General features: G+C 74.9%; 43 protein-coding genes (1 of these 43 only partly in view). 20 read left to right on the plus strand and 23 right to left on the minus strand.

The genetic code is table 11. The features are described 5' to 3' along the window. Both ABZ806_RS16035 and imuA' read right to left on the minus strand, forming a co-directional pair. Positions 1-47, minus strand: the start of a protein-coding gene (locus ABZ806_RS16035) for a DNA polymerase Y family protein (protein ID WP_500218044.1). 1,465 nt of this gene lie to the left of the window's left edge; only the first 47 of its 1,512 coding nucleotides appear in the window; it begins with the start codon at positions 45-47; its stop codon lies off the left edge, out of view. After that, positions 44-802, minus strand: coding sequence for a DnaE2-dependent mutagenesis accessory factor ImuA' (gene imuA', locus ABZ806_RS16040; protein WP_500218045.1), 759 nt, complete (start codon positions 800-802; stop codon positions 44-46). The genes ABZ806_RS16035 and imuA' overlap by 4 nt, the downstream gene beginning before the upstream one ends. Before the next feature lie 148 nt (positions 803-950). Here imuA' and mtnA point away from each other — a divergent pair, with 148 nt between their 5' ends. Beyond that, positions 951-1,979 carry an S-methyl-5-thioribose-1-phosphate isomerase gene (mtnA, locus tag ABZ806_RS16045; protein WP_500218046.1) on the plus strand — a complete coding sequence of 343 codons (1,029 nt, stop codon included), beginning with the start codon at positions 951-953 and terminating at the stop codon, positions 1,977-1,979. Here the strand turns inward: mtnA and ABZ806_RS16050 are convergent. Next, positions 1,969-4,047, minus strand: a complete 2,079-nt coding sequence (locus ABZ806_RS16050) for a M28 family peptidase (protein WP_500218047.1) — start codon at positions 4,045-4,047, stop codon at positions 1,969-1,971. The two genes, mtnA and ABZ806_RS16050, sit on opposite strands and share 11 nt — an antisense overlap. Positions 4,048-4,128: 81 nt before the next feature. Here ABZ806_RS16050 and recD2 point away from each other — a divergent pair, with 81 nt between their 5' ends. Continuing rightward, complete coding sequence (gene recD2 / locus ABZ806_RS16055) at positions 4,129-6,360, plus strand: SF1B family DNA helicase RecD2 (RefSeq protein ID WP_500218048.1); 2,232 nt, start codon at positions 4,129-4,131, stop codon at positions 6,358-6,360. A gap of 26 nt (positions 6,361-6,386) precedes the next feature. On the opposite strand, the gene ABZ806_RS16060 is transcribed toward recD2, so the two are convergent. Beyond that, positions 6,387-7,172 (minus strand): MBL fold metallo-hydrolase, encoded by a 786-nt coding sequence (locus tag ABZ806_RS16060; protein ID WP_500218049.1) that lies wholly within the window; start codon positions 7,170-7,172, stop codon positions 6,387-6,389. 9 nt (positions 7,173-7,181) lie between these two features. Further along, positions 7,182-7,745 (minus strand): TetR/AcrR family transcriptional regulator, encoded by a 564-nt coding sequence (locus tag ABZ806_RS16065; RefSeq protein ID WP_500218050.1) that lies wholly within the window; start codon positions 7,743-7,745, stop codon positions 7,182-7,184. A 200-nt stretch (positions 7,746-7,945) separates the two neighbouring features. On the opposite strand from ABZ806_RS16065, the gene ABZ806_RS16070 reads away from it, so the two are divergent. Continuing rightward, entirely contained in the window at positions 7,946-9,010 is a 1,065-nt protein-coding gene (locus ABZ806_RS16070; protein WP_500218051.1) for a polysaccharide deacetylase family protein, read from the plus strand. A 64-nt stretch (positions 9,011-9,074) separates the two neighbouring features. On the opposite strand, the gene ABZ806_RS16075 is transcribed toward ABZ806_RS16070, so the two are convergent. Beyond that, on the minus strand, positions 9,075-10,097 hold the full coding sequence (locus ABZ806_RS16075) for a LacI family DNA-binding transcriptional regulator (RefSeq protein ID WP_500218052.1): 1,023 nt from the start codon (positions 10,095-10,097) through the stop codon (positions 9,075-9,077). Between the two features lie 61 nt (positions 10,098-10,158). Then, positions 10,159-10,674: a TetR/AcrR family transcriptional regulator gene (locus ABZ806_RS16080; protein WP_500218053.1), complete on the minus strand. Its 516-nt coding sequence runs from the start codon at positions 10,672-10,674 to the stop codon at positions 10,159-10,161. A gap of 318 nt (positions 10,675-10,992) precedes the next feature. Here ABZ806_RS16080 and ABZ806_RS16085 point away from each other — a divergent pair, with 318 nt between their 5' ends. Next, positions 10,993-12,186, plus strand: coding sequence for an MFS transporter (locus ABZ806_RS16085; protein WP_500218054.1), 1,194 nt, complete (start codon positions 10,993-10,995; stop codon positions 12,184-12,186). Here ABZ806_RS16085 and ABZ806_RS16090 read toward each other — a convergent pair. Beyond that, positions 12,099-13,625 (minus strand): peptide ABC transporter substrate-binding protein, encoded by a 1,527-nt coding sequence (locus tag ABZ806_RS16090; protein ID WP_500218055.1) that lies wholly within the window; start codon positions 13,623-13,625, stop codon positions 12,099-12,101. The two genes, ABZ806_RS16085 and ABZ806_RS16090, sit on opposite strands and share 88 nt — an antisense overlap. Before the next feature lie 169 nt (positions 13,626-13,794). Between ABZ806_RS16090 and ABZ806_RS16095 the strand changes: the two genes are divergently transcribed. Beyond that, positions 13,795-15,231, plus strand: a complete 1,437-nt coding sequence (locus ABZ806_RS16095; RefSeq protein WP_500218056.1) for an LVIVD repeat-containing protein — start codon at positions 13,795-13,797, stop codon at positions 15,229-15,231. A gap of 56 nt (positions 15,232-15,287) precedes the next feature. Here ABZ806_RS16095 and ABZ806_RS16100 read toward each other — a convergent pair whose 3' ends face one another. Genes ABZ806_RS16100 through ABZ806_RS16110 form a run of 3 tightly spaced genes read right to left on the minus strand, consistent with a single transcriptional unit; the run spans position 15,288 to position 18,710 of the window. Next, the gene (locus tag ABZ806_RS16100) at positions 15,288-16,652 is read right to left on the minus strand and encodes an FUSC family protein (RefSeq protein WP_500218057.1); all 1,365 of its coding nucleotides are present in this window, start codon (positions 16,650-16,652) and stop codon (positions 15,288-15,290) included. A 60-nt stretch (positions 16,653-16,712) separates the two neighbouring features. Continuing rightward, a complete protein-coding gene (locus ABZ806_RS16105; protein WP_500218058.1) occupies positions 16,713-17,246 on the minus strand; it encodes a CGNR zinc finger domain-containing protein in 534 nt (177 codons plus the stop codon). Between the two features lie 18 nt (positions 17,247-17,264). Next, positions 17,265-18,710, minus strand: a complete 1,446-nt coding sequence (locus ABZ806_RS16110; protein WP_500218059.1) for a type I glutamate--ammonia ligase — start codon at positions 18,708-18,710, stop codon at positions 17,265-17,267. Positions 18,711-18,823: 113 nt separating this feature from the next. Between ABZ806_RS16110 and ABZ806_RS16115 the strand changes: the two genes are divergently transcribed. Genes ABZ806_RS16115 through ABZ806_RS16130 form a run of 4 tightly spaced genes read left to right on the plus strand, consistent with a single transcriptional unit; the run spans position 18,824 to position 26,926 of the window. After that, complete coding sequence (locus ABZ806_RS16115; RefSeq protein ID WP_500218060.1) at positions 18,824-19,948, plus strand: amidohydrolase family protein; 1,125 nt, start codon at positions 18,824-18,826, stop codon at positions 19,946-19,948. Between the two features lie 25 nt (positions 19,949-19,973). Beyond that, positions 19,974-21,359, plus strand: coding sequence for an FAD-dependent oxidoreductase (locus ABZ806_RS16120; RefSeq protein WP_500218061.1), 1,386 nt, complete (start codon positions 19,974-19,976; stop codon positions 21,357-21,359). Positions 21,360-21,395: 36 nt separating this feature from the next. Next, positions 21,396-24,752 (plus strand): DUF4132 domain-containing protein, encoded by a 3,357-nt coding sequence (locus ABZ806_RS16125; RefSeq protein WP_500218062.1) that lies wholly within the window; start codon positions 21,396-21,398, stop codon positions 24,750-24,752. A gap of 11 nt (positions 24,753-24,763) precedes the next feature. Then, positions 24,764-26,926, plus strand: a complete 2,163-nt coding sequence (locus tag ABZ806_RS16130) for a DUF4132 domain-containing protein (protein ID WP_500218063.1) — start codon at positions 24,764-24,766, stop codon at positions 26,924-26,926. On the opposite strand, the gene ABZ806_RS16135 is transcribed toward ABZ806_RS16130, so the two are convergent. The 3 genes from ABZ806_RS16135 to ABZ806_RS16145 are packed head-to-tail and all read right to left on the minus strand — an operon-like array spanning position 26,923 to position 29,623. Beyond that, positions 26,923-28,173 carry a hypothetical protein gene (locus ABZ806_RS16135; RefSeq protein WP_500218064.1) on the minus strand — a complete coding sequence of 417 codons (1,251 nt, stop codon included), beginning with the start codon at positions 28,171-28,173 and terminating at the stop codon, positions 26,923-26,925. The two genes, ABZ806_RS16130 and ABZ806_RS16135, sit on opposite strands and share 4 nt — an antisense overlap. Before the next feature lie 34 nt (positions 28,174-28,207). Beyond that, the gene (locus ABZ806_RS16140) at positions 28,208-29,311 is read right to left on the minus strand and encodes a cystathionine gamma-lyase (protein WP_500218065.1); all 1,104 of its coding nucleotides are present in this window, start codon (positions 29,309-29,311) and stop codon (positions 28,208-28,210) included. Positions 29,312-29,332: 21 nt separating this feature from the next. Then, positions 29,333-29,623 carry a helix-turn-helix transcriptional regulator gene (locus ABZ806_RS16145; RefSeq protein ID WP_500218066.1) on the minus strand — a complete coding sequence of 97 codons (291 nt, stop codon included), beginning with the start codon at positions 29,621-29,623 and terminating at the stop codon, positions 29,333-29,335. Between the two features lie 65 nt (positions 29,624-29,688). On the opposite strand from ABZ806_RS16145, the gene map reads away from it, so the two are divergent. The 8 genes from map to ABZ806_RS16185 all read left to right on the plus strand — a co-directional run bounded on the left by map (position 29,689) and on the right by ABZ806_RS16185 (position 40,967). Continuing rightward, entirely contained in the window at positions 29,689-30,462 is a 774-nt protein-coding gene (gene map / locus ABZ806_RS16150; RefSeq protein ID WP_500218067.1) for a type I methionyl aminopeptidase, read from the plus strand. 131 nt (positions 30,463-30,593) lie between these two features. Beyond that, on the plus strand, positions 30,594-32,486 hold the full coding sequence (locus ABZ806_RS16155) for a DUF4132 domain-containing protein (RefSeq protein WP_500218068.1): 1,893 nt from the start codon (positions 30,594-30,596) through the stop codon (positions 32,484-32,486). Next, on the plus strand, positions 32,483-33,577 hold the full coding sequence (locus tag ABZ806_RS16160; RefSeq protein ID WP_500218069.1) for an AAA family ATPase: 1,095 nt from the start codon (positions 32,483-32,485) through the stop codon (positions 33,575-33,577). The genes ABZ806_RS16155 and ABZ806_RS16160 overlap by 4 nt, the downstream gene beginning before the upstream one ends. Beyond that, positions 33,577-35,916: a DUF5682 family protein gene (locus ABZ806_RS16165; RefSeq protein WP_500218070.1), complete on the plus strand. Its 2,340-nt coding sequence runs from the start codon at positions 33,577-33,579 to the stop codon at positions 35,914-35,916. The genes ABZ806_RS16160 and ABZ806_RS16165 overlap by 1 nt, the downstream gene beginning before the upstream one ends. Then, complete coding sequence (locus tag ABZ806_RS16170) at positions 35,913-37,061, plus strand: VWA domain-containing protein (protein ID WP_500218071.1); 1,149 nt, start codon at positions 35,913-35,915, stop codon at positions 37,059-37,061. The genes ABZ806_RS16165 and ABZ806_RS16170 overlap by 4 nt, the downstream gene beginning before the upstream one ends. Positions 37,062-37,068: 7 nt before the next feature. Next, entirely contained in the window at positions 37,069-39,048 is a 1,980-nt protein-coding gene (locus ABZ806_RS16175; RefSeq protein WP_500218072.1) for a YehQ family protein, read from the plus strand. A 57-nt stretch (positions 39,049-39,105) separates the two neighbouring features. Then, a complete protein-coding gene (locus ABZ806_RS16180; protein ID WP_500218073.1) occupies positions 39,106-39,816 on the plus strand; it encodes an MFS transporter in 711 nt (236 codons plus the stop codon). Then, the gene (locus ABZ806_RS16185) at positions 39,813-40,967 is read left to right on the plus strand and encodes an FUSC family protein (RefSeq protein ID WP_500218074.1); all 1,155 of its coding nucleotides are present in this window, start codon (positions 39,813-39,815) and stop codon (positions 40,965-40,967) included. Before ABZ806_RS16180 ends, ABZ806_RS16185 begins: the two co-directional genes overlap by 4 nt. On the opposite strand, the gene ABZ806_RS16190 is transcribed toward ABZ806_RS16185, so the two are convergent. The 5 genes from ABZ806_RS16190 to ABZ806_RS16210 all read right to left on the minus strand — a co-directional run bounded on the left by ABZ806_RS16190 (position 40,951) and on the right by ABZ806_RS16210 (position 45,716). Further along, positions 40,951-41,889 carry an MBL fold metallo-hydrolase gene (locus ABZ806_RS16190; protein ID WP_500218075.1) on the minus strand — a complete coding sequence of 313 codons (939 nt, stop codon included), beginning with the start codon at positions 41,887-41,889 and terminating at the stop codon, positions 40,951-40,953. The genes ABZ806_RS16185 and ABZ806_RS16190 overlap by 17 nt on opposite strands. 26 nt (positions 41,890-41,915) lie before the next feature. After that, positions 41,916-42,974: a rod shape-determining protein gene (locus tag ABZ806_RS16195; protein ID WP_500218076.1), complete on the minus strand. Its 1,059-nt coding sequence runs from the start codon at positions 42,972-42,974 to the stop codon at positions 41,916-41,918. 254 nt (positions 42,975-43,228) lie between these two features. Further along, a complete protein-coding gene (locus tag ABZ806_RS16200; protein WP_500218077.1) occupies positions 43,229-44,125 on the minus strand; it encodes a metal ABC transporter permease in 897 nt (298 codons plus the stop codon). Further along, on the minus strand, positions 44,122-44,775 hold the full coding sequence (locus ABZ806_RS16205) for a metal ABC transporter ATP-binding protein (RefSeq protein WP_500218078.1): 654 nt from the start codon (positions 44,773-44,775) through the stop codon (positions 44,122-44,124). The genes ABZ806_RS16200 and ABZ806_RS16205 overlap by 4 nt, the downstream gene beginning before the upstream one ends. Then, positions 44,772-45,716: a metal ABC transporter solute-binding protein, Zn/Mn family gene (locus ABZ806_RS16210; RefSeq protein ID WP_500218079.1), complete on the minus strand. Its 945-nt coding sequence runs from the start codon at positions 45,714-45,716 to the stop codon at positions 44,772-44,774. The genes ABZ806_RS16205 and ABZ806_RS16210 overlap by 4 nt, the downstream gene beginning before the upstream one ends. A gap of 138 nt (positions 45,717-45,854) precedes the next feature. Here ABZ806_RS16210 and ABZ806_RS16215 point away from each other — a divergent pair, with 138 nt between their 5' ends. From ABZ806_RS16215 to ABZ806_RS16225, 3 genes are read left to right on the plus strand one after another with little or no spacing between them, the layout of a single operon-like run. Next, a complete protein-coding gene (locus tag ABZ806_RS16215) occupies positions 45,855-46,658 on the plus strand; it encodes a PP2C family protein-serine/threonine phosphatase (protein WP_500218080.1) in 804 nt (267 codons plus the stop codon). A gap of 22 nt (positions 46,659-46,680) precedes the next feature. Continuing rightward, positions 46,681-48,501, plus strand: coding sequence for an N-6 DNA methylase (locus ABZ806_RS16220; RefSeq protein WP_500218081.1), 1,821 nt, complete (start codon positions 46,681-46,683; stop codon positions 48,499-48,501). A 14-nt stretch (positions 48,502-48,515) separates the two neighbouring features. Next, positions 48,516-49,424 (plus strand): serine/threonine-protein kinase, encoded by a 909-nt coding sequence (locus tag ABZ806_RS16225; RefSeq protein WP_500218082.1) that lies wholly within the window; start codon positions 48,516-48,518, stop codon positions 49,422-49,424. A 35-nt stretch (positions 49,425-49,459) separates the two neighbouring features. On the opposite strand, the gene ABZ806_RS16230 is transcribed toward ABZ806_RS16225, so the two are convergent. The 4 genes from ABZ806_RS16230 to ABZ806_RS16245 all read right to left on the minus strand — a co-directional run. Further along, complete coding sequence (locus ABZ806_RS16230) at positions 49,460-50,311, minus strand: SAM-dependent methyltransferase (protein WP_500218083.1); 852 nt, start codon at positions 50,309-50,311, stop codon at positions 49,460-49,462. Between the two features lie 88 nt (positions 50,312-50,399). Next, the gene (locus ABZ806_RS16235; RefSeq protein WP_500218084.1) at positions 50,400-51,428 is read right to left on the minus strand and encodes a C40 family peptidase; all 1,029 of its coding nucleotides are present in this window, start codon (positions 51,426-51,428) and stop codon (positions 50,400-50,402) included. A gap of 157 nt (positions 51,429-51,585) precedes the next feature. Next, on the minus strand, positions 51,586-53,025 hold the full coding sequence (locus ABZ806_RS16240; protein WP_500218085.1) for a maltokinase N-terminal cap-like domain-containing protein: 1,440 nt from the start codon (positions 53,023-53,025) through the stop codon (positions 51,586-51,588). A 2-nt stretch (positions 53,026-53,027) separates the two neighbouring features. Next, a partial coding sequence (locus ABZ806_RS16245; protein WP_500218086.1) for an alpha-glucosidase C-terminal domain-containing protein occupies positions 53,028-53,699 on the minus strand: 672 nt, incomplete at its 5' end.

The following is a 53,699-nucleotide window of genomic DNA, read 5'->3' on the forward strand; positions in this document are numbered from 1 at the left end:
GCGGTGACCGGCCAGTCCGGGCACCACGCGACCAGTACCCGCGTCATGCGATTCCCTCCTCCTCCGCCACCCGCACCAGCGGCGGAACACCGGACGGCCGGGGATGCACGGGCCCGCCGGCGGACACCAGCTCCAGGGGCCGGCGCACGGTCTCGTCCGGCCTGACCGTGCCGTCGGCGGCGGGCAGCCACAGGCGGGCGCTGCGACCGGCACCGGGGGCGTCGCGGCCCTCGGCGGTGACCTGGACGCGCCGTCCGGTCAGCCGCCCGTGGCCGTCGCCGAGACCGTCCCAGGCGGCCTCGTCCAGCCGCAGGCGCAGCCGGGTGCCCGGCCAGTCGCGGGCGAACGCGCCGGTCAGCGCCAGGACGCAGCCGTGCTTGCGGGCCAGTGCCGACAGCCGCCGGACGGCGGCGGCGCCCGGCCGCTCCGGCGGGCACAGCAGGATCAGCTCGACGGCCTCGGCGAGGGCGGCGACCACGTCCGGCCACCGGTCGCCCGGGGCGTCGACGAGGAGGAGGCGCTCCGGGGACGCGCCCATCCCGGCGGCGGCGAGCACGCCGAAGCCGGGGACGCCGACGACGCCGCACCAGCCGCCGGTGCCGTCCGTACCGCCGTGCCGGGACACGCCCGCGACGAGCGCGAGGCCGAGGGACGCGGCGCCGAGCCCGCCGAGCCCGACGACCGAGCCGGGCCGCAGGCCCCCGCCGGGCAGGACGGGCCGCAGCGCGGGCAGCACGGGTACGGTCTCCCGGGGTGCCGAGTCCAGCACCGCCGAGAGCTCGCGCAGCGCGGCCTCCGGCACCCTCGCCCTCCTCTCTCACGTCCCCTGCACAATTTCGAACACAAGTTCGACCTGTGTCAAGTTATCGCAGGTCACGCAGCGGAGTCGCAGCGGGTGGAACGCCCGGTGGCGTGGGGGTTCGGGGAATTTTGCGGGCATTATTGGTCGTATGACGAGCGACGTACGGACCCTGGAGTGGACGGGCGACGGGCTGCTCCTGCTGGATCAGACCGTCCTGCCGTGGCGCGTCGAGTACGTCGTGGCGCGCGACGTCGGCACGCTGGTGGACGCGATCCGGCGGCTGGTCGTGCGCGGAGCCCCCGCGCTGGGCGTCGCGGGTGCGTTCGGCGTCGCCATCGCCGTCCTGGAGGCGGCCCGCGAGGGATGGGACGACGCGGCGCGCGACGCCGCGATCGCACGGATCCGCGAAGCCCGGCCCACGGCCGTGAACCTGGCGGCCGGCGTCGACCGCGTCCTGCCCTTCGCCGGCAAGGGCGCCGACGCGGTGGCGGCCGAGGCGCAGGCGCTCCTGGACGAGGACGTCCGCGGCAACCGCGCCATCGGCGCCTTCGGCGCCGGCTGGATCCTGGACCGCGCGGGCGACCGGCCCCTGCGCGTCCTCACGCACTGCAACGCCGGCGCGCTCGCCACCGCAGGCTGGGGGACCGCGCTCGGCGTCGTCCGGGAACTGCACCGGCGGGGCCGCGTCGAGATGGTCTACGCCGACGAGACCCGCCCGCTGCTGCAGGGCGCGCGGCTCACCGCCTGGGAACTCGACCGGGCCGGCATCCCGTGCGTCGTCCAGGCGGACGGCGCCGCGCCCAGCACGATCCTGCGCGGCCTCGCCGACGTCGCCGTCATCGGCGCCGACCGGATCGCCGCCAACGGCGACACCGCCAACAAGATCGGTTCGGTGGGCGTGGCGCTGGCCTGCCACGCCGCCGGGATCCCCCTCGTCGTCGCCGCGCCGTGGAGCACCGTCGACCTGGCCCTTCCCGACGGCGCCGGCGTCCCCATCGAGGAGCGTCCCGCCGACGAGGTGCTGACCTGGGGCGGCGCGAGGACCGCCCCCGAGGGGGTGGGCGCGTTCAACCCCGCGTTCGACGTCACGCCCGCCCGCCTCGTGACCGCGCTGGTCACCGAGACGGGCGTGCTGGAGGTGTCGGCGGGCGCGACACCCGGCGGCGTCAGGGGCTGAGGGTGCGGGTCGCGGCGCGCAGGCTCGCGTACAGCCGCGCCTCGTACGCCTTCGCCGCCCGGACGTCGTGGTCGGTGAACAGCGCGTCATTCAGCGCGGGAAGCCGCTGCGTGGCATACCCGGTATCGATGCCGGGCGCGTAGATCTGGTGCCGGTACCAGGGACGGCCCGGAAGCCCGGCCGATGTCAGCAGGTCCCGCTCGGTCTGCATGATCTTGCCGTTGAGGCGGCGGAACGCGGCCGTGTCGCCCCTGCGGAGCGCCTCGTCCGCGCGTGCCCGCAGCGCCTCGGCGGCACGCCGCCACGCGTTCGCCTGCGCGATGTCGCGCGAGACGTCCACCACGACGGAACCGAGCCGCTTGCGCTGCTCGGCCGTGAAGTCGTCCAGGTACCGGGCCGTCTCCACCGCGTACGGGCGGTACTTCAGCGCGATGACGTCGGCGTTCGCCAGCCGCAGCACCGCGATGCCGACCAGCCGCGACATCGCCGCGTGGTACTCCCAGCCCGGGTCGCCGAAGTGCGACATCCAGTAGAAGTCGTCGCAGGCGCAGTGGTAGTTCCCGGAGCTGCCCGTCGAGGACGAGCCCAGGTCCATCGCGGGGACCCCGTACCGCTGGAAGAACGCCTGGAAGTCCGAGCCGCCGCCGATCCGGTCGATCGGCGTCCCGCCGTCGTTCTGCGCCTTCCACGCCTCGTACAGCGTCCCGTCCGTGCCGGGCCAGGGCACTTCCTTGGACGCGTCGATGACGGACTGGTCCAGCGCGGGCGTCGCCGCGGCGCCGAAGTCCGAGCCTCCGGCACCGTCCATGTTCACGTAGGCGACCGCGTTGCGTAGCCGGTCCGCGCGCTGCTCGGCGTACTCGGTCGAGCCGAACAGCCCGTACTCCTCACCGTCCCAGGTGGCCAGGACGATGGTCCGCTTGGGCCGCCACCCCTTCTTGAGGAGCCTGCCCAGCGCGCGCCCTACCTGGAGCACGTTCTCCGCGCCGGACAGGTTGTCGCCGCTGCCGTACGCCCACGCGTCATGGTGCGCGCCGAGGATGACCTCCTGCCCGGGGTGCTCGCTGCCGGGGATGCGCACGGTGACGTCCCACAGCGGACGCACCCGGAACGTGTTCTGCAGATCGAGGTGCGCCTTCGTGCCGCCCGGCCCGATCCGGTAGGTGAACGGCAGGCCGCCCTGCCAGTCCTTCGGGGCCTCCGCACCGGTGAGCGAGCGCAGCAGCGGCTCGGCCGCGCCGTAGGAGATCGGCGCCGTCGGAATGAGCCCCTTCAGCATCGGCGCCTGCGACGGCGGGATGCGATGCGCGCCCTTCACCGCCGGCCAGCCGGGCGTCTGCGGGTCGCCGGCCGCGAGCTGGATCTGCGCGATGCTGCCGCGCTGGATGCCGTCCGGGGCCCGCCACGGCCCGTCCGGGTACACCGGGCCGCGCCCGTACCCGTCGTCGGCGGGGTCGGAGTAGATCAGCACGCCCTTCGCGCCGCGCCTGGCGGCCTCGCGCGGCTTGATGCCCCGGAACACCGACCCGTACCGGACGAGCACGATCCTGCCCTTGACCGAGACGCCGTTCCTCGCGAGCAGCTCGAAGTCCTCCGGTCGTCCGTAGTTGGCGTACACGACCTCGCCCCGGACGTCCCCGGACGGCGAGAAGCTGTTGTGCGCCGGGATGACCCCGTCGTAGTGCTTCTGCCAGGGCCTCTTCTTCTCCTTGACCGGCAGGTCGCGGTACCTGGGCGCGGTCATCTCGACCTTCACGCGCCGCGGCATGGACAGGTACGCGTAGTACGTCCGGATCTCGGGTTTGAGCCCGTACGACCGGAGATGCCGGACGATGCGCTGCACGCGATGCCGGTCGCCGGTCGTCGCGGCCAGCCCCGGCTCGGCCGACAGCTCGGCGTCCAGCGCGCGGGCCGCCTTCGCGGACGGCACGGCGCCGAACAGCCTCTCGTACTGCCGCTGCCATGCGGCGTGCGCGTCGGTGAAGCCCGCGATCGGTTCGTGCCCGGCGGGGGACGAGGCCGCGGCGGGGGCGGCGGCCATGGTGAGTGCGAGGGCGGGGGCGCTCAACGCCGCCATTGCCCTGGTTCGGGAGCGGAACACCGGCGTTACCTCCCAGTACGCGCATCCGGATCGTCCATCATGGTGATCGTGTCGACCTCCCCGAACCCCGACGCCACGCCGCGGCCGGCGCAGCTTGACGCGGTCTTGGAACGGATCACCTACGCCAACGAGGACACCGGCTACACGGTCGCGCGCGTCGCGACCGCCAAGAGCGGGCCCGACCTGCTCACCGTCGTCGGCGCGCTGCTCGGCGCGCAGGTGGGGGAGAGCCTGCGGCTGACCGGCCGGTGGCGCTCGCACCCCAAGTACGGCAGGCAGTTCGAGGTCGACGCGTACACGACCGTGCTGCCGGCGACGATCCAGGGCATCCGCCGCTACCTCGGCTCCGGGATGATCAAGGGGATCGGGCCGGTGATGGCCGACCGCATGGTCGGGCACTTCGGCACCGACATCCTCCGCGTCATCGAGGAGGAGCCCGGCCGGCTCGTCGAGGTCCGCGGGCTCGGCCCGAAGCGCAGCAAGCGGATCGGGGACGCGTGGGAGGAGCAGAAGGCCATCAAGGAGGTGATGGTCTTCCTGCAGGGCGTCGGCGTCTCCACCTCCCTCGCCGTCCGCATCTACAAGAAGTACGGCGACCAGTCGATCGACACCGTCCGCAAGCGGCCGTACCAGCTCGCGTCGGACGTGTGGGGCATCGGCTTCAAGACGGCCGACACGATCGCCCAGGCCGTCGGCATCCCGCACGACAGCCCCGAGCGGATCAAGGCGGGCCTCCAGTACACGCTGTCGGAGGGCGCCGACGACGGGCACTGCTTCCTGCCCGAGCCGAACCTCGTCACGGCGGCGGAGAAGATCCTCGGCGTGCCGCGGGAGCTGATCGTCCCGGCGCTGGACGAGCTGGCCGCCGACGAGGGCGTCGTCCGCGAGCCGATCCCGGGGGACGGGGAGGACGCCGCGACGATACCGGCGGTGTACCTCGTCCCGTTCCACCGGGCCGAACGCTCCCTCGCCCGCGGCCTCCTCGACCTCCTCGACGCGCCCACCGACCGGCTGAAGGCGTTCGCCGGCGTCGACTGGGACAAGGCCCTCCCGTGGCTGCGGCGGCGCACCGGCCAGGCCCTCGCCGCCGAGCAGGAGGAGGCCGTCAGGCTCGCGCTCACCGCCAAGGTCGCGGTGCTGACCGGCGGCCCCGGCTGCGGCAAGAGCTTCACCGTCCGGTCCGTGGTGGAGCTGGCCGCCGCGAAGAAGGCGAAGATCGTCCTGGTGGCGCCGACCGGGCGCGCCGCCAAGCGGCTCGCCGAGCTGACCGGGCACGAGGCCGCGACCGTCCACCGGCTCCTGCAGCTCCAGCCCGGCGGCGACCCCAAGTACGACCAGGACAACCCGCTCGACGCCGACCTGGTCGTGGTCGACGAGTCCTCCATGGTCGACCTGATCCTCGCGAACAAGCTGGTCAAGGCGATCCCGCGCGGCGCGCACCTGCTGCTCGTCGGGGACGTCGACCAGCTCCCGTCCGTCGGCGCGGGCGAGGTCCTCGCCGACCTGCTCGGCGCCGAGGTGATCCCGCGCGTCCGGCTCACGAAGATCTTCCGGCAGGCGCAGGAGTCCGGAATCGTCGTCAACGCGCACCGTGTCAACGCCGGCGACCACCCCCACACGCGCGGCTACAACGACTTCTTCCTGTTCCCGTGCGAGGAGCAGGACGAGGCCGCCGAGCTGACCGTCGACGTCGTCGCCAACCGGATCCCGCGCAAGTTCGGCCTCGACCCGCGCCGCGACGTCCAGGTCCTCGCGCCCATGCACCGGGGCACCGCCGGGGCGGGCTCGCTGAACAACCTCCTGCAGGAGGCGCTGACCCCGCACGACGACTCCCGGCCCGAACGCCGCTACGGCGGCCGCGTCTTCCGCGTCGGCGACAAGGTCACCCAGCTCCGCAACAACTACGACAAGGGAGAGGCGGGCGTCTTCAACGGCACGGTCGGCGTCGTCGCGAAGGTCGACGTCGAAGAGCAGTCGCTCACCGTCCTGACCGACGAGGACGAGAGCATCGACTACGGCTTCGACGAGCTGGACGAACTCGCCCACGCCTACGCGATCACGATCCACCGGTCGCAGGGCAGCGAGTACCCGGCCGTCGTCGTCCCGCTGACCACCGGCGCGTGGATGATGCTGCGCCGCAACCTCCTCTACACGGGCATCACCCGCGCGAAGAGGCTGGTCGTGCTGGTCGGCTCGCGCCGTGCCCTCGCCGCCGCCGTCCGCACCGCCGGCGCGGGCCGCCGCCACACCGCCCTCGCCCACCGCCTGTCCCAGCGGTAGGGGCTGTCCCGGCGGCAGGGCCCGTCTCAGCGGTAGCGGGCGAGCTCCCACGGGTCGTGCGCGCAGAACACCTCGACGTCGCCGCCGCGGGCCAGCTCCCGCAGCCGCGCCACGTTGTCGAGCCGCAGCTCCCGGTCGACCTCGCCGCCCGCCTGGACGAGCTCCATCAGCGGATGCGTGACGGGCTCGGGGCGGTCGACCTCGCCGTGGTACATGTACGCGTCCCCGGCGTGCAGCAGCCACCGGTCGCCGTCGCGCACCGCGACGCCCGCGTGTCCCGGCGTGTGCCCGCCGAGCGGGACGAGCAGGATCTCCTCCGCCACGCCGTCCAGCGCGCGGACGCCGTCGAACCCGTGCCAGGTCTCGCCCTCGCCGTCCTCGTAGGCGACCCATTTCGGGCCGTGGGCGAGTTGGGCCGGGGTCTTGCCGCCGTCCGCGCGCTCGGCCTCGAAGACGTGCACCGCAGCGTCCGGGAAGTCGCTCAGCCCGCCGGCGTGGTCGCGGTGCAGGTGCGTCGGGACGATGTGTCGGACGTCGGCGGGGGAGTACCCGAGCGCCGCGACCTGCCGGACGGCCGTCGCCGCCGGGTCCAGCGTCGGCCCGGTCATCTCCACCCAGTCGTCGAGCAGCCGCTCGGACGGGTGCTCGATGTCGCCGAGGCCGATCCCGGCGTCCGCGAGGACGAGGCCGGACGAGTCCGTCTCGACCAGCAGGACGTGACCGGCGGCACGCGCGGGCCGCAGCGGGCTCCCGGGCCCGTCGGCGGGCTCGATCTCCCGCATGGGGGCGCAGTCGAGGTGGTGGACGCGCATGGGAACTCCTCAGAGAAGGTCGGCGAGCTGCCGGGTGACCTGGTGGATGACGGACACGTCCCGCTGCACGCGGGCGAGCATGATGGCGCCCTGCAGCGACGACAGGACCAGCGCGGCCAGCGGCCCGGCCCGGTCCTCGGGCACGCCCCAGCCGCGCAGCGCGGCGCGGAGGCCCCGCAGCCACTCGTCGTAGGCGGTGCCGCAGGCGGCCTGGATCGTGTCGTTGTCCGCGGCCGTCTCCAGCGCGACGGTCGCGATGGGGCAGCCCTTGGTGAAGCCGGACTCGCGCAGGCTGCGCGCGAAGTGGTCGCCGATGGCCGCGAGCCCGGCCGGTCCGTCCGGCGCGGCGAGGACGGCCTCGGTGAGCGCCGCGCCGACCGTCCGGCCGGACAGGGCCACCGACTCCGACGCGAGCTGCTCCTTGCCCTCGGGGAAGTGGAAGTACAGCGAACCCTTCGGCGCCCCGCTCTCGGCGAGGACCTGGTTCACCCCGGTCCCGTGGTAGCCCTGCCGCTGGAACAGCTCCGCGGCCGTCCGCAGGATCCGCTCTCTCGTCTCTCCGCGCGGTGCCATGCCCACAGACTAGACAGACCGGTCTACTAATTCCAACCACGTGTCGGTGACAGCGAAACGTTTCGAGGAGAAAGCGTCTACTCATAGACACTGCTCACGAAGATATCGCGATTTGGCTTACGAAAGTTTCTCAGAAAATATTGACACCTTTCGAAGGCGTTTCCACAATGAGGTTCCCCCGCCCCCCTGGAGGAACACGGATGATCCAGCTCGCTCCCCTGCCCGGCGGGTTCCGGAGGAGGTCCTCCGGTGCCCGCGGCACGCTGATCCTCGCCGCCGTCCTGCCGCTCGCGGCCGCCTTCCTGGTGGGCCTGTCCGCCACGGCCGGTCTCGCGGCCCAGCGCGGCGGCGCCGCCGTCCCGCTCGCCGCCGACGACTGCAGCGCGGGCTACGTCGGCCTCACCTACGACGACGGCCCCACGTCCGGCTTCACGTCCACGCTGCTGTCGACCCTGCAGCAGAACGGCGTCCGAGCCACGCTGTTCAACATCGGGCAGAACGCGCAGAACAACCCGGCGCTGGTCAACGCGGAGAAGAACGCCGGCATGTGGATCGGCAACCACAGCTGGACCCACCCGCACCTGACCCAGATGTCGCAGTCGCAGATGCTCTCCGAGCTGCAGCGGACGCAGCAGGCGATCCAGCAGACGACCGGCACCGCGCCCAAGCTGTTCCGGCCCCCGTACGGGGAGACCAACGCCACGCTGCGGGCGGTGGAGCAGCAGCTCGGCCTGACCGAGGTCATCTGGGACGTCGACTCGCAGGACTGGAACGGCGCGTCCACCGCCCAGATCGTGCAGCGGGCGGGCCAGCTCCAGAACGGCCAGGTCATCCTGATGCACGACGGCTACGCCACGACGATCCAGGCCATCCCGCAGATCGTCGCGAACCTCAGGAGCCGCAACCTGTGCCCCGGCATGATCTCGCCGTCCACCGGCCGGGCCGTGGCGCCGGACGGCAGTGGTGGCGGGGGCACGACGCCTCCCGGCGGCGGCGGCTCCTGTACCGCGCAGATCTCCCCCGGCCAGCAGTGGAGCGACCGGTTCAACCTGTCCGTCGCCATCTCCGGGACGAGCACCTGGATCGCCACCGTGACCGTGCACAGCCCGCAGAAGATCATCGCGACCTGGAACGGCTCGCCGACGTGGGACGCGAGCGGCAACGTGATGACGATGCGGCCGAACGGCAGCGGCAACACGTTCGGTTTCACCATCCAGCACAACGGCAACTGGACCTGGCCGGACGTCTCCTGCGCAGCAGGCTGACCCGACCGGCCCCGCAGCGCCTCCCCGCGGCCCGGCCCCGGCCGCGGGGCGGCGCTGCCCCGTATCAGCCCTGGTCGGGCGGCGGGGCGGTGCTCTTGCGGACGACCAGGCTCGTGGACAGCTCCAGCCGCGTCGCGACCGGCTCCCCGTTGCGGATCCCGAGGATGATCTGGGCGGCGGACTCCGCCATCTGGCGCAGCGGCTGGTGGACGGTCGTGAGCGCCGGGCTGGCCCACGGCGCCACCGCCACGTCGTCGTACCCGACGACCGACAGGTCCTCCGGGACGCGCAGCCCGTGGACCCGCGCCGCCTCCAGCACCCCGAGCGCCTGCAGGTCGCTCCCCGCGAAGATCGCGGTCGGCCGGTCGGGCCGCCCGAGCAGCTCCACCGCCCGCTCGAAGCCGCCCTCCACGTGGAAGTCGCCGTAGGATACATACGACGGCTCGACGTCCAGCCCGGCCATGCTCATCGCGGAGCGGAACCCGTCCAGGCGCGCGACCGAGCACAGCATGTCCGCCGGCCCGGTGATGATCGCGATGCGGCGGTGCCCCTGGTCGATCAGGTGCCGGGTCGCGGCGAGACCGCCGGACCAGTTGGCCGAGCCGACCGACGGGACGTCCGGCTCCGGGTCGCCGGCCGGGTCGATGATCACGAACGGGATCGACCGGGACCGCAGCCGCTTCTTGTACTCCGGGGGCAGGCTGGAGAACGTCAGCACGACGCCGAGCGGGCGGCGGCGGAGCACCCCGCTGATCCACTCGGGGCCGGGGGAGTGCCGGGTGCCGCTCTCGGTCAGCACCAGGCTCGCGCCGTTGGCCTTGGCGACGCTCTCCACGCCCCGGATCAGCTCCATGGTCCAGAGGCTCTCGATCTCGTGGAGGACGATCTCGATGAGCGGCGCGTCGGGGCCCGACCGGGACCCGCGCCGGTAGCCGTGGTGCTCCAGCAGGCGCTCCACCCGGAGCCGCGTCTTGCGGGCGACGTCCTCGCGTCCGTTGAGGACTTTCGAAACCGTCGAAATGGAGACGCCGGCCTGATCCGCCACTTGAGCCAGGGTCACCCGGGCTGTTTCGTCCTCCTGCTGCATGCTCGAAGCATAAGGATCTCGGCGGCGACTTCGAAAGTTGGTATCCGCGCGGAGACGCAGATCACTCCCGCGCGTACCGCTCGATGGCGGTGAGGAGGAGGTCCTCGGCGAGAGCGTAGACCTTGTCGACCTCCTGTGCGTCACCGGTGAAGCGCCCGTTCGCCTCGGACGCGGCGAGCCCCATGCCGATCGTGTCCAGCAGCCGCTGCAGCGGCAAGACGACGTCCTCCGGCACGCCCGCGCTGCGCAGCAGCGCCTGCACGGTGTCGCGCGCCCGCCGGGCCTCCTCGGTCACGGTCGGGCGCGTGAACAGCAGCAGGAACACCTGCGGGTGGCGGCGCGCCACCTCCCGGATGCCGGTGCCGATCGCGCGGAGGCGGTCCTGCCAGGGCAGGCCGGGGTCGTCGTCGGGCAGTTCGCGGATCAGGCGCTCGACCAAGGCGTCCAGCAGCCCCTGCTTGTCGCCGACGTACCGGTAGAGGGCCATCGGCGTGACGCCCAGCCGGTCGGCGACCCCGCGCATGCTGACCGCGTCCAGTCCGCGCTCCTCGGCGAATTCGAGGGTGGCGTCGAGCACCTCCTCGCGCGTCAGGCCGCGGGTGCCGTGCCTATTGCAGCGCCCTTGGCATCGGGCCCTGGGGGCCCTCCTTTGGCGGGCGCTGCGGCGATCGCTGGCATCGCTCCGGCTCGCCTAGCGGCTCGCTGCGCGATCAGGTTCTCGCAGGCTCGAACCTGGCTTCGCACGCGATCGCACGCATGGAGGTTGACCCGTGGTTGCGGCGACGGCTGAGCTGGTCGCATGGGCGTGACAGGCTCGTTCGCGTTTGCTCGCCCCTGGAGAGCGGCCTCCCCGGGCAACAGCATGGTATTCGCCGGGCTTACCGCGTGACGGCTGGTGCGCTGGCCGCCGGGTTGGGGAGTCGCCGCATTCTGCTCGGGCCCTCTGAGCTCGCCTCGGTGCCGCTCGCCTGCGGGCTCGCGCTCGGCCGCCGTCCTGGACGTGTTCCGCGCCGTGCAGGGGTGCGGCGCGGCCGTCCTGTACGGGACGGCGTCACCGCTGCTCGCGGCGGCCTATCCGGCGGGACGCGCCCGCAACCGGGCGCTCGGCGTGTACGCCGCCGCGTCCGGCGCCGCCATCGCGACCGGCCCGCTGGTCGGCGGCGCGCTGACCGGGCTGTTCGGCTGGCGCGCGATCTTCTTCCTGAACGTGCCGATCGGCGTCGCCGCGCTCGCCGTCGCCGCGGCGACGGTGCCCGAGTCGCGGGACGCGCGGCCCCGCCCGCTCGATCCGGCGGCGGCCGGGCTGCTGTCGGCCGGGCTCGGCGGGCTGCTGTGGGCGCTGATCGAGGTTCCGCGGCTGGGCTGGACGGCGCCGGGCGCCCTGCTCCCGGCCGCCGCGGGCGCGGTGTCGCTCGCCGTCCTCGTCCGGCACCGGGTCCCCGAGCCGATGATCGACCTGGCGCTGCTGCGGGACCGCCTGTACGCCGCGAACGCCTCCGCCGCGCTCTTCGCGCACGCGGCGGGCGCCGGGTCCCTCGCCTACTTCTCGCTCTACGTCCAGGGCCCGATGGGCACGCCGCCCGCGGTGGCCGGTCTGTGGTTCCTCACCTACAGCGCTCCGGCGCTGGCCGCGCCGCTGATCCTCGCGCGGGTCGCGCACCGCTTCCCGCCGGCCGCGCTCGTGGCCGCCGGGCCGCTGCTGACCGTACTGTCCACGCTGCTGCTCGCCGCCACCTACCGGACGGGGTCGTGGCCCGCGATGGTGCCGGGCTTCGCGGTCGGCGGCCTCGGAGCGATCGGCAACCTGGTCTCCAGCCAGGTCGCCCTGGAGTCGGCCCCGCCCGAGCGCGCCGGCGTCGCCGCCGGGATCACGAACACGGCCAAGCAACTGGGGATCGCGGTGGGCGTCGCGGTGCTGGGCGTCCCCTACAGCCTGGACGGGGCGGGCGCGATGCTCCTGACCGCCGCGGCTCTGGCGCTCCTCGGCGCCGTCCCGGCCCTCTACTTCTTGACGGTCAGGCGGTCGAGGCGGAGGCCGGCGAAGGCCCCGGCGGTGACGCCGCGCACCCGCTCCGACCAGACCAGGTGATCGTGGGCGGACCACAGCGGCATCGCGGGCATGTCGCGCAGCATCGCGCTCTCGGCGAGGCGCGCGGGGATCACACCGTCGTCGGGGTCGGCGGCGCGCTCGGCCTCGGCGACGAGGCCGGTGGTGTAGTCGTCGAACCCGGTTCCGGCCTCCAGCAGCGGGGTGAGCGCGGCGACGGGTGCCGGGTAGGCGGCCGTGGTGTGGACGGCGAACGGGCCGTCCACCTCGCCATTGTCCAGAGCCTTGCCCAGGTCGGCGACGGGATGGGGACGTGCGTCGAGTTTCAGTTCCTTGCGGAGCTGATCGGCGACCGCCTTCACCCACGCATCGTCACCGCGGTTCGCCTCGTACCAGACGTTCAGCGGCCCGGTCAGCCCGCCCGCGTCGGCCAGCGCGGCGACGGCGGCCTTCGAGTCGTGTACGCACAGCCGGCACTGCCCTTCCCGGTGGCCCGGGCGGATGCCGGGCGCGACGAGTGCGTCGGCGGGGGAGTACTGGTACCCGAGCGCCCCCTCGGTCACCGCCGACCGGTCGATCGCCATCGACAGCGCCGACCGGATCGTCGGGGACGCCAGCTGCTCCGCCCGGGCTGGGAACGCCAGGTACGTCACGTCACGTCCGGGTACGGCGAGGTGCCGGTCGCCGAAGTCGGCCTCCATCGACTCGTGCCGGTCCGGCGGCACCCGGGTGGCGACGTCCAGGTCACCGGCCGAGGCGGCGTTGTACTGCGCCTTCGCGTCCGGTATCGCCTTGACGACCACGGAACGCCCCTCACCCGACCGGCGCCGCAGGACGATCTCCCGCGCGCTCCGCGACGCCACCAGGAACGGCCCGTTGCCCACCGGCCTCCGCCCGTAGGCCGCCCAGCCCCGCGACGCCAGGACGCTCTCGGGCAGCGGGAAGAACGCCGGGTCGCCGAGCAGGGCCGGGAACCCGCTCAGCGGCCGGTCGAGCGTCACCTCGAACGTCAGGTCGTCCTTGACCTTGAGGCCGGACACCTCCTCCGCACCCCGCTGCGCGCCCTTGACGTGGGCGACCTCGGTGAACAGCCGCGTCCCGGCCCAGCCCTCGCGCAGCACGGCCGTCCAGGCACCGGTGAACGAGCGGGCCGTGACCGGCGAACCGTCCTGGAACGTCCCGCCCGGACGCAACCGGACCGTCCACACCCGCCGATCGGGGCTCGACACCGACGCGGCGGCGGCGTTCGACGGGACCCCGGTCGCCGGGTCGTAGGCGACGAGCCCCGTCCACACCGCGTTCGCGATCATCCGCCCGGCCGGATCCCGGACGTCCCCGGGCAGCAGCGTCGCCGGCGCCGCGGCGCCGACCGAGATCCGCGGATCGGCCGGCTCGCTCCACGCCCGCAGGGCCGCGACCGGCGCGAGCAGGACCACCACGGCCCCGGTGATCAGGGCGGCGGTGCGGGTGGAGCTCTTCATGCCTCTCCCGGGAGCAGGGGGCGGCCGACGCCGGTGAGCGTAGATCAGGACGACAGGTCCCACCAGCCCTTACGGTGCTGAATCCATTTCGTGACCAAGCCGCCTGTTGATCAAGCCTGTGGGCGCGGTCACACTGGCGCTTGCGAAGATCTTCTTCCATGGAGGCGCGATGCTCCCTCGCACATCCATCCCCGCCGGGCGCCTGGTCCAGGGCGGCGTGGCGGCCGCGGCGTCGGTCGCGCTGCTGGCCGGCTCCGCCTGGGCCTGCCCGCCCGAACCCGAGAACACCCAGCCGAAGCAGGCCGCGGCGTCCGCGGCCGAGGGCACCGGCGGCCACGCCGGGCACTACCACCGGGCGGACGCGGCGTCCGCGAAGTCCGAGGCGGTCAAGGGCGTGCGGCGCGTCGGCGGCGTGCCCGATGCCAAGGGCGCCATCTCGCTGATGTTCCTGGACTACGGGCACGGCCGGCACAAGCGGACGATCATGTACGCGACCGGCGACTTCGGGCTGAAGGCCTACGACATCACCGCCGACCCCAAGGTCCCCAAGCTGGTCGGGCAGCTGAACATGCCCGGCATGTGGGAGACCGAGGACACCGACTTCGATCCCAAGCGCAAGATCATCTACCTGTCCCGGGACCCGCGCGCGTTCGGCGGCAACACCCGCACCGGCGAGTCCGGCATCTACGTCGTGGACGCGTCCAAGCCGGAGAGCCTGCGCCAGATCACCTACGTGAAGGTCCCGGCCGGGCACACCACGACCTGCGTCAACGACTGCAGGTACCTGTGGACGGGCGGACCCGCCAAGGCCGACTGGATGCCCGAGGACTGGGGCGGGCGGCCGGTCTGGGTGACCGACGTCCGCAACCCGGCCAAGCCGAAGGTCCACAAGGACCCGATCGACACCGGGCGCAACGACGGCAAGACCGACTACACCCACGACATCCAGGTCGACTCGAACGGGGTCGCGTGGGCGTCCGGGCGCGGCGGCGTCCGCGGGTACTACACGACCGGCCGCCACTACGACCCGGTGGAGAAGAAGTGGCGCAGGGCCACGGCGGTCGATCCCGTCCCGTACGCGGGCGGCGGCCTGGACGAGGCCACCACCAACTCCACCTTCATGCACAACAGCTACCGGGCGGTCGGGCGGACGAGGAACCAAGCCGCCGACCCGCGCAGGTGGGGCAACGGCGAACTCCTGTACGTCACCGAGGAGACGTTCAACGACGGCTGCGCCAACGACGGGCTGCTCGTCATCGCGTCGCTGAAGGGCTCCTACAAGGGCGAGGGCTGGCGCTCCACACCGGAGAACAAGTTCCGCCTGCACACGGTCGGGACGTGGGGCGTCGCCGGTAAGGAGGGCAGCGACCCCACCAGCACCGACTGCTCCGCCCACTACTTCGACGTCCGCGACGGAGTGATCGTCCAGTCGTTCTACTCCCAGGGAACCCGGTTCCTGGACGTTCGGGATCCCACGAACCCCAGGCAGGTCGCCTACTACCGGCCGGCGGACGCCGCGTCCTGGCAGCCCTACTGGCACGGGAAGTACGTCTACGTGGCCGACAACACGCGCGGCGTCGACGTCCTGGAGCCGACCTTCCGCTGACCACCACGCGCGCAGAGGCCCGTCCCCCTCCCCCCGGGGGCGGGCCTCTGCCCCTGTCACGGGTGATCGTCGGGGTCGCGGGGGTGGCCGGGGTCGCGCGGACGGCGGCGGTCGCGGGGGTCGCGCGGGGGGCGGGCGGTGCGCTCGGCCGCCTGGGCGGCGGAACCGGCGGCCCGGCGGAGCTGCTGCCCGGCCTGCTGGACGACCTGGACCGGCCGCGCGGGCAGGTGCCGGGTCGCGCCGCGGTGCCGCCGCCAGTGCTCGCGGGCGCGGGCCCGGTGCTCGACCCGCAGGTTCTCGATGAGCCGGTCGATGTCCATGGACACCTCGCCGTACAGCGGCCACAGGTCCCCGGCCGCGGCCCGCCCGTGCAGGTCGCGGCGCAGCCGGGCGCGGCGCTCGCGGGCCACGTCCACCCGCACCTCCAGATCGTTCTCGGCGAGGAACGGGCGGGCGTCGCGGGCCAGGTCGGAGCGGGCGAGCCGGCCGTAGGCGGCGATGCTCGCGGCGATCCCCGAGAGCGCGTCGGCGAGCCGGGCGCGCAGCGTCGGGTCGGTGAGCAGCCGGCCCCGCTCGCCGAACCCCTCGTCGTCGGCGAGGGACCGGGTCAGGCCCCGCAGCGACAGCATGGAGTGCTCCATCGTCTCCATCGCGTTGCGGAGCGCGACGCCGGCGTCGACGAGGCGCCGCGCCCGCGGGTTCAGCTTGACGCTCTCCTCGGCGGCGCCGAGGTCCTGGTCGGTGCGGCTCAGTTCGCGGGCGAGCCGCTCCGCCTCCTCCTGCCAGCGGGCCGCCTCGCCCTGCGTGCGGTCGCCGCGCAGGCCCTCCGCGATGCCCTCGATCAGCGCCCGCAGCCTCTCGGCGACGTCCTGGACGGCGTCCTCCGCCGGCCGCACCCGCACCGACGGGACCAGCAGCGTCGCCGCCAGGCCGGTGCCCGCGCCGATCAGCGTCTCCAGCACCCGCTCGGCCGCGCCCGCCCCGCTGGAGGTGCCCAGCGCGAAGATCAGCATCGCGGAGATCGGCGCCTCCAGCACGTGCTCGCCGAGCCGCAGCACGTGCCCGATGACGAGCGCGGCGCAGATCGTGATGCCGAGCGCCCACCAGGAGAACCCGATGGTGGACGCCGCCATCACCGCGACCAGCACGCCCGAGGTGACCGAGAGGACCCGCAGGATGCTCGCCCTGATCGTCCCGACGACGGAGAACTGCACGACCAGCAGCGCGGTCAGCGGCGACAGCAGCGGCTCCGGCGTGTCCGGCGGCAGCACCGTGTCGGCCAGCACGAACGCCAGCACGGCGGTGAGCGTCAGCCGGGCGATGCGGTAGGCCGTGGACTGCACCTCCGTCGCCACCTGCAGCGGCGAGCGTCCGGCGCGGCCGCCCCGGCCGGCCCCGGGGCGAAAGAACGGGCGTGGCATGCCGGGAGTCCTTCCCCGGCACCGGCAATATTGCGGCAAAGCCCGTGAATGCGGGGCAGATCACGTCCGGTGGCGGGCGCGGAACGCGGCGACGTTCGTCCGGTTCGCGCACGCCTCCGAGCAGAACCGGCGCCGCCCCGCCCGGGACGTGTCGGCGTACACCCGGTCGCAGCCGTCGGCCGCGCAGACGCCGGTCCGGCCGAGCCCGTGCTCGACGACCAGCTCGGCGAGGTGCATCAGCGTGGTCGCGCGGAACCGGTCCGGGAGCCGGGACGACGGCGGCGCGTAGTGCATGTGCAGGCCGTGCGGCTCGTGGTCGGACAGGTGCGGGTGCAGGGGGATCTCCAGCATCAGCCGGTTCAGCAGCGCCGTCGCGTCCTGGAGCCGGCCGGCCTCGAAGAACGGCCGCAGGACGCGGCCCCAGCGCCGCAGGTCCGCGGCGTCGGCGTCCTCGAACTCGCGCCAGAAGAAGTCGTTCTCGCGCAGGATGCGGCGCAGCGCGCCGGGCGAGTCGTCCCCGCCGGCGCTGGTCGCGGCGTTGACCAGCGCCACCGCCGCCGACACCCCGTGGCTCCGGTAGCCCGTGACCCGCATCGCCCGTTCCCCCGGTCCTCAGTGGCGCCAGCGGGTGGCGGCCGCGACCTGCTCCGGTGTCGCGCCGTCCAGCAGGTCGATCTCCCCGCGCCGCACGGTGGCGACGGTGTCGGCGACCGCCTCGCCGAGCGCGTCCCGCAGGACGGTGTCGGCCTCGAACGCCGCGACCGACTCCGCCAGCGACGCCGGGAGCGGCGCGACGCCCCGGGCCGCGCGCTCGGCCTCGGACAGGCTCGCCGGGTCGACGTCGACCGGCTCGGGCAGCCGCAGGTCGGCGCCGAGCCCGTCCCGCCCGGCCGCGAGGAGCGCCGCCAGCAGCAGGTACGGGTTGGCGGCGCCGTCCAGGCACTTGACCTCCAGGTTCGCCGCCGTCGCCCGCTCGCCCTCGGCGCCGGTGACGAACCGCAGCGCCGCCTCCCGGTTCTCCAGCCCCCAGCACGCGTACGCGCCCGCCCAGTGCGAGGCGACCAGCCGGAGGTAGCTCGCCACCGCCGGCGCGCCGACCGCCAGCAGCGCGGGCAGATGGTGCAGGATCCCGGCGGCGAACGACTCCCCGGCCGCCGTCATCCCGTACGGGCCCGAGCCGCCCGCCATCGCGTTCGCCGCGCCGTCCGCCGCGCTCTCCCGCCACAGGCTGAGGTGGACGTGGGCGCCGTTGCCGACCGCGCCGGCCTCGACCTTGGGGGAGAAGGACGCGGCCATGCCGTGCTCGATCGTGACCGCCCGGACCGTCTCCCGGACGACGACGGCGGTGTCGGCCGCGCCGAGCGGGTCCTCGGCCGCCACCGACACCTCGTACTGCCCGGCCGCGTACTCGGGGTGGAGCTGGACGACCGTGACGCCGGTCTCCTTCAGCGCCTTCAGGACGTCCCGCAGGTATCCGGCCAGCTCGGTGACCCGCGTCATCCCGTAGGCGGGGCCCGTGGAGGCGGGGCTGAAGCCGTCCTCACCGCCCTTCGACACCGCCCATTCGATCTCGAACGCCCCCCGCACCGACCAGCCCAGCGCGGAGAGCCGGTCGGTCTCGCGGCGCAGCAGGGCCCGCGCGTCCAGCGGGTGCGGGGCGCCGTCCTGCGCGTAGCGGAGCGCGGGCGCGTGCGCCCAGCCGGGCAGCGCCGCCATCGGCACGAGCCGCTCCAGGACGGGATGGAGCCGCAGATCGCCGATCGGGCCGCCGATGTACCGCCCCGACACGATCGAATCGTCCAGCAGGAACACGTCGAACACCGGGGACATCCCGACGCCCCACGCGGCGGCGTGCTCCAGCCGCTCCACCGGGACCGTCTTGGTGCGGGTGATGCCGCTGACGTCCACCCAGGTCAGCGCGACCGCCACGATGCCCAGCCCGGCCAGCCGCCGGGCCGTCTCGGCGCCCCGCCCGCCGAGCCGGGCCCGTTCGCGCCCGTCCAGCGCGTACGCGTCGAGGCCGGGCCCGCTGAGCACGTTGCGAGGGGTCTGTTCCACGGTGCTGGCTCCCGGTCGGAGTGGCGGCGGCGGACGCGGGCACGGCCCGTACAGGCATCGTAGGGAGAACACCGGCCTGTTGCGGGGAGGCCGAGCCCAGGAAGGCGGGCGCCGTGCTGGAGTACCTGGAGTCGCTGCCGCTCGTCGATCACCACTGCCACGGCGTCCTCGGCCGCGATCTCGACCGGACGGCGTTCGAGGAGTCGCTCACCGAGGCGGCGACGACCGGCCCGCCGGGCGTGAGCATGTTCGACACGCAGGTGGGGTTCGCGCTGCGGCGCTGGTGCCCGCCCGTCCTGGATCTGGACGCGCACGCGGAGCCGGACGCCTACCTGGCGCGCCGCGCCGAGCTGGGCGCGCCCGAGGTCAACCGGCGCTTCCTCGCGGCGGCGGGGCTGGAGGCCCTGTACGTCGACACCGGCCACACCCCGGAGGCGCTGCTCGGCCCGGCCGAGCTGGGGCGGCTCGCCGGTGCCGGCGCCCGCGAGATCGTCCGGCTGGAGACCGTCGCGGAGGAGGTCGCGGCCGGCGGCGTCGCGGCCGCGGCGTTCGCGGACGAGGTGCGCTCCCGGCTCGACGCCCGCAGGGCCGCGGGCGGCGTCGCCGGCGCCAAGTCGATCGCCGCGTACCGGGCCGGGCTGGAGCTGTCCGGGCCGCGGCCGACCGACGCGGAGGTGGGCGGGGCGGCCGGGCGGCTGATGCTCGCGGCCGAGGCGGGCGGGACCGGGCCGCGGGTCCGCGACGAGATCCTGCACCGGTTCCTGGTCTGGTGCGCGGTCGACGCGGGGCTGCCCGTCCAGTTCCACGTCGGGTACGGGGACGTGGACGCCGACCTGCGCCGCGGCGACCCGCTGCTGCTGGCCGAACTGCTGCGCGCGATGGACCCGGCCCCGGCGCTGCTGCTGCACAACTACCCGTTCCACCGGCACGCCGGCTACCTCGCGCAGGTGCTCCCGAACGTCTACGCCGACGTGGGGCTCGCGACCCACAACCTCGGGCACCGGGCGCCCGCGCTGATCGCCGAGCTGCTGGAGCTGGCGCCGTTCGGGAAGGTGCTCCACTCCTCGGACGCGTTCGGGCTCGCCGAGCTGTACTACCTGGGCGCCCTGCTGTTCCGGCGCGGGCTCGCCGGGTTCCTCGCCGGCGGGGTGGCGGACGGCGCCTGGACGCCCCGGGACGCCGAGCGCGTCGCCGGCATGATCGCGTCCGGCAACGCCCGCCGCGTCTATGGTCGGTGAGGAGACGATTTTGGGAGGAACCGGAATGGCCGCACGCGAACGCCTGCTCGTCATCGGAGCCGACGCCGCCGGGATGAGCGCCGCGTCCCAGGCCCGCAGGCGGCGCGGCCCGGACGAGCTGGAGATCGTCGCCGTCGAGCGCGGGCACTACGCGTCCTACTCGGCGTGCGGCATCCCGTACTTCGTCGGCGGCGTCGTCGACGAGCTGGACAAGCTCATCGCCCGCACCCCCGCCGAGTTCGCCGAGCGCGGCATCGAGCTGCGGCTGCGCACCGAGGCCGTGGAGATCGACACCGGCCGCGGCCGGGTGCGGGTCCGGGACGCCGCCGGCGGCGAGCGCTGGGAACCCTACGACGACCTCATGATCGCGACCGGCGCCGTCCCCGCCCGGCCGCGGCTGCCGGGGGCCGACGCCGCGGGCATCCACGGCGTGCAGGTCCTGGACGACGGGGTGGCGATCGTCCGCGCGCTAGAGGACCGGTCGCCGCGCCGCGCCGTCGTCGTCGGCGGCGGCTACATCGGGTTGGAGATGGCCGAGGCGATGGTGATGCGCGGCCTGGAGGTGTCCCTGGTGGACGCCTCCGACCAGCCGATGCGGACCCTCGACCCGGACATGGGCGCGATCGTCGCGGACGCGATGCGCGACCTCGGCGTGCACCTGTACCTGGGGGAGCCGGTGGAGGGCTTCGACACCGGGCCGGACGGGCACGTCACCGCCGTCCGCACCGGGTCCCGGACGCTGCCGGCGGACCTGGTCGTCCTCGGCCTCGGCGTGAAGCCCGCCTCGCGGCTGGCCCGGGAGGCGGGGGTCGAGACCGGCCCGACCGGCGGCATCGTCACCGACCGGCGGATGCGGACCCGGTCGGAGCGGGTGTGGGCGGCCGGCGACTGCGTCGAGAACCGCCACCTCGTGTCGGGCGGCCCGGTCGCGATCGCGCTCGGCACGCACGCCAACAAGCAGGGCCGGGTCGCCGGCATCAACCTCGGCGGCGGCTACGCCACCTTCCCCGGCGTCCTCGGCACCGCGGTGTCGAAGATCTGCCACGTCGAGGTCGCGCGGACCGGGCTGAGCGAGCGGGAGGCCGCGGCGGCCGGGTTCGCGGCGCTGAGCGTGGTCGTCGAGTCGACCACCCGCGCCGGCTACCACCCGGGCGCCACCGTGATGCGGACGAAGCTGATCGCCGAGCGCCGGTCGGGGCGGCTGCTCGGCGGCCAGATCGTCGGCGAGGAGAACGCCGCCAAGCGGATCGACGGACTCGCCATCGCGCTGTGGAACCGGATGACGGTCGAGGAGATGACCGGACTCGACCTCGGCTACGCGCCCCCGTTCGCGCCCGTCTGGGATCCGGTGCTGATCGCCGCCCGCAAGGCCGCCGAGGCCGTCGAGGCGGACATGCGCGAGCATTCCTGATCGCTTTGTCGGTGATCTCCCATAACGTGTGGCGCCATGAGCACGAGGGGGCCGGGGACGGCCGACGAGGACACCTGGGAGATGCCGGACGCGTGGCGGCAGCTGGTCCATCCGCGCCGCGACCGGCCGGGGCGACCGGCGGTACGCACCGACGGCGCCGCGCTCCGGACGTTGCGGGCGCTGCTGGACGCGGCGCGAGGCCCTGTCGAGGACGTCCTGGCCCTGCCCGGCACGGTGCCCGCGCTGGCCGGGCACGCCCGCGCCTACCTGGCCGGCGAGCCCGACCCGCTCGGTGCCGCGGTGGCCGCCGAGGTCGCGCTCTCCGAGGGCGGGTCGGCCGAGCTCGGCGGCAAGGCCACGATCCCGGACGCCTGGGCCGCCGAGCACGGCCTGCCGTTCGCCGCCTGCGCCTACGCGGAGCTGGCGGCCTTCACGCTCGACTACTGGCAGGCGGGGCTCCAGCGGACGTGGACCGGCGTCCGCGACTTCGTGGCGTCCGACTACACCGGCGGCTGGTGGACGAAGGAGCGGACGGCCCGGCATCTGCGCGCGCTGCTGGCCGCCGCCGGCGACGACGTGTACACCGAGGCGGTCGAGCGGCTGGCGGCCCGCCGGCGGACGCCCGTGCAGCGGCTGATCGTCTCCTACCTGGTGCCGACCCGGCTGGACTGGACCGACGAGCTGTGCGCGGACCCCGCGATCGAGGCCCTGCCCGTCCACTCCGACCCGCGCTGGATGCTGTTCTGCTCGCTCGGCGCCCCGCACCAGGTCGACGCCGACCGCCTCCCGCTCGGCTACCGCGACCGAGCTCTGAGCACCCTCGCGACCCTCGTCGACGGCATCGGACCCGCCGGCGCGGTGCCGCTGCTGACCGGCGCCCTGGACGGCGAGTACCTCGGGACCGACGCCAAGCGGACCATCCTGGGCGTCCTCGCCGCACTGCCCGGCGACGGGGCGTTCCAGGCCCTGATCGACCGGCTCGGCGACCGCCACGTCCCACCCGTGATGCTGGCCGCCGCCGGGTCCTTCCCCGCGCGCGCGATGCGGCTGCTGGCCGCGTCGTCCGCCGCTCCGGGGGTGGAGCCGGTCCTGCGGCAGCACGTCCTCACCCACCCCGATCTGCTGGGGGAGATGCTGCCGGAGCTGCCGGAGGAGTCCCGGGCGGCGATCGAGGGACTCCGCGACCCCGGCGCCCGGGTACCGGAGGCGCCGCCCGAGGCGCTGCCGCCGCTGCTCACCGCCCCGCCGTGGACCCGTCCCCGGACGAAGGCCAAGCCCGTCGTCATCAAGGACGTGCCGTCGCCCGGCACGCGCTCGATCGCCTGGAAGCCGGGGGAGCGCGACGCCTGGCGGGCCGACCTGCACCACCGCTGGCGCTGGGCGGAGCGCCTGGACTGGAACGTCCAGGCCGCGAAGTTCCGGAAGGGGGAGCTGCCCGCCTTCCAGGAGATCGCGTTCCTCGTGGAGGCGCCCGAGGAGCTGGTGCGCCCGCTGCTCGCCGACTGGAAACCGTCCCACGCGTGGATGATGGAGGAGGCGGGCCCCGTCCTCGCGGCCCGGTTCGAGCTGGACATGCTGGACGGCGCCGTCCGCCTGGCGCGGCTGGGCCCCGCGAACTACGGCCGCCTCCTCCTGCCCTACCTGAGCGATGACGTCGCGCGGCTGATGGCCGACTGGCTCGCCCGGCTCAAGCAGGCCGGGAAGACGGCGCGCACCTGGTTCGGCCGGCACGGTCTCGCGGCCGTCCCGGCGCTGCTGCCGGACGCGCTCGGCAAGGCCGGCAACGCGCGCCGGGCCGCCGAGGGCGCGCTGCGCGTCATCGCCGCGCAGGACGGCGCCGAGGCGGTCATCGAAGCGGCCCGGGTTCACGGAGACGGGGCGGCCGGGGCGATCGAGGCCGTCGTCCACGCCGACCCGCTCGACGTCCTGCCCGCGAAGGTCCCGGCCACCGGGGGCTGGGCCGACGCGCGCCTGCTCCCGCAGCTCCTCCTCCGCGGCCGCGCGCACGCGCTCCCGGCCGCCGCCGCGCAGCACGTGGTGACGATGCTCGCGATGTCCAAGCCCGGCGCGGAGTACGCGGGGGTGGACGCCGTCCGCGAGCTGTGCGACCCCGAGTCGCTCGCCGGATTCGGCTGGGCGCTGTTCCGCGCATGGGAGGCGCAGGGGGCGGCGTCCAGGGACGGGTGGGCGCTGGCGCAGCTGGGGCTGACCGGCGACGACGGGACCGTCCGCGGCCTCACCCCGCTGATCCGGGCGTGGCCGGGCGAGGGCGGGCACGCCAAGGCGGTCTCCGGCCTGGACGTCCTCGCCGCCATCGGCACCGACGTCGCCCTCATGCACCTGCACGGCATCGCGCAGCGCGTGAAGTTCAAGGGGCTGAAGGGCAAGGCGCAGGAGAAGATCGAGGAGGTCGCCGCCGAGCTGGAGCTGACCGCCGACCAGCTCGCCGACCGGCTCGTCCCCGATTTCGGCCTGGACGCGGACGGGAGCATGACCCTCGACTACGGCCCGCGCCGCTTCACCGTCGGGTTCGACGAGCAGCTCAAGCCGTACGTGACCGACGAGGACGGCAAGCGCCGCAAGGCCCTCCCCAAGCCGGGCGCCAAGGACGACCTTGACCTCGCGCCCGCCGCCTACAAGGCGTTCTCCACCCTCAAGAAGGACGTGCGGACCGCCGCCGCCGACCAGATCCGCCGCCTGGAGGCGTGCATGGTCATGCGGCGCCGCTGGCCGGTACGGGAGTTCGAGGAGCTGCTGGCCGGGCACCCGCTCGTCCGGCACATCGTCCGGCGGCTGGTGTGGCTCGCCTGCGAGGGGGAGGGGGACGGCGGCAAGACGACCGCGTTCCGCGTCGCCGAGGACGGCACCTACGCCGACGCGGACGACGACGTGCTCACCGTCGCCGACTCTGCGGCCGTGGGCATCGCGCACCCCATCGACCTGGACGGCGCGCTCGACGCCTGGGCGGGCGTGTTCGCCGACTACGAGATCCTGCAGCCGTTCCCGCAGCTCGGGCGCCCCGTCCACCGGCTGACCGAGGCGGAGGCGGCGTCCGGGCGGCTGGCCCGCTTCGAGGGCGTGACGCTCCCGGTCGGGAAGGTCCTCGGGCTGACGTCGCGCGGCTGGCGGCGCGGCGAGCCGCAGGACGCCGGCGTGGAGTGCTGGATCTCGCGGCCGCTGCCCGGCGGCCGGAACCTCGTCATCGAACTCGACCCGGGCATCGCCGTCGGCGCCCCCGACGTCCTGCCCGACCAGACGCTGGAGACGGTGGGCCTGGCCGCCCGCCCCGACCAGTTCTGGGTCGGCAGGTCCGCCCCCACGGGCACGTTCGCCGACCTCGACCCCGTGACCGCCTCCGAGGTCCTCGCCGACCTGTCGACGCTGACCCCCTGAAAAGGAACGACATGGAACTGCCGAAGGCACTGCTGACCCCGCCGTGGGTGCGCGAGCCCGCCCCGGAACCGTCCGGCGGCGCGCCGACCGTCCTGCCCGGCCTGGAGGCGCCGGACGGCCGCGCGATCCGCTGGGCGCCGGGCGAACGCGAGGAGTGGGCGGCGACCCGCCCGTACAAGTCCTGGCGGGACGGCGAGTGGGAGGAGGCCGCCGAGCAGTTCCGGGACGGCCGGATGAGCTACGAGCCCACCCGGGCCGCCTTCCTCGCCGGGGCCCCCGAGCACCTCGCCCGCCCGCTGCTGGCCGGCTGGCAGCCGAAGGTCACGTGGGACTTCGGCCACTCGCTCCGGCCGATCGTCGCGCGGTTCGAGACCGACGCCTGGGACCTGTCGCTCCGGCTCGCCAAGCAGAACCCGTACGGGACGGGCCCGGTGCTGATGCCGTTCCTGTCCGCCGACGTCGTCCGCCTGGTGGCGGACTGGCTGTACCGGCTCAAGTCGGCGCAGCGCCTCGCCGCCGGCTGGTTCGACCGGCACGGCCTGGACGCCGTCCCCTACCTGGTGCCGGATGCGCTCGGCAAGCGCGTCGGCCCCCGCCGCAACGCGGTCAAGGCGCTGCGGGCCGTCAAGGGCGACGTCGCCGGGGCCGCCCGCGTCCACGGGGACGAGGCCGCCGCCGCGGTCGCCGCGCTGCTGGCCGCCGCACCGCCCGCCGCCGCGCGCGCCCAGCCCCCGTACAAGCCGCCGCCCCTGCCCGGCTGGCTGGACCTGGGCGCGCTGCCCGCCCCCGCGCTGACGGGCGGCGGGGAACTGCCGGCCGAGGCGATCCGCACGGTCCTGCTCGCCATGACGGTGCCGGACAGCCGGGGCATCGACGTCGCCCCGGTCCTGGACGGGGCCGCCGAAGTGTGCGAGGCGGAGTCGCTCACCGCGTTCTGCTGGGCGCTGTTCGAGGCGTGGGAGGCGGCCGGGTTCCCCGGCCGCAGCGGGTTCGTGCTGTCCATGCTCGGACGGTTCGGCGACGAGGCGACCGCCCGCCGCCTCACCCCGCACATCAAGAAGTGGCCCGGCCAGTCCGGCGGGCACGGCCGCGCGGTCCACGGGCTCGGCGTCCTCGTCCAGATCGGCGGCGACACCGCCCTCACCCAGCTCGACGCCATCGCGCGGACGGCGAAGTACAAGGGGCTGAAGGCGGAGGCGCAGCGCAGGCTGGCGTTCGCCGCGAAGCGGCGCGGCCTGACGCCCGACCAGCTCGCCGACCGCCTCGTCCCGGCCTTCGGCCTGGACGAGGGCGGCGCCCTCACCCTCGACTACGGGCCGCGCCGGTTCACCGTCGGGTTCGACGAGCAGCTCAAGCCCACCGTCGCCGACGAGAAGGGCACGGCCCGCAAGACGCTGCCCAAGCCCGGCGCCAAGGACGACCCCGGCCTGGCGCCCGCCGCCTACCAGCGGTTCGCGGAGCTGAAGAAGGAGCTGCGGGCCGTGGCGTCCGTCCAGGTCGCCCGGCTGGAGTCGGCCATGGTCATGGGCCGGGAGTGGACGGCCGCCGAGTTCGGCGAGTACGTCGTCGGCCATCCGCTGGTGCGCCATCTCGCGCGGCGCCTGGTCTGGCTGAGCGGCGACCGGGCCTTCCGCGTCGCCGAGGACCTGACGCTCGCCGACCTGACCGACGACGCGGTGGAGCTGCCGGAGTCGGCGGAGGTCCGGATCGCGCACCCGGTGGAGCTGGGCGCGACCCTGGACGCGTGGTCGGAGGTGTTCGGCGACTACGAGATCCTGCAGCCGTTCCCGCAGCTCGGGCGGCCCGTCCACGCCCTCGCCGACGGGGAGGGCGCGGACGGCCGGCTCGCCCGGTTCGAGGGCCTGACCGTCCCGACCGGCAGGCTCCTCGGGCTCACCCGGTCCGCCTGGAGCCGGGGCGCGCCGCAGGACAACGGCATCGAGCACTGGATGTCCTGGACGCTCGCCCCGAACGCGGTCGTGGTGCTCGACCTGCGGCCCGGCATCGCCGTCGGCTACACCGACCTCAACCCCGAGCAGAGGATCGAGCACGTCTGGATCGGGAAGTCGGCGGGCGACTACGCGCCGTCCCGCGTCGTCGAGGACGGCTTCGCCGACCTCGACCCGGTCTTCGTCTCCGAACTCCTCGCCGACCTGACGTCCCTGACGGGCTAGGCGAAGCGGCTGCTCGGCACCGGGCCGGGGGAGCGCACCGCGTCCCTCGGCCCGGTGAGCCAGTGGCCGCGGAGGGCGCCGGCGAATCCCGCGAGGGCGCCGTCCGGGTCCGGCGGCGCGCCGTCCTCCTCGAACGTCTCCGGCTCCGCCTCGACGATCTCCTCGGCCAGCAGTTCCGCGGGACGCTCGTCCGGCGGCACCTTCTCGGTCTCGCGGTCGGCCGTGACGCGCAGCCGCTCGCCCCACGGCGGCACCGCCACCTGGTGCAGGAACCCGGTGACGTCCGCGCCCACGACCGGCGGGCCGGTCCAGCAGGACGCGTGCTCGAACAGCACCTGCCCCTCGGCCCGCTCCCGCAGCCCCTCGACCTGCGTCTCGTTCAGGTCGTAGGCGACGACGAGCGCATCGGGGCGGCCCGGCGCGAACGGCTCGGCGGGCAGCCCGAGCAGCCGCGCCGCCGCCAGCCCGAGGATCCGGCTCGACCGGTCCGGCAGCAGCCCGACGGACGCCGGCCGCCGGCCCGCCGCGTCCAGGACGAGCCGCAGCCGGTCCAGGCTCCGCCGGCAGGCGGCGAAACTGTCGGACATGTAGGCGAACCGGCCCGTCATCCCATCGCCGAAACCGTACGGCGAAATGGTGGCGAGGAAACTGCCGCCGAGCACGAAATGCCAGCCGCGCAGATCCGTCGAATCGAGCGGGCCGACGCCGCGGGCCGCTCGCGCCCGCGCCGTCATCCGGGCGAGCCGCTCATGGGCCGGCAGCCAGTCGCCGTCGTCCGGCACGGGCAGCCGCGCGGACTCCCGCTCGGCCCTCTCCAGGTCTCCGGACAGCAGCGCGTTGTAGGCGAGCAGGTAGCGCGCGGGCCACGGGTCGAGCGAATCCACCCGCGGCTCCAGCACCGCGACCGTCTCGGCGTGCCGGTTCTCCCGCTCCAGCGCGGAGACGAGCTCCATGACCAGTACGGGCTCGTCCGGCATCAGCTCCACCGCGCGCCGCAGCGCCGGGATCGCCAGGAACGCGATCCCGCGCTCGACGCACGCGTAACCGAAGTCGTAGAGCTGCTGCGGCTCCTGCTCCCGCACCAGCGCCGCGGCCGCCTCGCGCATGTCGTCGAATCCGGACAGCCCGGCCGCGCCCTCCATGAGCCGCGCCACCTCGCGCAGTTCCATGCCTTCGGCGTTGAACCGCAGATGCCGGATCAGCCCGGCGATGTCGCCGCTTTCCAGAAGTGCCCGCGCGTCGCTCATGGCGGGCCACGCTACAACGGCGCGCCCCGGCGGTTCACGGGATTTTCTCCAGCGCCTGGAGAACGTCGGCGACGAGATCGGCGGTGTCCTCGATACCGACGGAGAAACGGATGAACCCGGGTTCGACGGCGTCTCCGCCCCACCGGCCGCGCCGTTCCGCCGAACTGTGCACGCTGCCGAAACTGGTGGCCTGCATGACGAGCCGCAACGACCCGAGAAATGTCTCGGCGGCGTCTTCGCCGGGCAGCGTGAAGGAGACGACGCACCCGAACCGGCGCATCTGCCGGGCCGCGGCCTCATGCCCCGGATCGTCCGGCAGCCCGGGATACCGGAGCCCCGAGACCCGCCCCCTCAGCGCCTCCGCGAGCGCCAGTGCATTGGCGGCCTGCCGGTCCAGCCGCAATTGCAGCGTGGCCAGCGACCGGTGGGCCAGCCATGCCTCCATCGGCCCGGGAATGGCGCCCACGGTCTTGCGCCACACCCTGATTCCGTCCGCCAGTGCGGGATCGCGTGTCGCGACATGCCCGAGCAGCAGATCCCCGTGCCCGGTCAGCGCCTTGGTGTCGCTCGCGACCGAGAAATCGGCGCCCAGATCCAGCGGCCGCTGCCCGAGCGGCGTGGCCAGCGTATTGTCGACCGCCACCAGTGCCCCCGCCGCGTGCGCGGCCTCGGCGACCCGCGCGATATCGCACACGTCCAGCCCCGGATTGGACGGCGACTCGACCCACACCAGCCGGGCCCCGTCCACCGATCCGATCTGCGCGTCCCCGGCGGTGGGCGCCATCCGCACCACCGCCCCGTACGATTCCAGCCGCCCCGTCAGGGACCGGGTCACCTGGTAGCAGTCATCGGGCAGGACGACCACGTCGCCGGCCTTCACCTGCGACAGCAGCACGGCCGCGACCGCCGCCATTCCGGAGGAGAACGAAACGACCTCGGCGCCGCCCTCCAGTTCCCCGATCGCCCGCTCGAGCAGCGTCCACGTCGGATTGGTGTCGCGCCCATAGGTGAAAGGGCCGCTCGCCTCGCCGGCCAAATGGTAATGCGCCGCGAACACCGGCCCCGGCAGCCCGGGGGTGTGGTTCTCCGCCCGCGGCCGTCCGGCCCCCACCGCCAGCGTCCCGTCCCCGGTCTCCATCCGCGCCTCCCAGTACGACTCCTACGAGGCCACCCGCGTACCCGCGTCGCCCGGGACGGCGCCGCGCTCGGCGTGGTTGATCTCGGCCCACACCGCGTCGAGCGAGAGACCCAGGACCCCGGCGATCGCCGCGATCGTCGGGAAGGCCGGGGTGGCGACGCGACCGGACTCGATCTTCCGGAGGGTCTCCGGCGAGACGCCGGCGTCCAGCGCGGTATCGAGCATCGGGCGTTCCCCCCTGGCGCGGCGCAGCACGGCACCGAGGCGCTGCCCGCGTTCGACCTCCGCGGGAGTGAGCGGCAACCTGACCATGCCGCCTATTCTAATACCGGGATACTATGGCCGGGATAGTTATTGGTCACCGTGGAAGGCAGTACATGATCGAGATCCTGAGCGCCACCGACCTGCCCCGGGCGAGGGACGCGGGCGCACTGGTCGCCGGCATCCTGCGGAACCTCAAGAGCCGCACCGGGGTCGGCACCAACCTCCGGGACATCGACGAGTGGACCAAGGCCATGATCGTCGAAGCCGGAGCGGAGTCCTGCTACGTCGACTACGCGCCGTCCTTCGGGCGCGGCCCGTTCGGGCACTACATCTGCACGTCGGTCAACGACGCGGTGCTCCACGGGCGCCCCTACGACTACACCCTCGCCGACGGCGACCTGCTCTCCCTGGACCTCGCCGTCTCCAAGGGCGGCATCGTCGCGGACTCCGCCATCAGCTTCGTCGTGGGCGACGCGCGGCCCGCCGAGAGCCTCGCGATGATCAGCGCGACCGAACGCGCCCTGCGGGCCGGGATCGCCGCCGCCGGGCCGGGCTCCCGCATCGGCGACATCTCCCACGCCATCGGCTCGGTCCTGAGCGAGGCGGGGTACCCGATCAACACCGAGTTCGGCGGTCACGGCGTGGGATCGACGATGCACCAGGACCCGCACGTGTCGAACACCGGCAGGCCCGGCCGCGGGTACAAGCTGCGCCCCGGCCTCCTGCTGGCACTGGAGCCCTGGATCATGGCCGACACCGACGAACTCGTCACCGACGCCGACGGCTGGACGCTCCGCAGCGCGACGGGCTGCCGGACGGCCCACAGCGAGCACACGATAGCCATCACCCCCGACGGCCCCGAGATCCTCACCCTGCCGAGAGCATGAACCCCCGGCGGACGCCGTCCCGGACGCCCGGCTGATCGCCGGCGCCGCCGCGCCGCCGCGCCGTCACGTCGTGTCGGTCATGTCCGGGATCCCAGGGATCTGTCCCGCCCGCTCCTCTACGGTTGGTCACCGTGGAAGATCACCGCTTCGACGCGGACGTCCCGCCCCTCCCGGCCCCCGGCGGAACCGCGGTGCCGGCGTTCCTCACCGGCCTCCCCTGGGAGCGGCCCCCGGTGCGGCCGGTCGTGACGGGGCTGGAGCGGTTCGCGACGAGCCGGGTCGCCTGGCCGGACGGCGAGCGCGACCGATGGCTCGGCACCGGCACCGGCACCGGGCCGGTGGACGGCGAGGAGCGGATGCGCGTCCTGGTCGCGCGCCACGGGCTGGACGTGCTCCCGGACGCGCTGCGGATGGCGGCGGACCGTCCCGTCCCGCGCGCCGCGGTCGTGCTGCCCTACCGGGACGTCGCTGTGGCGGCGCTGATGTGCGACCTGCTGATGCGGCGGCAGGAGAGCGCCGCCCTCGCCCGGACCTGGCTCGACTGGCACGGCGTGGCCGCGGTGCCCTGCCTCGTCCCGGCCGCGCTCGGCCGGCCGGTCAGGCCGCGGCGGGCCGCCGAGACCGCGCTGCGCCACCTCGCGGACCGGCACGGCCTGGAGACCGTCGCGTCCGCCGCCCCCGAGGTCGCGGACGAGCTGCGCGCGGTACTGGCGGCGCATCCGGTGCGGACGGGGCTCGCCAAGCGACCGGAGATCGGCGACTGGGCCGACCCGGTGCTGCTCCCGCCGGTGCTGCTGCGCGGGCGGGAGCGGACGCTGCCGGCGGAGGCGGTGCCGCGCCTGGTCGAACTGCTGGCCCTGCGCCATCCGCACGACGTCCCGGCGATGCGGGACGCGTGCGACGAGCGTTCGCTCGCGGAGTTCGGCTGGACGCTCTTCGACCGCTGGCTCTCCCACGGCGCCCCCGCCAGGGACGAATGGGCGTTCGCGCAGCTCGCCCGGACCGGCGACGACGAGACCGTCCGCCGGCTGGTCCAGCTGGTCCGCGCATGGCCGGGGGAGCGCGGGCACGCGAAGGCCCGCAGGGGACTGGACGTCCTCGCCGCCCTCGGCTCCCGCACCGCGCTCGCCGCCCTGTACCGGACCGCGCGGGACGCGAAGCACGCGTGGCTGCGCACCGAGGCCGCGTTCACGTTCGCGAAGGCCGCCGAGCGGCGGGGCCTGGACGTCGAGCGCCTCGCCGACCGGATCGTCCCCGACGGCGGCCTCGACCCCGCCGGGCGCATGAAGGGCGAGGCCCGCCGCACCGCGACCGTGGAACGCGACCGCCTGGAGCGCGCCATGGTGGCGGAGCGCCGCTGGTCGCCCGCCGAGTTCCGCGACTACGCCGTCCGGCACCCGATCGTCGGGCACCTCGCGCGGTGCCTCGTGTGGACCGCCGAGAACGGCGGCGAGCGGGCCTTCTTCCGGATCGCCGAGGACGGGACCTTCGCCGACGTGGACGACGGCGTGTTCGTCCTGCCCGGCGACGGCGACGGCGACGGCGACGGCGTCCGGGTCGGTGTCGCGCATCCGGCGACGATGGGCGCGACGCTGGAGGCGTGGTCGGAGCTGTTCGCCGACTACGAGATCCTGCAGCCGTTCCCGCAGCTCGGCCGCCCCTTCTACGCCCTCACCGGGCAGGAGCGCGACGCCGGCGGGCTGGACCGGCTCGCGGGCGCGGAACTGCCGCCCGACGTGGTCGACCGGCTGGCCTGGCGCGGCTGGGCCCCGGGCGAGGACCCGCGCACGCTGTGGCGGGAGATCGCCCCGGCCCGCCGGCTCGTCATCGCGTTCGCGGGCCCCGGTCCCGGCCCCGGCGGCCGTGAGACGCTGCGGGAGGTGCGGATCGACGCGGCGCCCGCAGACCACCGCCCCGGCGGCGTCGTCCCGCGGTTCGCGGACCTGTCGCCGGTCGCGCTGTCCGAGGCCCTTGCCAAACTGGTCCCCCCAGCCCCCGCCCCAGCCCCCGAAAAGGAAACATGAGCGACGACACCACCGGCCACCAGCGGCCCCCAGCCGAGGTCCGGTTCGCCGAGGAACTCCGGCGGCTCCGCGAGGACGACTCCGGGCCGCGCCCGCCGGGCTGGGCGCTGAGCCTCACGGCGGCGCGCCGGTTCGTCGTCGGCGACGAGGCCCTCGGCGTGACGCGCAAGTTCGTCGGCGACACCGCGCTCATCGACCGGGCGCTGGTCACCCTCGCCACGAGCCGCGGGCTGATGCTCGTCGGGGAGCCGGGCACGGCGAAGTCGCTGCTGTCGGAGCTGATCGCGGCGGCCGTGAGCGGGACGTCCACGCTGACGATCCAGGGCGGCGCCGCCACCACCGAGGACCAGATCAAGTACTCGTGGAACTACGCGCTGCTGGTCGCGGAGGGGCCGTCCACCCGCTCGCTGGTGCCGGCGCCGCTGCTCACCGGGATGGCCGAGGGCCGGGTCGTCCGGTTCGAGGAGATCACCCGCTGCCCGCTGGAGGTGCAGGACTCGCTGCTCTCCCCGCTGTCCGACCGCGTCCTCGCCGTCCCCGAACTGGCGGGGGCGGAGTCGATGGTGTTCGCGCGGGACGGGTTCAACGTCATCGCGACCGCGAACACCCGCGACCGGGGCGTCAACGAGATGAGCGCGGCGCTCAAGCGGCGGTTCAACTTCGAGACCGTGTTCCCGATCGCCGACTTCGGCACCGAGCTCGACCTGGTCGAGCAGGAGGCGCGGCGGCTGCTGGAGCACAGCGGCGTGCAGGCCCCGCCGCGCCGCGACGTCCTGGAAGTGCTGGTCACCGCGTTCCGGGAGCTGCGCGGCGCGGCCACCGAGGACGGCCGGGCGATGGACCGGCTGTCGGCGGTGATGAGCACGGCCGAGGCGGTGTCGGTCGCGCACCAGGTCGGCGTGCGGGGCTGGTTCCTGCGCGGCGAGCCGGGCGGCGCCGCCGACATCGTCGAGTGCCTCGCCGGGACCGCCGCCAAGGACAGCCCCGACGACCTCGCCCGGCTGCGCCGCTACCTGGAGCAGCAGGCGGCGCGGCGCGACGGCGAGCAGTGGCGGGCGCTGCACGCCGCCCGGCACCTGCTGCCCGGCTGATGGCGGTCACGTTCGTCGGGGTCCGGCACCACAGCCCCGCGTGCGCGCGGCTCGTCCGGGACACGATCGCGCGGCTGCGGCCCGCCTACGTCCTGGTGGAGGGGCCCGCGGACTTCGGCGCCCGGATGGACGAGCTGCTCCTCGGCCACACCCCGCCCGTCGCGATCTTCAGCTACTACCGGGACGCCGACCGGGTGCACGCCTCCTGGTCGCCGTTCTGCGGCTACTCGCCGGAATGGGTCGCGCTCAACGAGGGCCGCGCGGCCGGCGCCGAACTGAGGTTCATCGACCTGCCCGCCTGGCATCCCGCGTCCGCGGGCCGCGGCAACCGGTACGCCGACGCCGAGCGCCGCTACGCCGAGGTCGCCGGGCGGCTGTGCCGCGAGTTCGCCGTCGACGACACCGACGTCCTGTGGGACCACCTCTTCGAGATCGACCCGGACGGCGCGGCGGAGCGGCTCGACGCCTACTTCGCGCTGCTGCGGGGCGAGGCGGAGGCCGGGGAGGACGACACGGCCCGCGAGTCCTACATGGCCGAGTGGATCCGGGCGGCCGAGGCCGACGCCGGCGGCCGCCCCGTCGTCGTGGTGACCGGCGGATTCCACAAGCCCGCCCTCGAAGCGCTCGCGGCGGCGGGCGGCACGGAGTGGCCCGGCGTACCGCGGCCGCCCGCAGGGGCGACGGGCGGCGGCTTCCTCGTCCCGTACTCGTTCCGGCGCCTTGACGCGTTCACCGGCTACCAGTCGGGCATGCCGTCCCCCGAGTACTACCAGCGGCTCTGGGAGGACGGACCGGACGCGGCGGCCGGCGCGCTCATCGAGACCGTCGTCGCGCGGCTGCGCGAGCGCGGGCAGGTCGTGTCGACCGCCGACCTGATCGCCGCCCGCACCCTCACCGAGGGCCTCACCCGGCTGCGCGGCCACCGCGCGCCCGCCCGCACCGACCTGCTGGACGGCCTGGTCTCCGCGCTGGTGCACGACGACCTCGACCAGCGGCTGCCGTGGACGTCCCGGGGGACGCTCGCGCACGGCGCCCACCCGGCCGTCGTGGAGATGGTCGCCGCGCTGAGCGGCGACCGCGTCGGGCGCCTGCACCGCGACACGCCCGCGCCGCCGCTCGTCCACGACGTGGCGGCCGAACTCGAACGCCTCGGCCTCGACCGGGACGGGCCGGTCCTCCTCCACCTGGCGACGCCGCGCGGCCTGGAGCGCAGCCGCGCGCTGCACCGGCTGCGCGTCCTGCGGATCCCCGGCGCCGTGCGCGAGTCGGGCCCGGCGTCCGGCGCCGACCCGGTGCTGGAGGAGCGCTGGGTGCTGGATACCGCCGACCCCGCCGGGCTCCGCCGCTCCGCGCTCATCGAGGCCGGCGCGCACGGGCCGACGCCGGCGGACGCGGCGGCCGCCGTCCTGGACGAGCGGATGCACGGCGCCGGCACCGACCTGCGGCGGCTCGCGGACGTGCTGTTCGACGCGGCGCTGTGCGGCTGCGCGGACCGGTCCGACCGGATCGCCGCGGCGATCGCCGCCGGGATCGCGGGCTCGTCCGACCTCGCCGCGCTCGGCGCCGCGCTCGACGCCGTCCTCGGGCTGTGGCGGCACGACCGCGTCCTCGGGACGGCCGGCAGCCCGCTGTTCGGGACGGTCGTGCGGGAGTGCGTCACCCGGATCCTGTGGCTCGTCGAAGGGGTGCGCGGCGGGCCCGCCCCCGCCGACCTCGACCGCCTGCGCGCCGTCGCAGCGGCCCGCGACGCGCTGCTGCACGCCGCCGGGCCGCTGCGGCTGGACCGGGACGCGGCGCTCGGCGTCGCCCGCCGCGTCGCCGCCCGGACCGACGTCCCGCCCGACCTGCGCGGCGCCGCGTTCGGGCTCGGGCGGGCGCTCGGCGACACCGCCGACCCGGCCCGCGCGGTGCGGGGCGCGGGCGGCGCGAGCACCTTCGGCGACTGGCTCGCCGGGCTGTTCGCGCTGGCCCGGCAGGAGGTCCTCGACACCGGCACCCCCGTCCTCGGCGTCCTGGACGAGCTGGTCCGCGGCCTCACCGACGCCGACTTCCTCGTGGCGCTGCCCGCGCTGCGGCAGGCGTTCGCGTTCTTCCCGCCGCGCGAGCGCGAGACGATCGCCGAGGGGCTGCTGGAGCGGCACGGCGGGAACGGGAACGGGGCGCGCGGCTCCGCCCGCGCGCTGCTGCGCGCGCCGGGCGCGCCGCTGCTCATCGCCGAGGCCCGCGCCCTGGAGGCCCGCGTCGACCAGGCCCTCGCCGCCGCCTTCCTGGAATCGGGCGAAGCGGGGCGGGGAGAGCGGGGGGCAGTCCCCCCGCAGGGAGAGGAAGTGGAGTCATGATCCCGCCCGAGCTGGAACGCTGGCGGCTCGTCCTCGGCGCGCCGGCGCAGTCGTGCCTCGGGGCGCCGTCCGGGGAGGGCGCCGAGCGGGACGCGGCCCTCGACTGGCTCTACGGGCGCGATCCCGACCTCGGCAGGCGCGGCGTGCGGCGCGGCGGCGGCACGGCCGAGCCGGCGGGCGACCGCACCGGCGGCGACGGGCCGTCGCAGCTCACCACCGTCGACTGGCTCGACGCGGTGCACCGGCTCTTCCCGAAGGAGACGGTCGAGCGGCTCGAACGCGACGCCGTCGAACGCTACGAGATCCACGAGATCGTCACCGACCCGGCCGTGCTGGAGCGGATCGAGCCCGACGAGACGCTGCTGCGCGCCGTCCTGCGCACCAAGCACCTGATGAACCCGGAGGTCCTCGCGCTCGCCCGGCGGATCGTGGCGGCCGTCGTCCGGCAGCTGACCGAGCGGCTCGCCACCGAGGTCCGGCAGGCGTTCCACGGCACCCGGTCGCGGCGGCCGAGCCGCATCGGGAACTCCCGCAACTTCGACTTCCACGGGACGATCCGCGCGAACCTCGCGCACTACCGGCCGGACGAGCGCCGCCTCTACATCGAGCGTCCCCGGTTCGTGTCCCGGACGCGGCGGCACATCGAGCGGTGGCAGCTGATCCTGCTCGTCGACCAGTCCGGTTCCATGGCCGGGTCCGTCATCCACTCCGCCGTCACCGCCGCGTGCCTGTGGGGGCTGCCGGGCCTGAAGACGCACCTGGTCGCGTTCGACACCTCCGTGGTCGACCTGACCTCCGACGTCACCGACCCGGCCGAGCTGCTGATGAAGGTCCAGCTCGGCGGCGGCACCGACATCGCGCGGGCCGTCGGCTACGGCGCCGGGCTGGTGGAGAACCCGCGCCGGGCGATCGTCGCCGTCGTCACCGACTTCTACGAGGGCGGGGATCGCGCCGGGCTCGTCCGGGAGGTCCGCAGGCTCGTCCAGCAGGGGACGCAGGTGCTCGGGCTCGCCGCGCTCGACGAGCAGGCGAACCCCGACTACGACCGCGCGATGGCGCGGCGGCTCGCGGGCGAGGGCGCCCACGTCGGCGCCATGACCCCCGGCCACCTCGCCGAGTTCGTCGCCGAACGGATCGCCCGGTGACCGCCCGGTGACCGGCCCGGCGACCCGCGCGGACCTGCTCTCCCTCACCCCGGACGCGCTCGCCGCCCTCGCCAACCGGGGGCTCGTCAAACGCGCCGCGAAGGACCTCGACGCCGGCCGCGGCCCCGAGATCACCACCGCCCCGGACGGCGGCGTCGCCGGCGCCTTCCCCGACGGCACCGAGACGTCCCTTCCGGCCGGTGCGGGGCTGGAGGCCGCGACCTGCTCCTGCGCCGCGACCGGCACGTGCCGCCACCGGATCTGCCTCGTCCTCGCCTACCAGCGGACCGCCGCCGCGGCCCCCGGCGCCGAACCCGAGCCGCCGGCCGCGGCCTGGTCGCCCGGGGCGTTCGACGACGACGCGCTCGCCCGCGTCCTCGGGCAGCGGGCCCTCACCGCCGCCCGCCGCACCTTCCGCGCCGGGTACTCCGCGGCGCTCCGCCGCCCCACCCCGCAGGACCCGGTGGCCCAGGCCGAACTGCCGGCCTGCACCGTCCGGTTCCTGGTGCCGGACGAGCTCGGCTACGTCCACACCGACGCCGTCGCGGCGGTGCGCGGCGAGGTCACCGTGCTCGCCGTCTGGGCGTTCCGCGCCGCCGACGAGCGCGGCCTCACCGGCGCCGAGGTCCGCCTCGACGTGGGCGGCGGCGGGCCGGGGGAGTCCCGCGGCGGCCCCGCGCCCGGCCCGTCCCTGGACACCGCCCTCGACCTCGCCGGGCAGGTCCTCCTGGAGGGCGCCGCGAACACCGGTCCCGTGCTGGCCACCGCGATCGGCCGGGCCGCCGCCGACCTCGCGGGCCGCGGCATGCACTGGCCCGCCGCCGCCCTCGACGACCTGGCCGCCCAGCTCACCGCCTACCACGAGCGCCGCGCCGACCACGACTCCGCGCGCACCGCGGCGCTCCTCGCCGAGGTCCACGCCCGGCACCGCGCCGCCCGCGGACCGGACCGCTCCCAGGTCCTCGGCACCGACGAGCGCGCGGAGACGCCGCTGCGCCGGGTCCGTCTCGCCGCCCTCGGCTGCCGCGTCGCCGGCACCGCCGCGACCCGCACCGCCGACCTCTACCTCGCGCACACCGCCACCGGCGCCGTGCTCGCGCTGAAACGCCGCTTCGACGTCCCGGACGGGGCCCGCCTCACCGGCGCCGACCTGGCCGGGCGCCGGGTCCTCGGCGTCCCGCTGCGGTCGCTCGCCGCCGCGAACATCGTGTCCGAGAGCGCCGCCCGCAGCGCGGGCCGGGTCGTCCGCGTCACCGCCGGGCGGATCGCGAAGACCACGGTCACGCCGATCGGCAACGCCTGGGAGGCGCTGCCCGCCGGGCTCCTCGTCCGCGACTACACGGCGCAGGCGCACGCGCTGGACGCGCTGCCGCCGCGCCTCGTCCGCCCCCGCGTCGAGGCGGAACTGGTCCGCGCCGTCGCGGTCGCGGGCGTCCGCGACATCGGCTACCACCCCGGCGCGCAGCGCCTGGAGGCCGTGGTCGCGGACGCGGCCGGGACCACGGCCCTGGTGTCCGCCGAGTACAGCCCGCACCGCCCCGCCGCGCTGGACGCCCTCGCCGGGGCGCTCGCCGCGGGCCCCCGGCTGCTCACCGGCGCCGTCCGGCGGGACCGCGGGGGCCTCGTCATCGACCCGTTCGCCGTCCTGACCGGCGACGGCGTCACCGTCCCCGACCTGGCCCCCGGCGCGGGCACCGCCGCGCTGGACGCCGCGGCCCCCGCCGCCCCCGATCCGCTGTCCCGCGCGCTGGACGAGGCGCTCGCCGCCGGCGCCGAGGCGGCCCATCGCGGCCTCCTCCACATCTCGCCCGGCCTGCGGGACCGCCTCGTCCGCGCCGGAGCGGACCTGGAGCGCAACGGCCTGCGCACCGCGGCCGGGACCGTCGCCGCACTGGCCGCCGCGCTCACCGCCGACGACCCCCGCCACGCCGCCCTGACCTGGGCCACCGCCCACATCCGCCTGCTGGCGAGCGCCGAACTCCGCTGACCCGGCCCGCTGTATCGAACTCGCCACTCTGGGTAGTGCGTCGTCGGGGAGGCGCACATGCAGGGTTTTTCCCGTGCCCAGGTCACCGAGGGCCCGCTGGACGAGGTCCCGCCCGACGGGCTGCGCAAGATCTGGCGGTGGGCGGTCGTCATCGCGGTCGGCGGCTTCCTGTTCGGATTCGACACCGGCGTGATCTCCGGGGCGCTGCTGTTCATCCGGACCGACTTCACGCTGAACTCCTTCGAGCAGGGAACCGTGGTCAGCGTCCTCGTGCTGGGCGCCATGGTGGGCGCGCTGCTGTCCGGCCGGATGGCCGACCGGGTCGGGCGCCGCGGCCTGCTGCTGTTCTCGCTCGCCGCGATGGCGGTCACGATGGCCCTGCTGGGGCTGGCGTTCGTCGCCGGATGGTCCTCCGTGCCGACGCTGGTCTTCATGGTCCTGTTCATCGCCTCGTTCGCCGTCGGGCTCGGGCCCGTCTTCTGGGCGATCATCGGGGAGATCTTCCCGGGCCCCGCCCGCGCGACCGGATCCAGCGCGTCCACCGCGGTGAACTGGGGCTCGAACTTCGCGGTGAGCCTGCTGTTCCTGCCCATCGCGACCGCCATCGGCCAGGGCGAGACGTTCTGGATCCTCGGCGCCATCGCGCTGGCCGGGCTCGTGTTCGTCGCCCGGTTCGTCCCGGAGACCAAGGGCCGCGGCTTCGACGAGGTGGACGCCGACCTGCTCCGCCGTTTCGGGCGCCGTCCGCCGGAGAGCACCCCTGGATGAGGCCGAGCCGGTGGCGGCGCCGGGCGCGCGAGGCCGGCGCGCGGTCCCGGCGGCGGCTGTGGGAGGGGGCGTGGCCGGTCTTGCAGCAGACCGCCGCCGCGACCATCGCCTGGTTCATCGCCAAGTCGTTCGGCCCGCACACCGACCCGTTCTTCGCGCCGATCGCCGCCGTGGTGGCGCTCAACACCGTGCGCGGCCAGCGCGGGGTGAACGCGGTGCAGCTGCTGTTCGGCGTGGTGCTCGGCATCGGCGTCGGCGAGCTGACCCTGCTCGTGCTCGGCGGCGGCTACGGCACCCTGGCCCTGGTGGTGTTCGGCTCGATCGTGCTCGCCCGGGCCGTCACCGACTCCGCGCTGGTGGTCGCGCAGTCCGCCGCGTCCGCGATCCTGACCGTGACCTCCGCGGGCGGGCAGGCCGGGCCCTTCCGGATGGTGGACGCGCTGGTCGGCGCCGGCGTCGCGCTCGTGTTCAGCCAGCTGCTGTTCACCCCGGAACCGCTCGCGCTGCTGCGGCGCGCCGAGTCCGCCGCCCTGGAGGGCATGGCCGACGGGCTCGACCTCACCGTCCGCGCCCTGCGCGAGGACGACGACGGGCTCCGCGAGGAGGCGCTGGACCGGCTGCGCGGGCAGCGCGACCGGCTCGCCGAGCTCGGCCGCATGAGCGCGGCCAGCACCTCGGTCCCCAGGTACTCGCTGGTGTGGCGGTCGCGGCACGCGGTGACGCTGCTGGAGCGGGAGAACGCGGACTGGCTCGACCTGCTCTGCGGAAGCTGCGTCCTGGTCGCGCGCACCGCGCTCGCCGCCGGCCGGGGGCAGCGCCGCGTCCTCGTCCCGGCCGTCCTGGACCTCGCCGTGATCGTGCGGCACGTGGCCGACGACCCCGGCGATCACGCCCGCCGCCGGCGGGCCGCCGAGCGGGCCGTCGTGCTGGCGGAGCGGGCCGGCGACGAGGACCTGCAGAGCGTCGCGGCCGGCCGCGACGCCGCCACGGCGCTGCGGCTGGCCGCCATCGACCTGCTGGTGTTCGCCGGAGTGGACGAGGCGGAGGCGCGGGCGGTGGTGCGCGGCGGCGCCGGCCGCTACGACGTGGCCGCCCCGCCGCGGGCGATCCGCCCGCGGCACCTGCTGCGGCGGCTCAGGCGCGGCAGGTGAGCGGCCGGCCGCCGTTGAAGGCGATCATGTCGCCGAGGGCGGCGGCCACGTCGATCTCGCCGCCCGGTTCGAGGCCGTCCAGCTCGGCGTAGGCGCGGTGCAGGTTGCCGACGAGCCGCTCGGCGTCGGTCAGCTCCGCGTACGGGCCGAGGTCGGCCTCGCGCGCCGCCTCCAGCGGCGACAGCCCGGCCGGCTTCGCCGCGGCGGCCGTCGCCCGCACGAACCGCGCGTACCCGAGCACGCGGTCGATCAGCTCCGGACCGCCGACCGGGCCGTGCCCGGGGACGATCGTCTCCGCGCCCAGCGGCGCCACGACCTCCTCCAGCACCGTGATGGCGCCCGCGACCGACCCCTGCATCAGGAACGGGGTGCCGCCGTTGAACAGCAGGTCGCCGCAGAACAGGACCCGCCGCTCCGGGATCCACACGATGGAGTCGTTCGTGGTGTGCGCCGGCGTCCCGACGTGCCGGACCTCGCAGCGCAGGTCGTCCACCCACAGCGTCACGCCGTCGGTGTAGGTGAGGAACGGCGGCTCCACCTCGATGCCGCCCCAGTCCACCTTCGTCCAGACCGGCTCGTCGAACGGCCCGCCCCACGCGAGCGCGGCCTCCCGCGTCCGCTCGTGGCCGACGATGGTGGCGCCCGCGAACAGGTAGTTGCCGAACGTGTGGTCGCCGTGGTGGTGGGTGTTGACCAGGGTCCGGACGGGCCGGTCCGTCACCGACCGGATCGACTCCAGGTACGCGCGGGTGCGGCGCTCGGTCGAGCAGGAGTCGACGCTCACCACCCCGCGCGTTCCGGCGAGGAAGCCGGTGTTGTTGATCCACCAGGTGCCGTCCGGCTGGACGTAGGCGAAGACCCCGTCCGAGACCTCCTGCAGGCGCGGGCTTCCGGGGCCGTCGAGGGCGGGTGCGTCGCTCATGGACCCCGGAGTCTAATCGCGCCCGGTCAGAACTCCGGCAGCGTGGTCAGCACCTGCGGGCGCGGCGCCGACTTGCGCGCGGACGGCTCCTGCGAGCCGGCCGAGCGCAGCACCTCCCCGGCGCCGAGCACGGCCGCGTCGCCGGTGTCGTCGCCGAGCCGCGCCTCCAGGCCGGTCCGGTCGCGGATCAGCCGCTGCAGCCCCGGCAGCCGGGCGGTCCCGCCGGTCAGCGTGATGCCGACGCTCAGCAGGTCCCCGGAGATCTCCGGGGAGCAGCCGGTCAGCCCGGCGCCGATCGCCGCCACGATCTCGCCGATCGGCGCGCTGATCGCGCGGCCGACGTCCAGCGTGGTCAGCACGATCTCGCGCGGCATCCCGGTCGCGATGTCGCGGCCGGTCACGACGGTCTGCTTCACCGGCCGGCGGCCGAGCGGCGGCACCGCCCCCACCTCCAGCTTCGCGGCCTCGGCCGCGGACCGCGACAGCGCCGTGCCGTGCTCGCGCCGCACCATCGCGACGATCGCCTTGTCCAGCGCCGACCCGCCGACGTGCGCGGTGTGCGAGGTGACGAGGCCGCCGAACGCGATGACGCCGATGTCGGTGACGTCCGCGCCGATGTCGGCGATGACGGCGATGTCGCGCCGCGCGGTCGAGGTCATCCCCATCCCGATGGCGGCGGCGATGGGCGTCGGCACGAGCGTGAGCCGCCGCGCGCCGGCCTGGTAGGCGGAGAACTGCAGGGCCCGGTAGTGGACGGACGTCATCCCGCTCGGCACGGTGATGACGAGCCGGGGACGGGCCGTGTAGTGGCGCCGGTGGTGCCGGCGGACCAGGTGCCGCATCAGGTACTCGGCCTCGTCGGTCTCCGTCGGCGCGCCCTCGCGGATCGGCCGGACGAGCGTGACGTCGGGGTTGCGCCCGGCCATCTCCTGCGCGGGCAGGCCCAGCGCCAGGATGTGCCCGGTCTCCCGGGACCGGGCGAGCACGGACGGCTCGCGGCACACCACGCCGCGGTCCCGCACGTGCATCCGCACGGTGCCGCTGCCCAGGTCGATAGCGGTGTCACGGCCCGCGAAATCCCACATCGCGTCCCTCCCAATCGCCCCGAAAGTCGGAAGAGCCTTGTTGATGCCCTTGCGCCCGGCGGCGATGCCCACGGGGAAGTAAGCGAATCGCAACGACCTCACCGCCGGAGATCCGGAATATCCGGAACGCCGCCCGCACCGCGGTGCCCGCCCGGCGGCCAGTGCCGGGCGGGCCCCAAGAGATCATGTGCAAAAGATCATGCCGACGCGGCCAGGCCGGCGCGGTCACGCCGGCACGGTCGCGGGCCGCGCGGTCACGTCGGCGCGGTCGCGCTCGCGGTCGCGTTGGGTTGGGCCGGGCGCCGGCGCGCGGTCCAGCCGCGCCGTGCCCGGAGCGCACCGGTCGCGCGGCACACGCCGTACAGGACGAACGAGATCGTCGTGACGTACGGGCTGACCGGGATGCTGGAGCCGATCGACAGCAGGATCCCGCCCACCACCGACACGGTCGCGAGCACCGCGCTGAGCACGGGGGCGAGCACCGGCGACGCGGTCACCCGGACCGCCGCGGCGGCCGGCGTGCAGAGCAGCGCGAGCACCAGCAGCGCACCCACGACCTGCACCGACACCGCGACCGCGAGGCCGAGCACCAGCATGAACGACAGGGACAGCGTCCGCACCGGGACGCCCCGCGCCGCCGCCACGTCCGGGTCGAGGCTGGCGAACGCCAGCGGCCGCCACATGACCGCGAGGCACACCAGCACCACCGCCGACGTCCCCAGCAGCCACGACAGGTGCGGCGTGTCGATGGCGACGATCTGCCCGGTGAGCAGCCCGAACTTGTTCGCCGACCGGCCCTTGTAGAGGGACAGGAACAGCACGCCGAGGCCGAGCCCGAACGGCATCAGCACGCCGATGACCGAACCGCGGTCGCGCGCCCGCGCACCGAGCACCCCGATCAGCGCGGCCGCGGCCAGGGCGCCCGCGATCGACCCGCCCGCCACGCTCGTGCCGAGCAGCAGCGCGCCCGCCGCGCCCGCGAACGACAACTCGCTGATGCCGTGCACGGCGAACGGCAGGTCGCGCATCACGACGAACGTCCCGGCGAGCCCGCCGACGAGCCCGAGCACGGCCCCCGCGATGAGCGAGTTGCGGACGAGGCCGAGCAGCGCGCCGTAGTCGTCGAAGTTGACGATCTCGTGCCAGATCACGCGGCCTCGCCCGGTCCGAGGTCGCCCAGGTCCAGCACCCGGTCGGCGAACGGCAGGACGGGGCCGACCTCGTGCGTGACGAACACGACCGCCGTGCCCCGCTCGCGCCGCCGCCGGTCGACCAGCTCGCCGACGATCCGCTGGTGCTCGGCGTCCAGCGAGGCGAGCGGCTCGTCGCACAGCAGGACGCGCGGATCGGCCGCGAGCGCCTGCGCGACCCGCACCCGCTGCAGCTCGCCGCCCGACAGCAGGTGCAGCGGCACGTCGGCGTAGGGGGCGGCGCCCACGTCCCGCAGCGCGTCCGCCACCCGGCGGCGCGCGTCCCGGGACCGCCGCCGCGGCCCCCACCGGTGCCCGTCGACGCCGAGCCCGACCAGGTCGCGCGCCCGCAGCGGGGTGTGCGGCGGGACGGCCCGGTGCTGCGGGACGTAGCCGATGAGGCCGCCGCCCCGGCGCGGCGGGCGGCCGTTCACGGCGGCCGTCCCCGCCGAGAGCCGCTGCAGCCCGAGCAGGACCCGCAGCAGGCTCGTCTTCCCCGACCCGTTGTGCCCGAGGACGAGCAGGAACCCGCCCGCCGCCACATCGAGGTCGAGGCCCTTCCACAGGGTCCGCTCCCCGTAGGAGAGGGCGGCGCCGCGCAGGGCGATCACGACAGCGCCTTCCGCAGCGCGGCGATGGTGCCGTCCATCCAGGAGATGTAGCCGGCGCCCTCGGGGAGCGTCTCGGTGACCGGCACGACGGGCACGCCGCCCTCCTTCGCGGCCTTCTCGAGCTGCTCGGTCTCCGCGCCGCCGGTCTGCGCGTTGGAGACGAGCGCCTTCACCTTCTTCTCGCCGACCAGCGCCAGCGTGTCCCGCAGGACGCGCGGCGGGACGTCGCCGCCCTCCTCGATCGCCTCGCTGAACTCCTCGGGCGTCCGGTTCTCCAGCCCCGCCGCCTCCAGCAGGTAGACGGGGACGGGCTCGGTGATCGCGACGCCCTCGCCGGCGTGCGCGGCCTTGAGCGCGGCCACCTTCTCCTCCAGGGTCTTCAGCTCGGCCTTGAACGCGCGGGCGTTCGCCGTGTACGCCGGCGCGCCCGCGGGGTCGGCCTCGCCGAGCGCCGCCGAGATCCGGTCGGCCAGCAGCCCGACGGACGGCAGGTCGTACCAGACGTGCTCGTTCAGCTCCGTGCCGGCCGGCGCGGTCTTCCCCGACACCTCCACCGCGTTCAGCACGGTCGCCTTGGAGCCCGCGCCCTTCAGCAGCGTGTCCATGAAGTCGTCGTAGCCGCCGCCGTTCTCGATGACGACGCCGGCCTCCGACAGCGCGAGCCGGGTGCGCGCGCTCGCCTCGAACGAGTGCGGGTCCTGCGACGGGTCGCTGATGAACGACGTCACCTCCACCTTGCCGCCGCCGATCCGCCGCGCGATGTCGCCGTAGACGTTGGTCGACGCGACGACGGAGACGGTGCCCTTGCCCGGGCCGCCGTCCGGCGTCGCCCGCGTCCCGGTACCGGCGTCGGACGACGACCCGCATCCGGCCGCCAGCAGTGCCGAGACGGCGAGGAGGGCACCCGCCCCGGACATGCGGGCACGCTGCAGAGAGGACATGAGAACTCCTGAAAATGAAAACGGTTTTCAGTGCAACGTAGCACGATCGATCCCGGTTCGTCCGCCATGAGCACCTGCAAGCGGGGTGCTGACCAGGAATGCTTGTGAATCGAGTTTTAGCGTGCTTCCCTGAGATGCATGGCTCACCAGATGCTGCGCTTCGCCGCCGGGACGGACGTCGGCAGGCGGCGGAAGACGAACGAGGACTCCGCGTTCGCCGGTCCGCGCCTGCTCGCGGTCGCCGACGGGATGGGCGGGCACCCGCACGGCGACGTCGCCAGCCGGACCGCCGCCACGGCCGTCGCCGGGCTGCCGCTCGGCGACGACCCGGCCGCCGCGCTCGCCGCCGGCGTCGCCGAGGTGGCCGCGCGGCTCGACGAGCTCGGCGACCGGGACCCCGAGCTCGCGGGCATGGGCACGACGCTCACCGCGATGGCGTGGGACGGGCGGGGCTTCGCGGTCGCGCACATCGGCGACTCCCGCGCCTACCTGCTGCGCGGCGGGGACCTCTTCCAGCTCACCCGCGACCACACCGTGGTCCAGACGCTCGTCGACGGAGGGCAGCTCACCCCGGAGGAGGCGGCGCACCATCCGCGCGGGTCGGTGCTCGTCCGGGCGCTGCAGAGCGGCGGCAGCGGCGAGCCCGACGTGTTCCGGCACGACGCCCTGCCCGGCGACCGGTACCTGCTGTGCTCCGACGGCGTCTCCGGGCTCGTCCCGGCCGCCGCGATACGCGCCGCGATGGCCGAGGAGGCCGGCCCGGCGGACGTCGTCGCCCGGCTCATCGGCCTCGCCAACGAGGCCGGCGGGCACGACAACATCACCTGCGTCGTCGCGGACGTCGCCCCCGCGGGAGAGGCCCCCGACCAGCGCCCCGTGCTGCTCGGGGCCGCGGCCCCGGGACGCCTCGGCCGGCTCGGCCGCCGCCTGCACCGTGCCTGAGCCGGGCCGGCGGGGTGACGGCATGAGCGGCGCCCCCGGCGACCCCGGCGTGACCGCGGGCGACATCGCCCGGCTGGCGGGCGTCGGGCGCGCCACGGTCAGCAACTGGCGCCGCCGCCACGGCGACTTCCCCCGCCCGGTCGCCGGGACCGCGACCAGCCCGCTGTTCTCCCTCGCCGACGTCGAGGGCTGGCTGCGCCGCAACGGCAAGCCGTTCGAGGTGTCGCCAGCCGACCGGGTCTGGCAGCGGCTGCGCGCGTCCGGCGACGACTTCGCGCTCGCCGACCTCGTCGGCTGGGCCGGGCTGCGCCTGCTCGAACTGCGCGGCCCCGGACCGGGCCGGGACGCGGTGAAGCCGCCGCCGCCCGGCCTGGAACCCGGCGACCCCGCCCTGCCCGGCATGCTCGCCGACCTCGCCGCCGAGCACGGCCACGCCGCCGCCTTCGACGGGCTCCTGGAGCGCTACGTCCGGGCGCACTCGCGGCGCCTCGTCCTCACCCGCGCGGACGTGGCGGGCCTGATGACGCGGCTCGCCTGCCGGGACGGCGACGTCGTCCTCGACCCGGCGTGCGGCCTCGGCACGCTGCTGCTGGCGGCCCCCGGGCCGCGGCGCCCGCTCGGCCAGGACGCCGACCCGGCCGCCGCCCGGATCGCCGCGGTCCGGCTGCTGCTCGCCGGCGCGCCCGCCGAGGTCGTCGCCGGCGACTCCCTGCGCCACGACGGCTTCCCCGGCGAGGTCGCCGACGCCGTCGTGTGCGACCCGCCGTCCGGCGACCGCGCCTGGGGCCACGAGGACCTCGCCGGCGACCCGCGCTGGGAGTACGGGCTGCCGCCGCGCGGCGAACCCGAGCTGGCCTGGGTCCAGCACTGCCTCGCGCACCTCCGGCCGGGCGGCCGCGCCGCGGTGCTGCTGCCGTCGGCCGTCGCGGGCCGCCGCCCCGGCCGCCGCATCCGCGGCAACCTGCTGCGCGCGGGCGCGCTGCGCGCCGTGATCACGCTCGCGCCCGGCGGCCCCGACCTGTGGCTGCTGCGCCGCCCCCGCCCCGCCGAGCCGCCGCCCGCCGCCGTCCTGCTGCTGGACGCCGAGGGCGACCTCGACCGCGCCGAACGCGCGGCGGCGGGGCGCGCCGAGGGCGAGTCCGCCGTCCCGGTCATCGACCTGCTGGACGACGAGGTCGACCTCAGCCCGGCACGGCACCGCCCCCGGCAGAGCGGCGCGGCGTTCGCCGGCCGGTTCACCGAGGCGCTCCACCGGCTCGCCGCCGCCGCTCCCGCCCCGCCCGGCGTGGAACTGCTGGCCGACCGGCGGCCCCCGGCGTTCACCACGCTCGCCGAGCTGGCCAGGGCCGGCGTCGTCGAGATCAGCCACGCGCCCGCCCGGCCGCCGTCCGGCGGCGACGTGCCGGTGCTCACCGCCGACGACGTCGGCGCCGGGACGGACCCGTCCGGCACGGCCGCCGCCGGCCCCGGCCTGATCATGCTGGAACCCGGAGACGTCGTCGCCACCGCCGCCGGCTCCGCCCGCGTCGTCACCTCGGGCGGCGCCGCGCTCGGCCCCTACCTCACCCGCTACCGGCCGGACCCGCGCCGGCTCGACCCGGGCTTCCTCGCCGGGTTCCTGACGTTCGCGCACACCCGCACCGGCACCGGCTCGAGCCGGATGGACCTGCGCCGCGTCCGCATCCCCCGGCTGTCCCTGGAACGCCAGCGCGGCTACGGCCGCGCGTTCGAGGAGATGGCCGAGCTGACGCGGACATTGCGCGAAATGTCCTCCATTGGGGAGGCGCTGGTCCGGCTAAGCTTCGACGGATTGCTGGACGGCCACCTCCGCCCCCGCAGATGACCCCCGGGAGAACCATGCTCATCGCCGACCGGTATGAGCTGGCCGAACTTCCGCTCGGCCGCGGCGGGATGGGAGCCGTGTACGCCGCCGACGACACGCGCCTCGGCCGCCGCGTCGCGGTGAAGTTCCTCGACCTGCCGGGCGGCGGCGCGGACGACGAACTGGAGCGCCGCTTCGTCCGGGAGGCCCGCATCCTCGCCCGGCTGGAGCACACCGGCGCCCCCACCCTCTACGACTTCGGCGCCGTCGACCGGCGGCTGTACCAGGTCATGCAGTTCATCGACGGCGTCACCGTCGGTGACCTGATCGCCGAGCACGGGCCGCTCCCGGTGCCGTGGGCCGCCGGGATCACCGCGCAGGCCGCCGCGGTCCTGACGGCCGCGCACGCCCTGTCGATCCGCCACCGCGACCTCAAGCCGACCAACCTGATGCTGTGCCCGGACGGCAGCGTCAAGGTCCTCGACTTCGGGCTCGCCGTTCTCGGCGACGCCGACGTCGCGCACTTCACCCGGCACGGGCAGATCCTCGGCACCCCTGCCTACATGGCGCCCGAGCAGATCGAGCAGGGCGTCGCGGACGGGCGCAGCGACCTGTACGCACTCGGCTGCGTCCTGCACGAGATGCTCACCGGACGGCAGCTGTTCGCCGGCCCGACCGCCTACGCGGTGTTCGACAAGCACGTCCGCGAGCGGCCCCCGGCCCTTCCCGGCGTTCCCGCCGAGCTCAACGCCCTCGTCCAGGACCTCCTGGAGAAGAAGCCGGAGAACCGCCCGCCGGACGCCCCGGCCCTGTACGAGCGGATCCGCCCGTTCACCGGGGAGCCGCCGCCGCTGCCCGGCTTCCTGCAGCCCGCGTCCGTCCCGAGCCCCGGGCGCATGTACGCGCAGGTGCTCGGGCAGGTCCTGGCGGACCCGTCCCGCTGACCCGTTCCGCCGACCCGTCCCGCCGACCGGGGCGCCTACCGCTTGCGCAGGACGCCGCCGTACTCGTAGATGCCGCGGTCCAGCTTCGACGCGCCCTCGTACCCCCGCAACTCCTCCGGGACGGGCGCGAGCGGCGGCTGCAGGTCCAGCGGACGCCAGCCGACCAGGTTGCCCAGCCCCGGCTCGACGGCCTCGAACCCGGACAGCAGCGCGTCGATCTCGGCGGGCGTCCGGGTCTGCCACGGGATCCCGGCACCGGTGACCTGCGCGGTCATCTCCGCGCTCCGCACCGGGTCGTCGCACGCGACCTGGGAGAAGGTGAGGTGGCTGCCGGGCGCGGCCCGGTCCATGATCGTGTGCAGCACGCGGTGCGGGTCGTCGGCGTCCGGCAGGTGGTGGCCGACCGACAGGAACAGCGTCGCGACCGGCTCGGAGAAGTCGATCAGCCGCCGGAGGTCGGCGTCGGCGAGGATCGCCTCCTGGTCGCGCATGTCGCCCTGGATGACCGTGGTGGAGGCGTCGCCGGCCAGCAGCGCCCGCCCGTGCGCGAGGACGATCGGGTCGATGTCGACGTACACCACGCGGGCGTCCGGGACGAACTGCTGCGCGACCTGGTGGACGTTGGCGTCGGTCGGCAGGCCGCAGCCCATGTCGATGAACTGCCGGATCCCGGCCTCGACGGCCAGGTACCGGACGGCCCGGTACAGGAAGAGCCGGTTCTGCCGGGTGATGTCCAGCCCGGCCGGGTGGTGCTCCAGCTGGCCCCGGATGAACTGCCGGTCGACCTCGTAGTTCTCCTTGCCGCCGAGCAGCCAGCCGTAGGCCCGCGCCGACGTCGGCACATCGTGAGGAATGTCCGCAATGGACGGATTGTCGTCGTGATCCACATGGGCACGGTACTGCACGTTCTTCGGCCGTGCGGGCGTTCCGCCATGGGCGCGCGGGGCGCCCATGGCGGCGCGTGACGCGGTGGAATCAGGTCAGTATCCCGAACGGGGCGCGGCCCGTGTATTCGGCCCAGCTGTGGCTCTGGAACGGGTGCCGGTGTCCGGCCGCCCGGGTGCGGGGCCGTGGAGCAGGCTTTTCCTCATTCGACTTCTCCTTCGGCGGAGCGTCGCTTCGCGGAGCCTGGGCCGCGGAATCGTCCGGTGCGGGGGCGGGGCGGCCGGGTGGAGCGGCCTGTTTCTCGGGGGCGTGTCCGGGGGCGGTCAGCGAGGGGTCGGCATCTGCTGCGGGAAGTGAATCGGAAGGCGGCGGAATCTGGGGGGTCCGCTCCTTATCTGGCGGCTTCTGGTCCGCTCTCTTCCGCGCGCTCATCCGGTCGATCTTCTCGACGAGCTCCTTCACCGACGCCGACCAGTCCTTGTAGGCGGGCGCGCCCGGACGCACCGCGCCGGCGAACTGGTTCTTGCGCCGCTTGCCGATCTTGTTGATGCGCACCTTCGCGCCGGTGTGCGGCGCGTGCAGGAACCGCCCGTGCCCGACGTAGAGGCCGACGTGGCTGCGGCCGTGGAAGAAGATGAGGTCGCCCGGTTCGAGGTTCCCGTACTTCACCTTCCGGTCGACCTTGCGGTACTGGGCGTAGGTGACGCGGGGGAGTTTCACGCCCGCCTTGCGCCATGCCGCCATCGCGAGGCCGGAGCAGTCGTAGCTGCTCGGCCCGTCCGCACCCCACTTGTAGGGCTTGCCGATCTGCTTGCGCGCGAACCGCAGCGCCCTGTTCGCCTTCTCGCGCTGATTCGCCTCGCGCGTCCGGTACTTGTCGTAGGCCTGGACCTTCTCCAGGGTCGCGGAGTCCAGGTGCAGGCTCTTCAGCACCACCGGATTGAGCGCCGCGTGGGCGGGCGCGCCGAGCGGCACGGTCAGCGCCAGCCCGGTCGCCGTCGCGGTGAGGGCCGCCAGGAGCATCCCCTGTTTTCGGCCGCCCGTCCGCGTGCGGCGGGTATGGCGCTCCGCCGCTCCGATTCCGGCGCCGTCATCCTGCGAGTGGTGTGCGATGGACATTTCCCGTTCTCCGTTCCCCATTGCCGGGTCGTACTCCGGCAGGTGATCATCATCCTGCCGAGAGTTCGGGTACCCGTTGATCGCCGGGGAATTGTGGGAAGCGGCCGATTTTGCATGATCATGACGGCGAATTGGAGGCGCTCTTTGGTGTCTTTGATCAAGCGGTCAGATGTGCCAGCGAGGTCAGCGGGACCGGGAGCCAGGCCGGCCGGTTCCGCGCCTCGTACCGCACCTCGTAAACGGCCTTCTCGAATTCGAACGCGTGCATCAGCACCGAGTGCGCGGCCGGGTCGGCGCCGCCGGCCGCCGCGTAGCCGCGGCAGAACGCCGCCCGGTTCCGCGCCGCCCACGCGTGCGCGCGCGTCTCCAGATGCGGCCCCGACTCGGTCGGCACCGTGCCGGCCTTGGTGATGAGGAACCGCGCCGCGTACTCGAAGGAGCGCAGCATCCCGGCGACGTCCCGCAGCGGGTGCGCGAGGGCCCGGCGCTCGCTCTGCGTCCGGGCCGGCTCGCCCTCGAAGTCCAGCAGCGCCCAGCCCGACTCGGTGCGCAGCACCTGGCCGAGGTGGTAGTCGCCGTGCACGCGCTGGACCGGCAGCGGCGCCGCCCGCGCCGCCAGGTCGAGGAACGCCCAGGTGAGCGCCTTCGCGTGCGGGGCGAGGCCGGGCACGGCCTGGCAGGTGGCGGTCAGCTCGGTGTTCATCCGGGCGGCCATCGCGCGCACCTCGTCCGCGGGGACGACCGTCACGCCGAACGCGTCGGCGAGCGCCCGGTGCACCTGCGCGGTGGCCGCGCCGAGCCGCTCGGCCTCGGCGGCGAAGTCGCCGCCCGCGCCGCTCGCGTCCAGCTCCGCCCACTCGTCGCCGGGCGGCAGCGGATAGGCGAACCAGTCGCGGACGCTCGCGATCGCGAGGCTCCAGCCGTCGGCGCCGGTGTGCAGGTAGTCCGACAGGAGCCCGAGCGTGACCGGTTCCGCGCCGGGCCCGTCCGGTTCCAGCTCGATCCAGCCGTGCACGGCGGGGACGTGCTCGCTGCCCTGCCGGGTCAGCGCGAGGTTGACCTCCAGGTCGAGGTTGACGCCGTGGCTGAGCCGCCGGAACAGCTTGCAGATGTAGGCGTCGCCGAACAGCAGCGAGGTGTTGCTCTGCTCGGCGGTGATGGGCAGGCTCGCCAGGTCGGTCCGGATGCGGGCGCCCGGCACGTGGCGGAACCGCAGCGGGCCGATGGACGCCTCGCCGGCCAGCGCGTCCAGCAGCATCCTGGTCAGGTCGTGGTCGTGGGCGGCGTCGTACAGCCGCGCCTTCGCGACGCCGGCGGCGCTCCTGCCGGCCGTGCCGCCCCGGCCCCCGCCGATCTCCACGTGCCGGAGCCGGTCGGGCAGGTGCCGGCGGACGCCGAGCAGCAGCTGGTACTGGTCGGTGGCGCCGTTCTGGCGGACGTCGAGGACGAGGTGGTGCAGGGCGGGGTCGCCGGTGCGCAGCTCGGTGGCGGTGCCGATCGACAGCTCGTCGATGGGGCCGTCCTTGCCGCCGAACCACCGCTGCCGGGGCAGCCACTCCGCGAGGTCTCTGGTCAGGTCCGATCGGGGTGGCAGCACGGTCAGACGGTCCTTCCCGCTCCGACGATCCGGTCGGCGGCACCGCCGTCGTCCGGCGGGAGCAGCTGGAACCAGAAGAACCCGTGCCCCGGGAGCGTCAGCAGGTAGGGCAGTTCGCCGATGGCCGGGAACTGGACGCCGCCCATGCACTCCACGGGGGAGTAGCCCTCGAAGCGCCGCATGTCCAGTTCGACCGGCTGCGGGAAGCGCGACAGGTTGCTGACGCACAGGACCGTGTCCATCTCGCCCCACGGGCTCTCGTCCTCGGTGATCTCGCGGGTGAAGGCGAGGACGGAGGGGTTGGAGGCGGAGAGTTCGACGTAGGAGCCGACGCCGAAGACGGGGTGGCGTTGCCGGATCTCGATCATTTTGCGGGTCCAGTGGAGCAGGGATCCGGGGTTGTTGGCCTGTGCTTCGACGTTGACGGCCTGGTAGCCGTAGATGGGGTCCATGATGATGGGCAGGTAGAGGCGGGCGGGGTCGCAGTGGGAGAAGCCGGCGTTGCGGTCGGGTGTCCATTGCATGGGGGTGCGGACGGCGTCGCGGTCGCCGAGCCAGATGTTGTCGCCCATGCCGATCTCGTCGCCGTAGTAGAGGACGGGTGAGCCGGGGAGGGAGAGGAGGAGGGCGGTGAAGAGTTCGAGTTGGTTGCGGTCGTTGTCCAGGAGGGGGGC

The sequence above is a fragment of the Spirillospora sp. NPDC047418 genome (assembly GCF_040643275.1).
GTDB lineage: Bacteria > Actinomycetota > Actinomycetes > Streptosporangiales > Streptosporangiaceae > Spirillospora.

Coding starts and splice junctions, on each gene's coding strand:
- ABZ806_RS16065 (WP_500218050.1), bottom strand. CDS start 7,745: ATGGCACCGCGCGGAGAGACGAGAGAGCGGATCCTGCGGACGGCCGCG.
- ABZ806_RS16135 (WP_500218064.1), bottom strand. CDS start 28,173: ATGAGCGACGCGCGGGCACTTCTGGAAAGCGGCGACATCGCCGGGCTG.
- ABZ806_RS16195 (WP_500218076.1), bottom strand. CDS start 42,974: ATGTGGGATTTCGCGGGCCGTGACACCGCTATCGACCTGGGCAGCGGC.
- ABZ806_RS16160 (WP_500218069.1), top strand. CDS start 32,483: ATGAGCGACGACACCACCGGCCACCAGCGGCCCCCAGCCGAGGTCCGG.
- ABZ806_RS16100 (WP_500218057.1), bottom strand. CDS start 16,652: ATGCCACGCCCGTTCTTTCGCCCCGGGGCCGGCCGGGGCGGCCGCGCC.
- ABZ806_RS16185 (WP_500218074.1), top strand. CDS start 39,813: ATGAGGCCGAGCCGGTGGCGGCGCCGGGCGCGCGAGGCCGGCGCGCGG.
- ABZ806_RS16140 (WP_500218065.1), bottom strand. CDS start 29,311: ATGGAGACCGGGGACGGGACGCTGGCGGTGGGGGCCGGACGGCCGCGG.
- ABZ806_RS16120 (WP_500218061.1), top strand. CDS start 19,974: ATGGCCGCACGCGAACGCCTGCTCGTCATCGGAGCCGACGCCGCCGGG.
- ABZ806_RS16090 (WP_500218055.1), bottom strand. CDS start 13,625: ATGAAGAGCTCCACCCGCACCGCCGCCCTGATCACCGGGGCCGTGGTG.
- ABZ806_RS16130 (WP_500218063.1), top strand. CDS start 24,764: ATGGAACTGCCGAAGGCACTGCTGACCCCGCCGTGGGTGCGCGAGCCC.
- ABZ806_RS16180 (WP_500218073.1), top strand. CDS start 39,106: ATGCAGGGTTTTTCCCGTGCCCAGGTCACCGAGGGCCCGCTGGACGAG.
- ABZ806_RS16215 (WP_500218080.1), top strand. CDS start 45,855: ATGGCTCACCAGATGCTGCGCTTCGCCGCCGGGACGGACGTCGGCAGG.
- ABZ806_RS16125 (WP_500218062.1), top strand. CDS start 21,396: ATGAGCACGAGGGGGCCGGGGACGGCCGACGAGGACACCTGGGAGATG.
- ABZ806_RS16170 (WP_500218071.1), top strand. CDS start 35,913: ATGATCCCGCCCGAGCTGGAACGCTGGCGGCTCGTCCTCGGCGCGCCG.
- ABZ806_RS16165 (WP_500218070.1), top strand. CDS start 33,577: ATGGCGGTCACGTTCGTCGGGGTCCGGCACCACAGCCCCGCGTGCGCG.
- ABZ806_RS16235 (WP_500218084.1), bottom strand. CDS start 51,428: ATGTCCATCGCACACCACTCGCAGGATGACGGCGCCGGAATCGGAGCG.
- ABZ806_RS16105 (WP_500218058.1), bottom strand. CDS start 17,246: ATGCGGGTCACGGGCTACCGGAGCCACGGGGTGTCGGCGGCGGTGGCG.
- ABZ806_RS16145 (WP_500218066.1), bottom strand. CDS start 29,623: ATGGTCAGGTTGCCGCTCACTCCCGCGGAGGTCGAACGCGGGCAGCGC.
- ABZ806_RS16060 (WP_500218049.1), bottom strand. CDS start 7,172: ATGCGCGTCCACCACCTCGACTGCGCCCCCATGCGGGAGATCGAGCCC.
- ABZ806_RS16210 (WP_500218079.1), bottom strand. CDS start 45,716: ATGTCCTCTCTGCAGCGTGCCCGCATGTCCGGGGCGGGTGCCCTCCTC.
- map (WP_500218067.1), top strand. CDS start 29,689: ATGATCGAGATCCTGAGCGCCACCGACCTGCCCCGGGCGAGGGACGCG.
- ABZ806_RS16075 (WP_500218052.1), bottom strand. CDS start 10,097: ATGCAGCAGGAGGACGAAACAGCCCGGGTGACCCTGGCTCAAGTGGCG.
- ABZ806_RS16070 (WP_500218051.1), top strand. CDS start 7,946: ATGATCCAGCTCGCTCCCCTGCCCGGCGGGTTCCGGAGGAGGTCCTCC.
- ABZ806_RS16095 (WP_500218056.1), top strand. CDS start 13,795: ATGCTCCCTCGCACATCCATCCCCGCCGGGCGCCTGGTCCAGGGCGGC.
- mtnA (WP_500218046.1), top strand. CDS start 951: ATGACGAGCGACGTACGGACCCTGGAGTGGACGGGCGACGGGCTGCTC.
- ABZ806_RS16190 (WP_500218075.1), bottom strand. CDS start 41,889: ATGAGCGACGCACCCGCCCTCGACGGCCCCGGAAGCCCGCGCCTGCAG.
- ABZ806_RS16225 (WP_500218082.1), top strand. CDS start 48,516: ATGCTCATCGCCGACCGGTATGAGCTGGCCGAACTTCCGCTCGGCCGC.
- ABZ806_RS16220 (WP_500218081.1), top strand. CDS start 46,681: ATGAGCGGCGCCCCCGGCGACCCCGGCGTGACCGCGGGCGACATCGCC.